Origin of the sequence: Clostridium bornimense, assembly GCF_018917145.1 — a bacterium.
Taxonomy (GTDB): Bacteria; Bacillota; Clostridia; order Clostridiales; family Clostridiaceae; genus Clostridium_AN; species Clostridium_AN bornimense_A.
In genome coordinates this window covers 1-57,671 of record NZ_JAHLOD010000022.1, presented here as the reverse complement: position 1 = coordinate 57,671, position 57,671 = coordinate 1, and the positions used below count along the sequence as shown (strand labels likewise).

General features: G+C 28.9%; 50 protein-coding genes, 1 riboswitch and 1 other annotated feature (1 of these 52 running past the window's edge). Of the genes, 4 read left to right on the top strand and 46 right to left on the bottom strand.

Features of this window, described 5'->3' with window-relative positions; translation table 11 throughout:
- On the bottom strand, positions 1-251 hold the 5' end (the start) of the coding sequence (gene yabG / locus KQI30_RS09530) for a sporulation peptidase YabG (protein ID WP_216463073.1). Its footprint begins 649 nt before the window's first position; 251 of the gene's 900 nt are visible here — the first part of the coding sequence; it begins with the start codon at positions 249-251; its stop codon lies beyond the left edge, outside the window.
- Positions 252-353: 102 nt separating this feature from the next.
- A complete protein-coding gene (locus KQI30_RS09525; protein WP_216463072.1) occupies positions 354-1,358 on the bottom strand; it encodes a CotS family spore coat protein in 1,005 nt (334 codons plus the stop codon).
- A 130-nt stretch (positions 1,359-1,488) separates the two neighbouring features.
- Between KQI30_RS09525 and KQI30_RS09520 the strand changes: the two genes are divergently transcribed.
- A complete protein-coding gene (locus KQI30_RS09520; RefSeq protein ID WP_216463071.1) occupies positions 1,489-2,613 on the top strand; it encodes a glycosyltransferase family 4 protein in 1,125 nt (374 codons plus the stop codon).
- Between the two features lie 424 nt (positions 2,614-3,037).
- Here KQI30_RS09520 and KQI30_RS09515 read toward each other — a convergent pair whose 3' ends face one another.
- Genes KQI30_RS09515 through KQI30_RS09505 form a run of 3 tightly spaced genes read right to left on the bottom strand, consistent with a single transcriptional unit; the run spans position 3,038 to position 5,805 of the window.
- Complete coding sequence (locus KQI30_RS09515) at positions 3,038-4,039, bottom strand: CotS family spore coat protein (RefSeq protein WP_216463070.1); 1,002 nt, start codon at positions 4,037-4,039, stop codon at positions 3,038-3,040.
- 12 nt (positions 4,040-4,051) lie between these two features.
- On the bottom strand, positions 4,052-4,786 hold the full coding sequence (locus tag KQI30_RS09510; protein ID WP_216463069.1) for a hypothetical protein: 735 nt from the start codon (positions 4,784-4,786) through the stop codon (positions 4,052-4,054).
- A 5-nt stretch (positions 4,787-4,791) separates the two neighbouring features.
- A complete protein-coding gene (locus KQI30_RS09505) occupies positions 4,792-5,805 on the bottom strand; it encodes a CotS family spore coat protein (protein WP_216463068.1) in 1,014 nt (337 codons plus the stop codon).
- Positions 5,806-5,909: 104 nt separating this feature from the next.
- Between KQI30_RS09505 and KQI30_RS09500 the strand changes: the two genes are divergently transcribed.
- Complete coding sequence (locus KQI30_RS09500; RefSeq protein WP_216463067.1) at positions 5,910-7,031, top strand: glycosyltransferase family 4 protein; 1,122 nt, start codon at positions 5,910-5,912, stop codon at positions 7,029-7,031.
- Positions 7,032-7,183: 152 nt separating this feature from the next.
- On the opposite strand, the gene KQI30_RS09495 is transcribed toward KQI30_RS09500, so the two are convergent.
- The 11 genes from KQI30_RS09495 to KQI30_RS09445 form a co-directional block, all read right to left on the bottom strand.
- The gene (locus tag KQI30_RS09495; RefSeq protein WP_216463066.1) at positions 7,184-8,050 is read right to left on the bottom strand and encodes a DUF4097 family beta strand repeat-containing protein; all 867 of its coding nucleotides are present in this window, start codon (positions 8,048-8,050) and stop codon (positions 7,184-7,186) included.
- Positions 8,051-8,246: 196 nt separating this feature from the next.
- Positions 8,247-8,999, bottom strand: coding sequence for an FAD-binding oxidoreductase (locus tag KQI30_RS09490; protein ID WP_216463065.1), 753 nt, complete (start codon positions 8,997-8,999; stop codon positions 8,247-8,249).
- Between the two features lie 34 nt (positions 9,000-9,033).
- Positions 9,034-10,494 carry an NADP-dependent glyceraldehyde-3-phosphate dehydrogenase gene (locus KQI30_RS09485; protein ID WP_216463064.1) on the bottom strand — a complete coding sequence of 487 codons (1,461 nt, stop codon included), beginning with the start codon at positions 10,492-10,494 and terminating at the stop codon, positions 9,034-9,036.
- 81 nt (positions 10,495-10,575) lie between these two features.
- Entirely contained in the window at positions 10,576-11,277 is a 702-nt protein-coding gene (locus KQI30_RS09480) for a Crp/Fnr family transcriptional regulator (RefSeq protein WP_216463063.1), read from the bottom strand.
- Positions 11,278-11,360: 83 nt separating this feature from the next.
- Positions 11,361-12,428 (bottom strand): mannose-1-phosphate guanylyltransferase, encoded by a 1,068-nt coding sequence (locus tag KQI30_RS09475; protein ID WP_216463062.1) that lies wholly within the window; start codon positions 12,426-12,428, stop codon positions 11,361-11,363.
- A gap of 371 nt (positions 12,429-12,799) precedes the next feature.
- Positions 12,800-15,463, bottom strand: coding sequence for a calcium-translocating P-type ATPase, PMCA-type (locus KQI30_RS09470; RefSeq protein WP_216463061.1), 2,664 nt, complete (start codon positions 15,461-15,463; stop codon positions 12,800-12,802).
- Positions 15,464-15,695: 232 nt separating this feature from the next.
- Positions 15,696-16,751 (bottom strand): VanZ family protein, encoded by a 1,056-nt coding sequence (locus KQI30_RS09465; RefSeq protein ID WP_216463060.1) that lies wholly within the window; start codon positions 16,749-16,751, stop codon positions 15,696-15,698.
- 364 nt (positions 16,752-17,115) lie between these two features.
- On the bottom strand, positions 17,116-18,051 hold the full coding sequence (locus KQI30_RS09460; protein WP_216463059.1) for an SPFH domain-containing protein: 936 nt from the start codon (positions 18,049-18,051) through the stop codon (positions 17,116-17,118).
- 12 nt (positions 18,052-18,063) lie between these two features.
- A complete protein-coding gene (locus tag KQI30_RS09455; protein ID WP_216463058.1) occupies positions 18,064-18,480 on the bottom strand; it encodes an NfeD family protein in 417 nt (138 codons plus the stop codon).
- Positions 18,481-18,693: 213 nt separating this feature from the next.
- The gene (locus KQI30_RS09450) at positions 18,694-19,245 is read right to left on the bottom strand and encodes a GNAT family N-acetyltransferase (protein ID WP_216463057.1); all 552 of its coding nucleotides are present in this window, start codon (positions 19,243-19,245) and stop codon (positions 18,694-18,696) included.
- Between the two features lie 124 nt (positions 19,246-19,369).
- Positions 19,370-19,549: an HTH domain-containing protein gene (locus tag KQI30_RS09445; protein WP_216463056.1), complete on the bottom strand. Its 180-nt coding sequence runs from the start codon at positions 19,547-19,549 to the stop codon at positions 19,370-19,372.
- 192 nt (positions 19,550-19,741) lie between these two features.
- Positions 19,742-19,845: riboswitch (purine riboswitch) on the top strand.
- A 17-nt stretch (positions 19,846-19,862) separates the two neighbouring features.
- Between KQI30_RS09445 and KQI30_RS09440 the strand changes: the two genes are divergently transcribed.
- Positions 19,863-21,257, top strand: a complete 1,395-nt coding sequence (locus KQI30_RS09440) for an NAD(P)/FAD-dependent oxidoreductase (protein ID WP_216463055.1) — start codon at positions 19,863-19,865, stop codon at positions 21,255-21,257.
- Between the two features lie 486 nt (positions 21,258-21,743).
- On the opposite strand, the gene KQI30_RS09435 is transcribed toward KQI30_RS09440, so the two are convergent.
- The 9 genes from KQI30_RS09435 to KQI30_RS09395 all read right to left on the bottom strand — a co-directional run bounded on the left by KQI30_RS09435 (position 21,744) and on the right by KQI30_RS09395 (position 29,241).
- Positions 21,744-21,950, bottom strand: a complete 207-nt coding sequence (locus tag KQI30_RS09435) for a heavy-metal-associated domain-containing protein (RefSeq protein ID WP_216463054.1) — start codon at positions 21,948-21,950, stop codon at positions 21,744-21,746.
- A 2-nt stretch (positions 21,951-21,952) separates the two neighbouring features.
- Positions 21,953-24,160, bottom strand: coding sequence for a heavy metal translocating P-type ATPase (locus KQI30_RS09430; RefSeq protein WP_216463053.1), 2,208 nt, complete (start codon positions 24,158-24,160; stop codon positions 21,953-21,955).
- A gap of 9 nt (positions 24,161-24,169) precedes the next feature.
- Positions 24,170-24,436, bottom strand: a complete 267-nt coding sequence (locus tag KQI30_RS09425) for a metal-sensing transcriptional repressor (RefSeq protein ID WP_216463052.1) — start codon at positions 24,434-24,436, stop codon at positions 24,170-24,172.
- Between the two features lie 421 nt (positions 24,437-24,857).
- Entirely contained in the window at positions 24,858-25,541 is a 684-nt protein-coding gene (locus KQI30_RS09420) for a DNA-3-methyladenine glycosylase (protein WP_216463051.1), read from the bottom strand.
- A 117-nt stretch (positions 25,542-25,658) separates the two neighbouring features.
- A complete protein-coding gene (locus KQI30_RS09415) occupies positions 25,659-26,453 on the bottom strand; it encodes an ABC transporter ATP-binding protein (RefSeq protein WP_216463050.1) in 795 nt (264 codons plus the stop codon).
- Positions 26,440-27,315, bottom strand: coding sequence for an ABC transporter permease (locus KQI30_RS09410; RefSeq protein WP_216463049.1), 876 nt, complete (start codon positions 27,313-27,315; stop codon positions 26,440-26,442). Before KQI30_RS09410 ends, KQI30_RS09415 begins: the two co-directional genes overlap by 14 nt.
- Before the next feature lie 2 nt (positions 27,316-27,317).
- Positions 27,318-28,310 (bottom strand): ABC transporter substrate-binding protein, encoded by a 993-nt coding sequence (locus tag KQI30_RS09405; protein WP_216463048.1) that lies wholly within the window; start codon positions 28,308-28,310, stop codon positions 27,318-27,320.
- Between the two features lie 304 nt (positions 28,311-28,614).
- Complete coding sequence (locus tag KQI30_RS09400; protein ID WP_216463047.1) at positions 28,615-29,025, bottom strand: HutP family protein; 411 nt, start codon at positions 29,023-29,025, stop codon at positions 28,615-28,617.
- A gap of 51 nt (positions 29,026-29,076) precedes the next feature.
- Positions 29,077-29,241, bottom strand: a complete 165-nt coding sequence (locus KQI30_RS09395) for a hypothetical protein (protein WP_216463046.1) — start codon at positions 29,239-29,241, stop codon at positions 29,077-29,079.
- Between the two features lie 452 nt (positions 29,242-29,693).
- Between KQI30_RS09395 and KQI30_RS09390 the strand changes: the two genes are divergently transcribed.
- Positions 29,694-32,123, top strand: coding sequence for a glycogen/starch/alpha-glucan phosphorylase (locus KQI30_RS09390; RefSeq protein ID WP_216463045.1), 2,430 nt, complete (start codon positions 29,694-29,696; stop codon positions 32,121-32,123).
- 54 nt (positions 32,124-32,177) lie between these two features.
- On the opposite strand, the gene KQI30_RS17560 is transcribed toward KQI30_RS09390, so the two are convergent.
- From KQI30_RS17560 to KQI30_RS17555, 21 genes are all read right to left on the bottom strand, one after another.
- Positions 32,178-34,382 carry a transglutaminase domain-containing protein gene (locus KQI30_RS17560; RefSeq protein WP_216463044.1) on the bottom strand — a complete coding sequence of 735 codons (2,205 nt, stop codon included), beginning with the start codon at positions 34,380-34,382 and terminating at the stop codon, positions 32,178-32,180.
- A 15-nt stretch (positions 34,383-34,397) separates the two neighbouring features.
- Positions 34,398-35,555, bottom strand: coding sequence for a DUF58 domain-containing protein (locus tag KQI30_RS09380; RefSeq protein WP_216463043.1), 1,158 nt, complete (start codon positions 35,553-35,555; stop codon positions 34,398-34,400).
- Positions 35,556-35,573: 18 nt separating this feature from the next.
- A complete protein-coding gene (locus KQI30_RS09375) occupies positions 35,574-36,494 on the bottom strand; it encodes an AAA family ATPase (RefSeq protein WP_216463042.1) in 921 nt (306 codons plus the stop codon).
- Positions 36,495-36,657: 163 nt separating this feature from the next.
- Positions 36,658-38,340, bottom strand: a complete 1,683-nt coding sequence (gene leuA / locus KQI30_RS09370; RefSeq protein ID WP_216463041.1) for a 2-isopropylmalate synthase — start codon at positions 38,338-38,340, stop codon at positions 36,658-36,660.
- Between the two features lie 54 nt (positions 38,341-38,394).
- Positions 38,395-38,644 (bottom strand) — a binding site (T-box leader).
- An 18-nt stretch (positions 38,645-38,662) separates the two neighbouring features.
- Complete coding sequence (locus tag KQI30_RS09365) at positions 38,663-38,854, bottom strand: hypothetical protein (RefSeq protein WP_216463040.1); 192 nt, start codon at positions 38,852-38,854, stop codon at positions 38,663-38,665.
- Between the two features lie 26 nt (positions 38,855-38,880).
- Positions 38,881-40,011: a tetratricopeptide repeat protein gene (locus KQI30_RS09360; protein WP_216463039.1), complete on the bottom strand. Its 1,131-nt coding sequence runs from the start codon at positions 40,009-40,011 to the stop codon at positions 38,881-38,883.
- A gap of 14 nt (positions 40,012-40,025) precedes the next feature.
- Positions 40,026-41,132, bottom strand: a complete 1,107-nt coding sequence (locus KQI30_RS09355; RefSeq protein WP_216463038.1) for a tetratricopeptide repeat protein — start codon at positions 41,130-41,132, stop codon at positions 40,026-40,028.
- 47 nt (positions 41,133-41,179) lie between these two features.
- A complete protein-coding gene (locus KQI30_RS09350) occupies positions 41,180-42,637 on the bottom strand; it encodes a HAMP domain-containing sensor histidine kinase (RefSeq protein WP_216463037.1) in 1,458 nt (485 codons plus the stop codon).
- A gap of 6 nt (positions 42,638-42,643) precedes the next feature.
- A complete protein-coding gene (locus tag KQI30_RS09345) occupies positions 42,644-43,327 on the bottom strand; it encodes a response regulator transcription factor (protein WP_216463036.1) in 684 nt (227 codons plus the stop codon).
- A gap of 153 nt (positions 43,328-43,480) precedes the next feature.
- Positions 43,481-44,350 carry a methionyl aminopeptidase gene (locus KQI30_RS09340; protein ID WP_216463035.1) on the bottom strand — a complete coding sequence of 290 codons (870 nt, stop codon included), beginning with the start codon at positions 44,348-44,350 and terminating at the stop codon, positions 43,481-43,483.
- 87 nt (positions 44,351-44,437) lie between these two features.
- Entirely contained in the window at positions 44,438-45,760 is a 1,323-nt protein-coding gene (locus tag KQI30_RS09335; RefSeq protein ID WP_216463034.1) for a hypothetical protein, read from the bottom strand.
- A 26-nt stretch (positions 45,761-45,786) separates the two neighbouring features.
- On the bottom strand, positions 45,787-46,605 hold the full coding sequence (aroE, locus tag KQI30_RS09330; protein WP_216463033.1) for a shikimate dehydrogenase: 819 nt from the start codon (positions 46,603-46,605) through the stop codon (positions 45,787-45,789).
- A 56-nt stretch (positions 46,606-46,661) separates the two neighbouring features.
- Positions 46,662-48,704: an Hsp70 family protein gene (locus KQI30_RS09325; RefSeq protein WP_216463032.1), complete on the bottom strand. Its 2,043-nt coding sequence runs from the start codon at positions 48,702-48,704 to the stop codon at positions 46,662-46,664.
- A 23-nt stretch (positions 48,705-48,727) separates the two neighbouring features.
- Entirely contained in the window at positions 48,728-50,383 is a 1,656-nt protein-coding gene (locus KQI30_RS09320) for an Hsp70 family protein (RefSeq protein ID WP_216463031.1), read from the bottom strand.
- A gap of 1 nt (position 50,384) precedes the next feature.
- The gene (gene grpE, locus KQI30_RS09315) at positions 50,385-50,966 is read right to left on the bottom strand and encodes a nucleotide exchange factor GrpE (protein ID WP_216463030.1); all 582 of its coding nucleotides are present in this window, start codon (positions 50,964-50,966) and stop codon (positions 50,385-50,387) included.
- 202 nt (positions 50,967-51,168) lie between these two features.
- Positions 51,169-52,590 carry a cardiolipin synthase gene (gene cls, locus KQI30_RS09310; protein ID WP_216463029.1) on the bottom strand — a complete coding sequence of 474 codons (1,422 nt, stop codon included), beginning with the start codon at positions 52,588-52,590 and terminating at the stop codon, positions 51,169-51,171.
- 8 nt (positions 52,591-52,598) lie between these two features.
- Complete coding sequence (locus tag KQI30_RS09305; RefSeq protein WP_367397843.1) at positions 52,599-53,855, bottom strand: PDZ domain-containing protein; 1,257 nt, start codon at positions 53,853-53,855, stop codon at positions 52,599-52,601.
- Positions 53,856-53,945: 90 nt separating this feature from the next.
- On the bottom strand, positions 53,946-55,160 hold the full coding sequence (locus KQI30_RS09300) for a S41 family peptidase (protein ID WP_216463027.1): 1,215 nt from the start codon (positions 55,158-55,160) through the stop codon (positions 53,946-53,948).
- A gap of 243 nt (positions 55,161-55,403) precedes the next feature.
- Positions 55,404-56,339 (bottom strand): permease-like cell division protein FtsX, encoded by a 936-nt coding sequence (gene ftsX, locus KQI30_RS09295; RefSeq protein WP_216463026.1) that lies wholly within the window; start codon positions 56,337-56,339, stop codon positions 55,404-55,406.
- Positions 56,329-57,012 (bottom strand): cell division ATP-binding protein FtsE, encoded by a 684-nt coding sequence (ftsE, locus tag KQI30_RS09290; protein WP_216463025.1) that lies wholly within the window; start codon positions 57,010-57,012, stop codon positions 56,329-56,331. Before ftsE ends, ftsX begins: the two co-directional genes overlap by 11 nt.
- Before the next feature lie 580 nt (positions 57,013-57,592).
- On the bottom strand, positions 57,593-57,671 hold a 79-nt coding region (locus tag KQI30_RS17555; protein WP_367397842.1), incomplete at its 5' end, for an IS3 family transposase.

Below are 57,671 nucleotides of genomic sequence, written 5' to 3'. Positions count from 1 at the left end.
AAATTACTTCCACCCCTCATTTTCATTATTTTCTTTATATTATCTTTTACTTTAGAATCAAAAACCTCTTCCTTTTTACTAAATTCATGTGATGCATATTCTAAATCCTCAATTGAAGAATCTGCAATTATTCTCATATTACATCCTACTAGCATACATATAGTTTTTTCTTCCTTTTCTATAATATCTATAATCTCAAAGGTTAAATCTTTTCCATGAGATTTTCTTACTACCTTATCTCCTATATTCATTTTCTACTCCTATATATCGCTCTTTATATATATTATTCACTAAATGAAAAAAGTGATAATAAATCCTTTTCCTTATCAGATATTTATTATCACTGAATAAACCTATTCTTTATCAATATATATTTTTCTAAATTCCTCTATAAAATTAATAAACTTTTCTCTCTCATTAATAAGATCATTAATTTTTCTATCAAATATCTTTTGTCCCCAATTCACTTCATTATAATAAAATCTATTTGATAATCTCCAAAATCTTTGTGGAAAAACTAAAAAAGCATATAATACTTTATATTCTTCCTCTTCTATTGGTGACACAGAATCATAAGCTTCTATTATAGTTTTTGCATATTCTATATCCCAATCAACTCTTTTTAATACCTTGATTAAAAAGTTTGATATATCATACACTCTAACTTCTCTCTTACAATAATCAAAATCAATTACATGTACATTATCATTGTCATCAACAATTATATTATGGTATGTATAATCGTGATGACAGAAATTTTTATCTTGTTCAGCTTTTTTACATAACTCTAAATAAGCAGAATCACTTAAAATTTCCTTCGCTATAATACCTAGCTTTTTAAATTCTTCATAATTTTTTAAATAGAGCAAATCAAATTCTGTTTTTTGATTTTTCTTTCTACACATATCTCTCATTTTATCTAATGCCTTGGTTCTCTTTTCCATAAGACTTGGCCATCTTCCAATATCAGTTTTTAGTTTAGAATTTTCCGGCGGCTCATAGCCCTTAGATGCTTCATGCAATTTTGCCAATGTTTTAGATGCAGCTATTAAATCATCTATATTAGTAAAGTCACATTCCCTTCCTTCAATCCATTCTGAAAGAGTATATATATCTTCATTAACAACAGCATAAGATGTTCCATCAACATTTAAATCATTTTTATCAACTTGATTAAATCCATTGTTTCTTAAATGTTCTTTTGCTCCATATACAAATAATAACTTTTGTATTCCATAATTCACCTTCTTAAGACACTTATTCCCCCTATCTGTTTTAAGGAAGTATACCCCCTTGTTGGGTTTAATTGATTCAATCTTTATTCCAAATTGTCTCTCTATTTCAAATTCTCTCATCATACCTATCACCTCCACATTTTAATATATGAAGGTAATATGTATTTTAGAATAGTTATTGTCATAAAATAAATTAACACTTTATCATCCTTCTAAATATAATAAATTATAGGAATTATGAAAGGACCTAGCCATGAAAATAGGTTTTGATTGTAGACCCGCTAAGTGGTATAGAGGTACAGGTATAGGTACTTATGCTTACCAATTATTAAACATGTTTAATAATATAGATAAGGTTAATGATTATGTACTATTTGCACCTTCCCCTTGGGATATGAATATAAAGCTTAATAATAACTTTCTTACTGCCACTAGTGAATCTTGTGGTTCAGGAGTATTTTGGGATGAAGTTAACATGCCTAATATAATAAAAGATAAGGATTTAGATATATATCATGTTCCTCAAAATGGTGTTGGACTTTCTAAGGACAAAATATGCAAGTACGTAATTACATTACATGATGTTATTCCATACAGGATGCCTAATACTGCTTCAGATAGATATTTAAAAATTTTTAATGAAGAAATCCCTAAAGTAATCCCTCTTTGTGATGGAATTATTACAGTGTCTAATTTTTCCAAAAGGGACATAATTCGCTCCTTTAATTGTAGTGAAGATAAAGTATATGTCACTCATCTAGCAGCTGAAGATATATATAAACCTTTATCCAAATCAAAAAGTAGCAGTTTAATAAAACATAATTACGGTATAGATGGAGATTTTATCTTATATATTGGTGGATTTTCTCCAAGGAAAAATATAATTGGATTAATCGAATCATTTTCTAAATTACTAACTTTATATAAAAAGAATATATCTTTAGTTATTGCCGGTACTAAAGGCAAATCTTACGATCTTTATCATTCTAGAGCTATTGATTTGAAAATTGAAAATAAGGTTATATTTCCTGGATTTATAGAAATGAGCCATATACCTTATATTTATAATGCTGCAAAATTATTTGTATATCCATCATTTTATGAAGGCTTCGGACTTCCCCCTGTAGAAGCTATGGCTTGTGGAACTCCTGTAGTAACTTCTAATTCTACATCTATTCCTGAAATTGTTGGGGATGCTGCCATATTGATGGATCCTTATGATGTAGATGACTTATGTGAAAAGATGTATCTAGTACTTACAAATAAAGAATTAAAAGATTCCTTAGTATCTAAAGGGCTTTCTCGCTCTTCTAAACTCTCTTGGGAGAAAACAGCGAAACAAACTTTAGATGCATATAGTTCAATCCATGAAAGATAATAAAAAATGAAGGTATCGTGTGGCAAATAAAAGTTTGTTACGATACCTTTTTCAATTCACATTTCAATCAATTCATAGTTCGCAACAAAATGGAATTGTAATTCTCATACGGTGGATTAAAATTTTATTAATAGATATGTTTAGTGAGTATATAAAACCATTATACTTAAGTGTTGTTTTCACTAATCATGAATTCCTAGTTCAAGCTACACGAAGGTACAACCTTCATTAGCCCCTCGTGATAGTTCTATATAAAATACAAATACCTTAAGGAAACTATCTTATTCTATATACAAAATTATTACACTTAAAATCTCAGAAATTCTCCCAAAGGGAATTTCATCCACACCTGTGTCTTAATACTTGTGCACTAATAAAGACCAGCATATATCCCCTCAAGATACATACTGGTCTTTTAATTTTTTTACTTAATATTATATATCTTTTTAAACTCTTCTAAAAACTGATTTTTTTCATCTTTTAGCGATAACTTTTTCTCTAATTTACTATTAAATAATTGCTCATTCCAACTCTTTCTCCTAGTATAATAATCTCTACATATACTATAAAAATCATATGGGAACATTAATAAATAGTATAATACTTCTAATTCTCTATCATCTAAATCACTTTCCTTGGAATACTCCTCCAAAATCAACTTTGTTTTATCTATATTATAATCAAAATTCTTTTCTACTTTATTAATAAAATTGCATAAATCATGAACTCTAAGATCTACAATAGAATAATCAAAATCTACAAAATATGCTTCTTCTTCATTTATCAATATATTATGATAAGCTAAATCATGGTGACAGATAGTTATCTTATTTTTCTCACGACATAAATCTAAGTAAGCAGTTTTCTTTAAACCTTCTAAACTTTTCTTTCCTAACTCTATATATCCATTTATTTCTTTAGTTACCTTGCTATCAAATTCTGTTAAATTATCAAACTTATTTATAAGACTATGAATAAACTTCAATTCATTTATATATCGTTTTAAAGATACATCTAAAGTTCCAACATTATTTCTATTTCTAACTTTAGTTTCAAATCCAACTCCAGCATTATGCAATTGACTTAGTCCCTTAGAAGCACTTTTTAGATGTAATGGATTACTAAATTCACACATTAATCCTTTAAGGTTATCCATTATAACATAAATTTCTCCATTAAAGTTTGTATAGAACTCTCCTTTTGTATTTTTTTCAAACCTGACAACTCTATTAAAACTTTTTGATATATACTCTAAAGCCGAATTGATAAAATTAAATTCACTTATCTTCCAATCACCTTTTTTTAATATCTTTTCTCCTTTATCTGTATACAGTATATATACATTTCTTAAAGGACATAAGTCAGTGACCTTTAGGTTAAATCTTTCAAACAACTCAATATCCAAGTTATACCCATAGTTATTCATATCAATCCTCTCCTATAAAATACTATCGCCATCTATAATTTTTGATAAACTCAACTTATTTTTATATTCTTCTTCTGATAATTCTTTCTTCTTCAATCTATAATAATTTACCCATTTCATATATTCATATGGATAAGATACTAATGCTAATATTAAATCTTCGCTAGACTTACTTAAATCATTATAATTAACAAAATCACGTATTAGTAATGAGTAATCTATTTCTATTTTTTTCTTCTTGCATCTTCTCACAAAATCTACAGCATTCATTTCAATAAAATTGTAATTACAGTCATCCAATGTAGCATAGTAAATTGTTCCATTTTCTCTTGTGATATTACGAAAAGATGTATTTCCTATAGATATCTCTGTATTATTCATACTCCTCTTTAATATCTCTAAATATGAAGAAATCTTTATTGTTTCTAATGCTCTTTCTCCTCTTTCCAACATTTCATTTGTATTTGATAAGATATATTCCTCTACAATAGTTAGTTGGTTCAACTTTTCTAAGTTACAAATGTATTTTCTAGCTCTTCTTGATAACATTTTAATATTTTCATAGTATCTACCCGTCTTATTATTTATCATCTTACCTTCAATACCATTGTATCTAGATGCTATCTTTGAAAAATCTGATACAATATGAAGCTGCTTAATACATTCTACAAAAGTTATGTCTGCCTTTCTTATAGGAGATAGTTCTCCTTTAACTACATTAAACGATCTTAAATAATCCTTAAACATAATAACTACCACCTAACTTTCATTTTTTCAAACTCTCCTACAAATTCCTCCCGTTCTTCTCTATCATCAATAATTTTTTTTAATTTTGTCATAAAAAATTCTTCGCCCCACCGTTGCTTTTCCCAATAATATTGAATACCAACTTGCCAAAAATCTTGTGGGAATGCGATAAATCCAGCCATTACTGGTATCTCTCTTTCATCAATTTTAAATGATTCATTATATACACTTAATATAAACTCAGCTTTTTTTAAATCCCACTTTCCATTTTTCATAGTTCTAATAATCATTGAACTAAGATCATGAAGATGTGTATCCAAAATACAATAATCAAAATCTATAAGTTTAACTTTATTTTCTTGTTGGATCATAATATTATGATGAGCAAAATCATGATGACAAAATCCAGTAAACTTTTTTTCTTCACTCATAAGATTGAAATAGTCTGATTTAATTAACTTTGATACAGCTTTTCTTCCTCTATCTGCTTCTTCCTCTAAAAATTTAAAATATAAGTTATCAAATTCACTTTTAACATCTTTTTTAAGTATTCTATCTTTAAAATCATAAATTTCATCTATCCTTGTATTAAATGTCTCTATCCACCTTCCCCAGCCTATTCTTGGATTCATATCTTCTGTATCTATAAATCCTCTACTAGTTAAATGTAATTTTGACATAACTTCTACAGCTAAAATTATATCTATCACATTATCATAATTAGCTTGTCTAGCTTCTATCCATTCTGTTAAGTACCCATAATTACTATCTAATTCAATGTACTCCATTCCATTTAATGTTTTTAAAAAGGGAATCATACAATCCAATTCCTTTTCCATTAAATATTTCATGGCAGAAAAAATAAAATAGAAATGTTTAAACTCATATCTTATAACTTTTAAGCAATACTCTTTATCACTTTCACTCTTTATCTTATATACATTTTTTATTTTATTAATGCTCTTTATATTAAAACCATAAGACTTTTCAACTATGTCTTTTATAGCCTCAATATCCATACTCTACTCCTAAAAATTATTTATAATATAGTATATGAAGTAGCACATTTTTAGTTCCTCAGTAATATACTTTAATAGATATGTATTTACGGGGAGAGGATTATATGAGAATAGCAATTGATGGACGAGGCATTAACTGGTACCATGGCACTGGAATAGGAACTTATACTGAAAATCTAGTTAAAAATCTTCTTCAAATAGATAAGAAAAATCACTATCTTTTATATTGGTCTGGTCCTGATTATGATAAATATAAAAGAGCTAATACAATGATTCATATGTGTTCAAAAAGATATCATAGATTTTTTGAAGAAAGTTATTTCCCATATACAAACGATATTAATAATATAGATATACACCATATACCTCAAAATGGAATTGGGTTATATAAAGACATGAACTGTAAAAAGGTTGTTACTATTCATGATCTTATTCCATATATAATGCCTGAAACTGTTGGCAAAGGTTATCTTACAAAATTTATGGAGGAGATGCCAAAAATAATAAAAGAATCTTCTGCCATAATAACTGTATCTGAACATTCCAAAAATGACATATTGAAATTTTTCCCTAATGCTGAAGGAAAAGTTTTCGTAACTTATCTTGCTCCAAAGGATATCTATAAACCGCTTAGGCGCCAATCATGCGTAAACTATCTAAAGCGGAAATATTCTATAGATACACCTTTTCTTCTGTACGTAGGAGGATTTAGTTCTAGAAAAAATGTGAAGGGACTAATTCTTTCCTTCTACAATATGATAAAAATTTTTGATAAACCACTAAAGTTAGTCGTAACAGGCTCACTTAAAGATGATGGCGAGAATCTTCTAAAACTTTGTCATGATTTAAATCTAGATGATAAAATAATTTTTACTGGATTTATTCCAGAAGAAGATTTGCCTATATTCTATAACGGTTGTGAGATATTCATATATCCTTCTCTTTATGAAGGATTTGGACTCCCACCGCTTGAAGCAATGAGTTGCGGTATACCCGTAATAACATCAAACACTACTTCCATCCCTGAAGTGGTATCTGATGGTGGTATACTAATCGACCCTTTCGATGAAAATTCATTAACCAAATCGATGATAACTTTGTTAACTGATGAGAAGCTCAATGTTCAATTGCGCTTCAAAGCCCTTAATCGAGCTAAGAACTTTTCTTGGCTCAATACCTCCTTTGAAACACTGAATGTTTATAATTGGATTTTGAATAATTCCTAAGGCTGCGCAATGCAGCCCTTTTTTTATTTCACAATTTCAGTGCACAGTTACTGAAAACTATGCACTAATATAAAAAAGCTGTCACCCCTTCGTGCAACAGCTCCACATCCAAAATTCTTATGTATACTAAATGTTATAAAATGTAATATAGTCTACCTTACATTTATATCGCCTTCGTTTACCTGTATATCTAGTAAAAGTTCACTATCAGGTTTATAGTTTTCTATTTTTACTTTTCCTTTACTTGATTTAGCTACAACTTTATATGTATCTTTTAACAGTTCTGTTTCAACATTCCCCTTGTTTACTTTTAAATATACATTTCCATTAGCTTCTAAATTGCTTGCTTTTATATCTCCCAAATATGAATCAACACTAATTTCTCCGCCTATATTTTGTAACTCAGTATTCCCCGCCTTGTCTACAATAACCACTTGTTTTGGCTTTATATCTTTAACATTTATATTCCCTTCTTCAGCCTCTATGCTTAAATATTCTAAAGATTCATTGCTACTAGATATATTGATATCACCTAGGAAATTGTTTACATATAACTTATTAGAATAATTTCTAGGAATCTTTAATTCTATACTCAATTCTTGCCCTATATTTATAAGTCCTGTAGAATTATTATCTGTTACCTCATTTATCTCTACTTTACCATTTGATTTATCAATATTTAATCTTGGTGCATAGTCATAAGATTTTACCTTAGTATTACCAATTAAATGGACTTCTATATTCTCCTTATCACTATCTACAATACTTATATTAGCTGTAGTACAATTTAAAAATACCTCTTCTACATCTTCTATTGTTATATCTTTTTTATCATTTATATCTATATTATGATACCGGTCATTATTGGATTTTTCATTTGCAAGTTGATCCTCAGATACTGCAGATGCTTCACTTAAATTTTTCTCACCTTTACTAAATATGAATTTCATACCTATGTATAATCCTGATAAGGCAATTATCACAGCCAATATCAACAATGTTGCTTTACCTTTTTTCATAGTATCACCTCCATACTTCTTCTTTTTTATCTTAAACTCCGTTTACTTTATTATATTTCATAAAAGTATATTCTATCAACAACTTATTTATACCTACAATAAATTACTTATTTATTATATATAAAAAAAGAGCCCACTTATGAAATTTAATCATTAAGCTTAACTCTTTTTTATTGTTATCTATATATGAATTTCACTATTTAGTTATATCTTCTCCTGGTGCAAATAATTCATAATTTATTGCATCTTTTTTTACACCCATAGCTTCTAATCCCTTGTATAAAGTTCTCATAAATTCTATTGGCCCGCAGAAATAAAACTCTCCATCCATTGGAAGATTTTCTTTCATCCATTCTGCATTTATTCTTCCTTTGAAATCAAAATCTTCACCTAACTTATCTTCTTCTAATGGTCTTGTAAAGATTGTTGTTAATTCTATATTATCATTATTCTTTACTAATTCATTTATTTCATCTTCAAAACTATGATTTTTTGAGTTTGCTAAACTATATATCAGCTTAACTTTTCTATCTGTACCAACAGTTGCATAAGCCATAGATAACATTGGTGTAATTCCGATTCCTCCACCAATTAATACTAAAGGACTATCACCATCTTTTAATACAAATCTACCCATAGGAATACTTCCTTGTATTATATCTCCAACATTTACAGTATCACATAATAACTTACTTACATTACCTTCTGCTTCTCTTTTTATACTAACTCTATAGTAATCTTCCTTAGAATCCATTGATAATGTGTATTGTCTTGCTTTACTATACTTACCGTCTTCCAGTGGAACCCTTATAGCAATAAATTGTCCTGGTATATGCTTTGGTAATTCTGCTCCATCTGCTGCTTTTAAATAAAATGAAGTTACTAATTCATCTTCTTGCTTTTTATCAAATACTATAAAGTCCTTATATCCTTTCCATACGTTGCTCATAACTATTCTCCTCTTCTGTTTATTATCCTTACTATTATCTTAAATTAATTACTGTAGATTTTACTCTAGTCATTGCTTCAATAGAATATCTTATTCCTTGAACTCCCATTCCTGAGTCCTTAACACCTAAAAATGGAAAGTGATCTGGCCCTCTTTCCGTCTTATTATTCACTTGTACAGTACCAACTTCAAGTTTACCTGCAACATAAAATGCATCATTTATATTTTCAGTAAATACAGATGATTGTAATCCGTATTCCGATTTATTAGCTATTTCGATAGCTTCTTCAACATTATTAACTCTTATAATAGGTAATACTGGTCCAAATGGCTCTTCCCATGCTAGATCCATTTCTTCAGTAACATAATCAATAAGTGTTGGATAAATTATATTTTCTTCTCTTTTTCCACCGACTATACATTGTCCACCTTTGTTCAATGCATCATTTATTAATCCTTCTACAAATAATGCACTTTTAGTATCTATAAGTGGCACAATATCCACTTGTTTTTCTAATGGATTTCCTACAACTAATTTTTCTACCTTTTCCTTTAACTTTTGTACTAATTCATCTGCTACTTCATTTTCTACTAATACTCTCTTTATTGCCGTACATCTTTGTCCAGAATATGAATACGCACCTGCAACAATGTTTTTTGCTGCTAAATCTAAATCTGCATCTTTTAGAACAATACTAGCATCTTTTCCACCAAGTTCCATTAATGTAGGAGTCATTTTTGTCAATTGAGAAATTCTAGCTCCGATTTCTGAACTTCCTGTAAAGTTAATGAAATCAACATCTGGATGTGCAACAACATAGTCTCCTATTTCACTACCTTTACCTGTTATTGTATTAATAACACCTGCTGGAACACCTGCTTTTTGGAAAATACCTGCTAAGTATAATCCACTTAAACTTCCTTGAGTTGCTGGTTTAAAAGCAACAGTATTACCACCGATAATAGCTGGTGCTATTTTTGATGCTGCTAAGTTAACTGGATAGTTAAATGGTGATATAGCTAAAATAACGCCAAGGGGTTCTCTTGTTACCATAGCTATCTTATTTTTTGTCCCACCCTTAAAGCTATCTCCTTGTAAAATCTCACCTTGCATATTTTTAGCAGTATCTGCTGTAAATCTAATAAAATCTGCCGTTCTGCTAACTTCTGATCTAGCACTCGCTTTATCCTTCGCAACTTCCATAATAAGTAAATTCGCTAATTCATCAATATTTTCTTCTAATAATTCAGCCGCTTTATATAATATTTCTGCTCTTTCAAAAACATTAGTTAATTTCCATTCCTTTTGAGCTTCCTTACAACCTTCTATAGCTAAATCTACTTCTTCCTTGCTCATTGCTGGTACTCTTCCTAATAATGAACCATCTAAAGGTGAATTTATATCAATATATTTACCACTTTCACTTTCTATCCATTGACCATTTAATAATTTTTTTAACTCTATATTTAAATCATTAACGTATATCTCTTTCATTTTCTTACCTCACATTTCCTGCATGTTGTGATATTAGTATAAAATAATCTGCAGAAACAAAATGTGATTCAAATCAATTTTTTAAATATATTCTTCTAATTTTTCGTTATCAATAATTATAATTTTCTTTGTTCCAACAATTTTTATTATGCCTTCCTCTTCAAACTTCTTAAGTTTTCTACTTATAGTCTCTCTTGTAATTCCAACATAGCTTGCCATATCTTCTCTAGTTAGATGCAAATTGATAACTAAATTTCCTTCATTATTTTTGCCATACTTATCTGATAATTCTTTAAGCAAAAATGCAATTCTTGCATCAATATCATTAGTAGCTAAGTTTTGTGCAAGACTTTCTACATCTGATAATCTCTCACCCATTATCTCTAATATCTTAATTGCTATCTCTGGTTTATATAATAAAATCTCTTTAAAATTTTCTTTACTTAACATACAAATTTTACTTTCTTCTATAGCTTTAGCATTAAATCTATATTTAGATTCCTTAAGTAAATTTAACTCACCAAAGAAGTCTCCCTCAGAAAGTATATGTAATATTTGCTCTTTTCCATCCTTTGTATACTTATATATTTTTATCTTACCAACATTAAGAAAATATAAAGTTTGGGCCTTTTCACCTTCTAAAAAAATAACATCATTTTTATTTACCCTCTTGTGATTCATCTTTTCAATAATCTCTGTTAATTCACTAGAATCTAATGATGAAAAAATAGATATATCCTTTGCACATAATCCTCTCTTACAACCGCCACAACAATTATTCATTATACTTATTCTCCATTTCCTATATAAAAAAGAAGCTTTGCATATAGTAGTGTTATACTTAATGCAATAGCTTCTTTTATAACCTATATATACTTACTAAATTTATTATCTCGTTTTATTATATCAACTAAATGTTTTAAATCTTGATCTTTATCTTTATTCATTATAAGTAATACATCTTCACTATCAACTATTATTAAATCTTCTACTCCAAATGTTATAATAAATTTTCTTCCTCCAAATACAAAACAATTTTCGCTTTCACTAGTAAATACTTCTCCTTTTACTCCATTAGATCTTTGATTTGATAAAAACTTTCCTAATGAATTAAAGTTACCTATATCATCCCATATAAATTCGCTTTCTATTACATATGCCTTTCTTGTCTTTTGCATTATACCATAGTCAACAGAAATTCCTTCTATAAGATTATATTGATCTTTAATAACTTTTTCTTCTTCTTTAGTATTTACTGCTTTATATATTTCCATCATATTTTTATACATCTTAGGAACATATCTCTCTAATTCTCTTAAAAAAACATCTGCTCTCCATACAAACATTCCTGAATTCCATAAGTAATTATTACTATAATAAAAATCTGTAGCAACTTCAAGGTTTGGTTTTTCTATAAACTGCTCAACTCTAAAAGTACCTATCTTATTATTTACTCTATCCCCTACTTTTATATACCCATACCCTGTCTCTGGTCTAGTTGGCTTAATGCCTATGGTAACTAATCCTCTTCTTTTTTCTGATATATCTAAAGCCCTTTGTATTGTATCTAGATATTCTCTTTCTCCCTGTATATAATGATCAGATGGCAATACCACCATCTTAGCATCTTTATCATTTTTTAATAGTTTTATAGCAGATAATGCTATACATGTAGCTGTTTCCTTATTTTGCGGCTCTGTAAATATGTTTTCTTCCCTAATATCAACTAATTCTTTTTTAACTTTATCTAAGTATCTCTCATTAGTAACAACATATATGTTCTCTCTTGGAATCAATTTTAAAATCCTATCTACAGTACTTCTTAAAAAACTTTTATCATTAATTACTTTTAAAAATTGCTTTGGATTATCTTCCCTTGAAAGCGGATATAACCTCGTTCCCTTACCGCCAGCTAATATCAATGCATATAACACAAAAATCCCCTCCTGTATGCATCTTATAATAAATCTATGCATGTTAAGGAGACTGTATAACTACAATTATATATCAGTGTACAGTTTTCAGTGCAAAGTGCACAGTATAAGTAAATTTTATAACTCACAACAATAAGGTAACGAACTATGAAGTCCATTACAGGTGAGTTCACACAAATGTGTCAAGGCACAAGTATGATGTGGTACAAGGCACAGGTGTCAGTTCACAGTGCACAATTATGGATGAAATTCCCTTTAGGGAAAATTAACCTTACTTGTGCCTTCTAACCTGTGCCCCACGTATTGCTATAATAAAAAGAACTGTTGCATTAACAAATTTCTATTTATTAATACAACAGTTTCTTTTTATATTATGCTTTCTTTTTATCTAATATTCTTTTTACAAATCTAATAACCTCACCTAAAACTACAATAGTTAAAGAGTATGCTATTACCTTAATCCACATTATAAAGCTTAATGGTACAGTATTAAATATAGTACCTAAGAATTGTGTAGCTAAAACTTGTATTACAAATACTCCTGCAAATACTTCTAATAAAACTTTATTTGAAAAGAATCCTTTGATTATACTTTCATTATCAAGTCTTCTAGAGTTAAATACATTAAATAGTGCAAATAAAACAAAAGCATTAAATACTAATGTTGGTTGTTCTGCTTCTGTACCACCTAAGATATTTGTATTCATAAGTAAGAATATCATAGCAACTATATAAACACCACCGATAATTATCTTGGTAATCATTGATTTTGTTATTATACTTGCGTCTCTCTTTATTGGTTTGTCATTCATAATATTTTTTCTCATTACTTCTATTCCTAAAGTAATAGCTAAAGGACCATCCATTATTATGTTAATCCATAATAATTGAAGAGGAGTAAATGGAGAACCAAAGTTAAACAACTCTGCTAGAAGTACAGTGATAACTGCTGCTACATTAACAGTAAGCTGGAATTGAATAAACTTTTGGAAGTTTTCATATACTCCACGTCCCCAACCTACTGCTTTTACGATAGTTGTAAATGAATCATCTAAAAGTACCATATCTGCTGCTTCTTTAGATACCTCTGTACCTGTAATACCCATTGCTATACCAACATCGGATTTCTTTAATGCTGGAGCATCATTAATACCATCACCAGTAACACCAACAGAATTACCAAGAGCTATTAGTGTTTCTACTACTCTCATCTTTGTAAGAGGCTTACTTCTTGCAATAACCTTTATTTTTGGTAGAGCCTTTCTTAATTCCTCATCACTCATAGCATCTATATCAACTGCTTCACAAACTATTGAGTCATCTTCTAATAATCCTAAATCTTTTGCTATAGCTCTAGCTGTAACGATATTATCACCAGTAAGCATTTTAATATCTATTCCTGCTTTATGACAAGTTTCAACTGCTCCATATACATCTTCTCTTATAGGATCAGCTATAGAAACAAATCCATCAAAGATCATTTCTTCAGCTATTATAGATTCAGACTCTTCCCAATTATATTCCTTAGCTAATGTTCTATGAGCAAATCCAAGAGTTCTTCTTGCCTGTGCTTGTACATTTTGAATTTCTTCTTCTATATTTCTTTGTATATCTTCAGTTAAATCTACAATTTTACCATCTAGCATTACCTTAGTACAAAAAGATAATATTTTTTCTGGACTTCCTTTTGCATAAAGAACAAGTTCACCATTATCTTTTATAATACTAGACATATATTTTTTATCTGAACTAAATGGATATTGATACACTTTTTCTACTTCTTTTTCTGGTATGTCCATTATAGATGTTAAAAGTGCTACCTCCGTTGGATTTCCAACATACTTCTTATTGCCATCGCTTTCTTCTAATTGAGCAGAACTATTAACTCTATAATTCATTATCATATAATCATTATCTAATTCTTTCGGAGATGTCAATTTGCCATTATGAAAAACATCAATAACTGTCATTTCATTTTTAGTTAATGTTCCTGTCTTATCTGAACAAATAACATTTACAGACCCTATAGTTTCACAGGCTACTATCTTCTTTACTAACGCATTATTCTTAGCCAACTTCAAAACATTAATAGCTAAAGTAGCTGCCACTATTGTTGGAAGTCCCTCTGGTACAGATGCTACAATAAGGGCTATACTTGTTGTTAATGCTTCACCAACAGTATCAATATTTAAAGTTCCTGTTGATACAAGTCTAAATATTTTTATTGCAAATACTACTGTAGCAACAATTATACCAATCTTTGCGATATTCTTACCAAGGTTAGCTAACTTTTCTTGAAGTGGTGTACTTCCTTGATTATTCCCTTGAATTTCTCTAGCTATAGCACCCATTTCAGTAGCATCACCTATTTCAGTTACCACCATAAGTCCTTGTCCAAATGTTGCGTAAGTTCCTGAATAAACCATGTTTTTTCTTTCTGCTAAAGGAGTTTTTTCATCAGTTAAGACAGCATTACTATCTTTCTTAACCATCATACTTTCACCAGTTAACATAGATTCATCTATTTGAAGATCTGTTGTTTCTAAAAGTCTTCCATCTGCTGGAATCTTGTCTCCAGTTTCAATAATAACTATATCTCCTGGTAATAATTCATTTTTAGGTATTTGTTTTAATCCACCATCACGAATTACTTTAATTAGAATACCTTCACTAATATCATTTAATGAGTCAAAAGCTTTTTGAGACTTTCCTTCAGTAACTAAACTTATACCAACTGAAAGTGAAATAGCTAAAATTATACCTATAGTTTCAATCCATTCTGTAGGCTGACCTTGAATGATTTTCATAATATTAATGATAACGGTTATTGCTAATGCAATTAATAGTATTAGCATCATTGGTTCACATAATGAATCAATAATTCTTTTTATAAGTCCATCTGATGGAGCCTTAGTAAATTCATTATATCCATACCTTTCTCTTAACTTAGATACATCTGACTCCTTAATACCACCATCCTTTGAAGAACTTAATGTTTTTAATGTTTCTTCTGTACTTTTGCTAAAATAATTCATTTCTTTACCTCCTCTTGATAGTAACAACTAAAAAAGACCTTTAGCACAACAATAACGTTGTGCTAAAGGTCTTGCATCACTAATTAAGTGCGATAGCTTCCAGGCATAAAAATTATACCGGTTGTTGAAAACTATCCCTAAATCAAAAATTTAGGTAGCTACTCCCCTTTAACAGAAGTAATTTATTTATATTTATTTTACAATATTGCCCTAAAAATTACAAGTATTATTTTTAAAAATAACTTTTTATCCTTTGCTTTACAGGATCATATTTACTTTGTTTTTTATATTGCAATTCATTATTCTTAAAACTTGTAGAATCTCCTTCTTTAGTATATACGTCATATTCATTACCCCAATATAACCTATAATCATTTATATCTAATATTATTGAAACAACATCTTTCATTTCAAAAGGTTCATTACTATTGTATTTTATATTTTGAGGTTTCTTAAATCGTATTTCTACAAAATAACCTTTATTGTTATTTAATATTTCATCTATATTTTTATATATATCTTTCTCTTCATCAAGAAAACAAATGTAATTTGATATATCACAATTTAAATTTAGAATCATATCTTTATCTAAATCTATAATGTTGTTATTATGATATGACTTTACATATAATACTTCCTCTAAAGGTATTGCCTCTATTCCCTCTGGTATATATTCCTCAACTTCATCTTTCTTACATACTAATGATATAGAAAAAGTAACAACAGTAACAATTAAACAAGTTGTTATCAATTGAATTATACCACTTCTACGTTTATATCTATCCTTTATCTTACCTAAAGAAACATAAATAATATAACCTACTAATGTTCCAAATCCATTTGTTAGTATATCATCTATTTCTGAAAATCTACCTGCAAATACTTGTAATAGTTCTATAATAATTGTTGTTCCAAATCCAATTACTATTATTTTTTTATAACTCCACTTACACTCTCTGAAAACTATAGGCAATAAGAAACCATATGGTACAAAAAGAAGAAAATTCAAGAAGATCATTTTTATTGATCCATCTACAAAGGGTATGTATAAAGTTAACATACTAAAAGAAAAATAGGATAAATTAAATTTCATCCCTATTATTCCTGTTATTCTTAATACGCAGATACAATATATAATGAAAATTAACTCGAAAATTGATTTTGTTATTACAAGCTTTCTTCTCTTATTACTAATCCACAAAAAAACTAATATTATAATATAAAGTAATACTGCACTAATAATACTTCCTCTACATTCCCAATATCCTTGAAAGAAATACTGCTTCACCTTAACCCCTCCTAATAACCTGTGCATAATACAGATTATACCATATGATGCAAATCACTATTCCGTTATTAATAAATTAAACTTGTAAGCAATATTTCCTTTTATCATGGCACAAAGTAAGGTACAGGTTAGGTATATTAGTGAATAGCTACATGAAGGTGCAACCTTCATGTAGCCCTCCGTAATGGTTCTGTATCAAATACAATTAAGTTTAAGAAAACTAACCTACTCTATACACCAAGCTTAAACACTTAAAATTTTAGAAATTCCGCAGGAATTTCATCCAAAACTGTGAACTACTATATAATCAGATCTACTAAAAAACTGCTACACTCCTATCGTGTAACAGTTTCATTTCTACTAATTATTTATCTTTTTTTAACATTTCACCAATAGCAGCTATACTTCCAAGTGATGATAATGTTTCATTTGGTAATATAAGCTTATTAGCTGGATTATTAGCCATTTCCTTAAGTGCTTCAACTTGTTTTAATGCAATAACTGTTTCATTAGTTCCTGATTCAATAATCGCAGTATTTACTTTCTTAATAGCTTCTGCTTCTGCTTTTGCCACTGCCTCTATAGCATCAGCTTTACCTTGTGCTTCTAAAAGTTGTGCTTCTCTAAGACCTTCTGCTCTTCTTATATTAGCTTCTTTTTCTGCTTCTGCTTCTAATATTCTAGATTGTTTTTCACCTTCTGCCCTAGCTATTTCTGCTTGCTTAGCACCTTCTGCCTCTAAAATAACTGCTCTTTTATTTCTTTCAGCTTTCATTTGCTTTTCCATTGCTTCTTGAATTTCTCTTGGTGGAAGAATATTTTTAATTTCTACTGAAAGAAGCTTTATACCGTATGCATCTGTAATTTCATCTACTATAGTTAATAGTTTAGAGTTTATTCTATCTCTTCCTGATAAAACTTCATCTAATGTCATTTCACCAACTATGTTTCTCATATTAGTAATAGTTGCATATCTTATACCTTCCATATAATTTTCTATGTTATAAACAGCATCTTTTGGATTAATAACCTTGTAGAATATTACATTATCAATTTGAATATTAACATTATCTTTAGTTATAACTGTTTGAGGTTGAATATCTATAATTTGTTGTTTTGTTGATACTCTTCTTCTAACAAAGTCTACATATGGAATAAGAAAATGCCAACCTGGTTCTAAAAGTTTACTAAATTGACCTAATCTTTCTACTACAAATACTTGTCCAGTATTAACTATCTTAATAGAACTCAATAAAGATACTATTAAAATTACACCTAAAATAATTAAAAAAATTAACATATACTTTTCCCCCTATTTACTTTTGATAGTGAACTTTGTTCCTACTATTCCTGTTATTATAAATTTTTCTCCTGTTTTTATAGCTTTTCCTTCGTTTATCACAGTCCAATAAATACCCTCTATCATTACTGAACCTGTATCTTCAATGTCTGTGTTTGCAATAAATTCTTTACCTATAATCTCTTCTTCTCTTGTTAATGTTTTAGGAATCTCTTTCAATTTCTTTTTAAATATCGGATAAAAAATTAATGTTGCAATGATACCTATTAATACAAATGATATTAATTGTACTACAAATGATATACCTAACACATTTAACAAAATTGCTACTAGTGCCCCAAGCCCAAACCATACAAATAATAAATTGCTGCTACATATATCAATAGTTACAGCTGCTATTATTATTACAACCCATAAAAAATATATCATATAGCTTTTCCCCCTCCTCTTATTTTTATTATACTATAAAATATATTATTTTCAACACTAAAATAAGTTTTTATATACCACTTAACATCTTTTGTTTTAACGTACAACTTTTAAACTTCTCATTTGTTAATAATAACTATATAACTTTTTTATACTTAATTTCCAATATGTATTAAATTAATTGTATCATTAGTAAAAATATTTTAAAACTGTCTATAGATTTTTTGCTAACACATATCTTCTTAATCCACCATACTTTAGCTTATCTTTCTTTATCTCATACCCTAAAGCAATAAAAGTATTTACACTAAAAGGATTGTATGGTGATGCTGTAGCTGTGATTAATTTCATCCTTCTTTCTTTAGCTATACTTTCAATAGTTGCACAAATGGTCTTTTGTAATCTATTCCCCCTATAATCCTCATCTACTATAGTTGATTCAATCTGACATACTTTTAATAAATCATTACCCTGTATTTCTAAATCATAGCCATAATTATGCTCATCATATTTATTCTCAACATAAACTCCCATTGCTATTAACTTATCTTTTTCGGTAATACATCCAATAATCTCACCTTTACCTAAAATCACTTCTTTAAATTCATCAATTGTTGATGGTGCATAAGTTTCTTTATTATCTATACCTGCTAAAATATTTTCTTGCAACTCCATTATTTTATTAATATGTGATAAATCTAATTTCTTTATTATTACATTAATTAACTCTCCATCTTTTCTCTTAACCACTAATTCCTTAATCATATTTTTTCCTCCCGTAATATATTTATTATGTTATTTATTCTATATTATAACAATTGTATAGTTTACAATCTATAAAAAAGTACGGTGACATCTTTTCCAATATCACCGTACTCTATAATATTACCTATTCTGCTATTCCATAATAACATCTCTTAGGAGATATTATTGTACCTTCTGCTTTTAAAGCTTTTATTACTTTATCTATTTCTTTTTTATCTATTCCCGTAACTTCAGCAATTTCTCCACCTTTCATAGGTTCTGCTGAATTTTTTAATACTTCTAATACTTTATCTCTTATTTCCATTTTACTACCTCCAAATATGTAAATCTTATAATAGATAATATAATATATTCTAACACTTTTCAATAATTATTATTAGAAAACAATCTTTATTTATATATATTTTTTTAGTATCGTCCGTGTTTTCACAAAAAAAGTATTGATAATTTTCGACTTTTATTATAAAATCTTATTGTATTAAGAACATTATTGTTTATTTTTTTAAAAATGTTCGCTTATATAAATCCTATAATATGGTTAGGATGTCTCTACAGAGCTACCGTAAATTGCTCTACACTATAAGCATCTATCATTATTTTTCGAGGAGTTGTTATTAATGAATTATGATGTAATAATAGTAGGTGCTGGACCGGCTGGAATATTTACAGCCTATGAATTAAATAAGAACAAGCCTAATTCAAATATATTATTAATTGAAGGTGGCAGAAGTATCGATAGAAGATCTTGTCCGAAAATAAGAACAAATAAATGTGTACAATGTAAGCCTTACTGTCACATTACATCAGGTTTTTCTGGCGCTGGTGCTTTTTCTGATGGGAAGCTATCTTTAAGCTATGAAGTTGGTGGAGATCTTCCTGAATTAGTTGGTGCAGATGAAGTTCAAAGTTATATTGACTATACCGATAATATATACCTAAGTTTCGGTGCAGATACAAAAATTGAAGGTATCGGTAATACTGATGAAATAAAAGAAATAAGACGTAAAGCTATTGAAGGTAACTTAAAACTAGTTGATTGTCCTATAAGGCATCTAGGTACTGAAAAAGCTCATGAAATATATTCAAAAATTCAAAACCACCTAATAGATAATGGTGTTACTATAAAATTTGATACTATAGTTAAAAATCTAATAATTAATGAAAACAAAATAAAAGGTGTTTTACTTTCTGATTCTATGACTAAAACAAAAGATGAAAAAATTTTTAGTGACAAAGTAATTATTGCTACTGGTAGAAAAGGTTCCGATTGGCTAAAAGATATGTGTGTTGAACATAATATAACTCACAGTGCTGGTCCCGTTGATATCGGTGTAAGAGTTGAACTTAGAAATGAAGTAATGGATAATGTTAATAGCGTCCTTTATGAATCAAAACTTATTGGCTATCCTGCACCTTTCAGAGATAAAGTTAGAACCTTCTGTCAAAATCCTGGTGGATTTGTTAGCCAAGAGAATTATGATAATAATCTTGCTATAGTAAATGGTCACTCATATAAAGACAAAAAATCAAATAATACTAACTTAGCAATATTAAGTTCTCATAACTTCGCAGAACCGTTTAATGAACCTATTGAATATGGTAAAAAGGTTGCTGAACTTGTTAATATGCTTGGTAATGGAAGTATTCTTGTTCAAAGATATGGAGATATTCTTGATGGTAAGAGAACTTGGCCACATGAATTATATCAATCAAATGTTAAACATACACTACCAGATGCCGAAGCTGGTGACTTAACTTCAGCACTTCCTTATAGAACATTAACTAACATTCTTAATTTTATAGAGTCTATGAATACTGTTGTACCTGGTTTTGCTAGTAGAGAAACATTACTTTATGGACCAGAGATAAAATTCTACAGTAATAGAATAACTCTAGATAAAAATTTCGAAACAAATATTGAAGGACTTCATTGTCTTGGAGATTCAAGTGGATGGACAAGAGGTCTAATGATGGCATCAGCAATGGGTGTTATGATGGGTAGAAAACTTTAAATATCTTACACTTTCAGTGCAAAATTCACAATTACCTTAAATTCTAAATATAATAATGGAGGTGTCGCATTAACAAATAAAAAGTTGTTAGCGATACCTCCTTTTATTATGACACAAGACAGGGCATAGATTAGATGGCACAAGGCGTAAGTAAGACTAATTCACAATTCAGTCAATTCACTATGGTGGTCAATTTTCCCCGAGAGGGAAAATATTTTAGTCCTTAGGGCGGCGCGAGGTATAGATGTATTTATCACATATATAAAACTGTTATACTTAAGTGTTGTTTTCTAAAAATCATAGATTCCTAGTGCAAGCTACATGAAAGCAAAGCTTTCATTAGCCCCCGTAATAGTTCTATATCAAATATAAATATCTTAAGACCTGTGCCTTGTGCCATCATACTTATGCCCTGATATTCTATTTTGCTAAAAAAACTGCCGCACTCCAATATAACTTCTTTGTGCGACAGTCCCTTCCTTACATTTACATTATTGAAATAACATCATATCCTTCATCTTCAATAGCCTCTTTTATTACTTCATCACTTACATTACTTCCTTCTACTACAGCTTTACCTTCTTTTAGATCTACAGTAACATTTTCAATTCCTGCAATATCTTCTAAAGCTTCCTTTACATGTGCTACACACTTTTCACAACTCATTCCTTCAATTTTAATAACTTTACTCATTTTTAATCCTCCTTAATTTTAACTGTTTTTAATCTTAATGCATTTAATAGCACTGATACCGATGATAAACTCATGGCTAATGCTCCTATCATTGGATTTAGAAGCGGTCCGCCAAAGATATGGAATATTCCCATAGCAAATGGTATTCCAAGAATATTATATCCAAATGCCCAACCTAAATTTTCTTTTATATTTCTCATAGTCTTTCTGCTAAGATTTATAGCTACAGCAACATCTAAAATATCACTTCTCATAAGCACTACATCTGCACTTTCTATAGCAATATCTGTACCACCACCTATAGCAATACCTACATCACTTTGCGCTAATGCTGGTGCATCATTAATACCATCACCAACCATGGCTACCTTCTTACCAGCTCTTTGTAGTTCTTTAACTACTTCTGCTTTTTTCTCTGGAAGAACACTTCCATAAACCTTATCTATTCCCACTAAGTTACCTATATATTCACAAGTTTCTGTTTTATCTCCACTTATCATAACAACTTCTATACCTTTTTGATGCAATAAATCTACTGCCTTCTTAGAAGTTTCCTTTACTACATCACTTACAGCAATTACACCTAACACCTTATTGCTAATAAGAATCATCGGTGTTTTTCCTTCTCTAGATAACTTATTTACTAACTCATCTAATTCATCACTATATAAATCTTTTTCTTTTACTAATCTATCATTACCAACAAAATATTCTTTACCGTTAATATTTCCTTCTACCCCTCTACCAACAAGTGCCTTAAATCCTTCCACCTCATAAATTATAACATTCTCTTCATTACCTTTTCTAACTATTGCATCTCCTAATGGATGTTCTGAATGTTTTTCTAATGAAGCTGCGATTTCAAGAACTTCTTTTTCAGGTATTCCAAATCCAATTACATCAGTAACTGTTGGCTCTCCTTTTGTAAGTGTACCTGTCTTATCAAAAACAATAGTATCTATTTTACCGGCTATTTCTAACGCTTCTCCACTTTTAATTAAAACTCCATTTTCTGCCCCTCTACCACTAGCAACCATTATTGCTGTTGGTGTAGCTAATCCTAATGCACATGGACAAGCTATAACTAATACTGATACTAAAATATTAATAACAAAACTTAAACTTTCTCCACCAAAGAAATACCATGACAATGCTGCAATAATAGCCAGTGTCATAACTATAGGAACAAAATATCCTGAGATAATATCTGCTAATTTTGCTATTGGTGCCTTAGAACCTTGAGCCTCTTCTACTACTTTTATTATTTGAGATAAAGTAGTATCTTTTCCTACTCTAGTAGCTTCATATTGAATTCTTCCATTTTTATTTAAACTACCACCAATAATGCCAGATCCTATTTCTTTTTCAACCGGAATACTTTCACCAGTAAGCATTGATTCATCTATAGATGTTTCTCCAGAAACTACTACCCCATCTACTGGTATCTTTTCTCCTGGTTTAACAACAATAATATATCCTACTTTTATATCTTCAAATTTAACTTTCCTTTCAATACCATCTTTTAAAACTGTAGCTTCCTTAGGTGATAAATCCATTAGCTTTTTAATAGCATCTTTAGTCTTTCCTTTTGCTATAGCTTCTAAATATTTTCCTAAAGTTATTAATGTTAATATTACACCTGCTGACTCATAATAAAGATTCATTGTATGAACACCAGTATATATTCTAATAGTATTTACAAAAGAATATATAAACGCTGCTGATGTTCCCATGGCTATAAGTGAATCCATATTTGGTGATAACTTCACCATGTTTTTAAATCCATGTATAAAGTAACTTCTTCCTACTATCATTACTGGAACAACTAATACTAATTGAATAGTAGCAAATACTGAAAGGTGTTCCATTGCTATTTTATCTAATGACGGAATAAACATAGGTACCATTGCTATTAGTAATAATGGAATAGCAAATATCATAGATAATATTAGTCTTTTCTTCATTTCTCTCAATATTTCTTCAGGACTTTTACCTTTTTCCTCTAACTCTAATGCTTTATATCCTTTTTTATCAATAGCTTCTTTAATTTCATCTATTGATACTTCTTTATTATTAAAATCAACTAATAATTTTTCTGTTGAAAGATTTACTGTTGCTTCATTTATTCCTGGTAACTTTTTAACTGTTCTTTCCACAGCTTTTACACAGGCTGCACAGGACATTCCTTCTATTTTTAATTCTTTCTTCATATATCCTCCTTACTTTCCTAAAAGTTTGCCTAGTATATCTATAACTTCATCTATTTTTTCATCTGCATTATCGTGATGCATCGCTTCTTTAACACAATGGTTCAAATGATTTTTTAATATCATACTATTAGATTTTTTAAGTAATCCTTGAGCTGATATTATTTGATTAGAAATGTCTATACAATATCTTTCATCTTCAATCATCTTAATTATTCCATCTATCTGCCCTCTACAAGTTTTTAAACATTGTAAAATCATTTTTCTATCTTTATCCATAAATCCTCCTTATTTGTACCCCTCCCCTAGGTGGGGGTGTGCAACTTTATAATACCACTCTTTTTTATTTTGTCAATAATATTATTTATAAATACGAATTTTATATAATATTATTTATAAATACGAATTTTATATAGAAATTCTGTCAATAATTTACCATGAGGTGATATTATTATGGAAAAGAAAAAATGGGCTAAACATAATATAAATTTATTACTAGCATTATCGCTATTTTTCATAGACGGAATTCTATTAGCACTTTTAATCTACATAAATTTATAATATTTCTAATGATAAGTTTGTTCTAGTTATACAATTATGATATAATAAATTTCACTAAACCTATATTTACTAACAATAAAAAAAGTTTATCCACAGGTACAACGAATTTTTTCATTGCAACTGTGGATAAACTTAACTTTTACACATTTAAATACAATGGATTCTTATCTTTTACAGATACGTAAGGATTTCCTTCATAATAAAATCTATTCAAAAAGTCTCTCGCCTCTTCTGCATAATCAATTCCTATTCTTTTACTTTTAACTATTTTTCCACAAGGCGCCTCTTCCTTCTCAAAAAATTTTTTCAATTCCTCATCATAATCAACTATAAAAAGTTCTCCATCCCAAAGCAATCCACTATTAAATCTCTTATCAATGTCTAATGCCATACATAACTTTGAAGGTCCGGAAGTTAGATTTAATCGTTCCCTTTTTGTTAACTCTCCATAAGTTTTTTCACTTTTTTTCTTAGTTCTATTGATAGAAATTTTATCTAAGCCTAATAATGGCTCAATAGCCCTTATTAACACTCCCTGTGGGACCCCTTCCCTCTCTGTTATAGCATTTAAACAATAATACATTCCATAAATACTGTACACATATGACGTACCTGCCATTTTATACATAGGCTTTACCCTTTCAGTAATCTTACCTCCATACGCATGAGCAGCCTTATCATTTACACCTAGATAAGCTTCCGTCTCAACTATCTTTCCTCCCACATACTTACCATCAATAACTCTAATTAAATATTTACCTAACAATTCTTTTGCTACCGTTAATGTATCTCTACCATAGAACTCTTCTTTTAACACTTTCATATACATTTCTCCTCGTATATTAATTATAAAACTAATTTATAATATATTCTTTACAATAAGCAGAAAATTATCAACTTCAGTGTACTTATGGTTGAGTTAATGAAATTTGATATAATATTAAACTAACAAACTTCTATCACTTAATGCTTCTTTAACATGAGCATGTTCAAATTCTTTCATTAACTTTTCTGTAGTTAAATCAACTTTATCTTTTTCTCTAATATCAACTATTACTTCTCCTTTATGCATCATTATCAGTCTATTCCCACTACTAATAGCATGATTAAGATTGTGTGTTACCATAAGCGTTGTTATTTTATTCTCCTCTACAAGTTCTTTAGTTATTGATATTATTTTTTCTGATGTCTTAGGGTCTAATGCTGCTGTATGTTCATCTAACAAAAGAACTTTAGGTTTACTCATTACAGCCATTAATAATGATATTGCTTGTCTTTGCCCTCCAGATAATAATCCAACCTTATCATTTATTTTATCTTCTAACCCAAGATCTATTTTTTCTAATTGTTCTTTAAATCTATTGATATTTTTTTTATTTATACCTGGTGTTAGATTATATGATTTTCCCTTATTAAAAGCTAAAGACATATTTTCAAGTATAGTCATATTAGAACATACCCCTTGAAATGGATTTTGAAAAACTCTTCCTATCTTTTTAGCTCTATAATGTTCCTTTTTATTTATAACTTCTTCTCCATCTAATAAGATAGAACCTTCATCAGCGATAATAGATCCACCTATAAGATTAAGTAATGTAGATTTTCCCGCACCATTACTACCTATAATAGAAATAAAATCTCCTTCATTGGCAGTAAAAGAGAATTTATTAAAAATAGTATTCTCATTTACTGTTCCTTTATAAAATGTTTTGGATAAATCATTAATTTGTAGCAACTTTTTCACCACCTTTAACTCTTCTTTTAAGTGAGAAAAGACTTCCATTACAACTAAGAGCAACTACTATAATTATTGCTGTAATAAGCTTTAAGTCTTGTGGTTCTATTCTGAATTGTAGTGCTACTGCCATCGCTACCTTGTAAACTATAGCTCCTACAATAGCAAGGGTTGTCCCTTTAATAAATGAAACTTTACCAAGAATAGTTGAACCTATAATAACTGCTGCCAATGCCATAACTACTACCCCTGTTCCCATACTTACTTCTGCATAACCTTGATATTGTGCTGTCATTGCTCCTCCTAATGATACAAAACCATTGGAAATTATAAGTCCTAAAATTTTAACATTATCTTTACTCACACCAAGAGATGTAACCATTTGATCATTATCACCAACTGCTATTAATAAAAATCCCCTTTTTGTTTTTAAGAATAAATCAAATAGTATTTTAACTACAGCCAAAATACACACTATAACAACAAGTTTATTAACTTTATCACTAAAAATTAATTCCTTACCGAAAAAAGGAACATTAGATTTTCCCATTATTCTTAAATTAATAGAATATAATCCAGTCATAACTAAAATTCCACTCATAAGAGCATCTATTTTTAACTTAACATGTAATATTCCTGTAAAAAATCCTCCTATGCATCCTGCCATAAAAGCCAACAAACAACATATAAATGGATTTATATTTTTCATAAGTCCTAAAGCACAGACTGCAGCCCCTAAAGGAAATGTTCCATCTACAGATAAGTCTGGAAAATCTAATATTTTATAAGTAATATAAACACCTATTGCTACAACGGCAAATATCAATCCTTGCTCCAATGTACTAATCACTATTTTATCCATCACTAATTACTCCCTTTTATCTTTTCTGCTTTCTTATCAATATCTCCTGGCAAAGTTATCCCTAATGCATCTGCAGTATCTGTATTCACAATAAGATTCATATCTTTTAATGTTGTCACTGCAATATTTTCTGGTTTTTCTCCTTCTATAATTTTTATAACAACATCAGCTGTATTTCTACCTAATTGCTTATAGTCTATTCCTAGTGTCGCTAATGCACCATTTTCAACCATACCTCTTTCTGCTGCAATAACTGGTATTTTCTTTTCTATAGCTTTCTTATTTACTAAAGCTGCTGCATTTGCAATAGTATTGTCTGTAGGAATATATAAAGCATCTACTTCTCCTAATAATGAATTTAATGCTGCATCTATCTCATTAACATTAGTTATTCCCTTAGGTATAATTTCTAATTGAAAATCTGATGAAGCTTTTTTTGCCTTATTCACTTGCACTTCTGAATTTGCCTCTGATGTATTGTATAACATTCCTATTTTCTTTGCCTTAGGTACTAATGTCTTTAATAATTGAAATTGCTTTTCTATTGATACATCATCTGAAGTTCCTGTTACATTTGTTCCTGGATTCTCTAATGACTTTACTAATTCTGCTGCTACTGGATCTGTTACTGCAGTAAAAACTATCGGTATATCTTTTGTAGCATTATATGCAGCTTGTGCTGCTGGTGTAGCTATAGAAACTATTATATCTTTCTTATCACTTACAAAATTTTGAGCTATTTGTTGAGTTATAGCATTATCACCTTGAGCATTTTTATATTCATACTCAATATTTTTACCATCTTCATAACCTTTCTCTTTCATTCTCTCTTCAAAGCCTTCCCTAGCTGAATCTAATGCAGGATGTTCTATCAATTGCTCTAACCCAATTTTAACCTTATCATTTTTGTTAGAATCACCTTTACTACATCCAGAAATTATTCCCAATGTTAAAGTTAATGAACATATAATAGCCAATATCTTTTTCCCTTCCATGTCCCATTCCTCCTAAAAAATCGTTTACCACATATTAGCACAAACGTCATCAATTGTAAATATCCTTATTAAATGTATAGCTATATTAAAATTCACATTAGTTATATATTTTCAAAAAATAATTAAAAGAGCTATAAACCTAATAATTAAATATTATGCTTATAACTCCTTATTTGAAGAATTCCCTTATAATAAGTATCTTAACTTTAGATAAAACTTATATTATATTGTTATATAAAAACTCTTTACATTAAAAAAGCTCTTACACTCCTATTAGCGCAATAGCTTCTATTATTTATATATTCTATTCTTGTAACGATCTATGTCCAAGTCCTATAACAACTTCATTTAAATGCAATAGTCCAATAGATAAAAATATAGCCACACATATATGTTCTCCGCCTCTAGCTATACCTATTTTACCACCAACATTTAAATTATTTGCTCTTCCGCTAACTTGCGATATTGCATCTCTAGTTGCTCCTGCTATAGCACCATCCTCAACATGAGTACCTCTAATAATACCAGATCTCTTTGAAGCTACTAAAGCTCTTTCTATTATCTTTATAATACTCTCATTTAAATTTCCACCAATATCAACAGCTGCAACCTTTATCCCTTTATCTCTTAGACTTTTTTCATATTCCCTTTCTTCTTCTCTTGAAGATATTGCCATCCTTATAGCTTCTTTAGAAATATCTATACTTGAGTACATAAACCGTAACCCTCCTCATATACTTTATCTTTTGCAAGGTTATCTTATTATTTATTCTATTGATCTTCTTCTCATTGTAATATCTAATTTAATCTTCTTGCAATAATAGTATATCCCATATGTTAATAAGATTGCTAGTGCAAAAGGTGCTGCTATAATTGCTGTACAGATAAATATACTAGCTACAGACCATGCTTTAATTTTTTTACTTCTCATTTCCATCCCCATCATTCCTCTTCTTATTTGCTCTTATTATATCATGAAAAATATACAATATTTATTAAGTTCTCCTTAAGATTTTATTAAAATACTATTATAAGAAACAAGGTTAATTTATAGAAATTTTATTTTAATTTAATTTTTTAAAATAATTTTTTTATAAATTTTATTGACTTTTATTTTTTAAAATGATATTATAATATCACTAAGTCGAACGATGTCGAACTTAGTAAATGTTCCCGTAAAGCGAATGCTTATTGTATAGGATTATACCCCGTAATCCTATAAAGAATTCAATATTTCCCTAACCCCCTTAACCGCAACGCCGACGTTGCGGTTATTTTTTTATATTTAATATTTCATAAAAATCTACATTACTTCTTATATTAATTAATATATATATTAGTATCACTATTATATTTAATTCAGCAATTTTAGGAGTGATTTTTATGACTTTGACTAAGGATAAAATTAAAGAAGATTTTATAAATAAAACTACTTCTCTTTTCGCACAAGATGTATCTGAATGTAGCAATTCTTATAAATATCTTGCACTAGCTAGCCTAGTAAAAGATTATGCTGCACAAAATTGGCTTAACACTAATAAACAATATGCAGAGACTTCTGAAAAACAAATTTATTATTTCTCTATGGAATTCTTAATAGGGCGACTACTTCAAAGTAACTTAATAAACTTAGGTATCAGAGATTTATGTGAAGAAGCATTAAAAGAACTAAATATAAACCTTAGAGAATTAGAAGAAACCGAAGTAGATGCTGGCCTAGGAAATGGTGGACTTGGTAGACTTGCTGCTTGTTTTTTAGATTCTATGGCTTCACTAGAACTTCCCGGTCACGGCAATGGAATAAGATATAATTATGGACTATTTGAACAAAAAATAGTTAATGGCTACCAAGTAGAAATCCCTGATAATTGGTTAAAGGACGGTAATATATGGGAAACCCGTAAAGATGATAAATCTGTTATTGTTAAATTTTATGGTACTGTTAAAACTATAGAAAAAAAGGGACGGCTAAACTTCGAACTTCAAGATTATGAAGCTGTACGAGCTGTACCTTATGATACGCCTATAATAGGTTATAAAAATAAAACAGTAAATACCTTAAGATTATGGAGCTCTGAGCCAGTCCACTCTGATTTTGACTTATACGAATTCTCTAAAGGAGACTATTGCAAAGCTCAAGAATATAAAGCTGATGTACAAGCAATATCTCAAGTACTATATCCTGATGACTCCACCGAAAAAGGAAAGTTGCTACGTCTTAAACAACAATATTTCTTTGTATGTGCTGGTATTCATTCCATAATAAAAAGATTCAAAAAATCAGGACACTCTATTTTTGATCTAGATAAACATGTTCAAATTCACATTAATGACACTCACCCTTCTGTAGCCGTTGCTGAACTCATGAGAATTCTTATAGATGAAGAAGAATTAAATTGGGATGATGCTTTTAGAATAACAGTAAATACTCTAGCATATACAAATCATACAATACTTTCAGAAGCTCTTGAAAAATGGCCTATAGATTTATTTAAAAACTTATTACCAAGAATATATATGATTATAGAAGAAATCAACAGAAGATTCTGTGAAGATATTCGATTAAAGTTTCCTAACGATGAAGAAAAAGTACGCAGAATGTCTATTATAAGTGATGGTGTAATAAAAATGGCATATTTAGCAATAGTGGGCTCTCATTCTATAAACGGCGTAGCTAAACTTCATACTGATATCCTTAAGCATAGAGAGTTAAAAGATTTTTATGAACTATTCACTCTAAGATTCAATAATAAAACTAATGGTATAACCCATAGACGTTGGTTATTGCAAGCAAATCCTGAATTAGCTAAAGCTATATCTGATACAATAGGTGATACCTGGATAAAAAATCCAAAGGAGCTTTCTAAACTTAGAAAGTTTTCTACAGATCCAGAACTGAAATCTAGAATAGATAAAATTAAATTCAACAATAAATTACTATTAGCTCGATATGTAAAAGATAAATATAATATTTTAATAGATCCTAATTCTATATTTGATATACAAGTAAAAAGGTTACATGCCTATAAGAGACAAATACTAAATATCTTACACATAATGTACCTTTATAATACAATAAAAGAAAACCCTAATTTAGATTTAACACCTAGAACCTTTTTCTTTGGTGCTAAAGCATCTCCTAGTTACCATTTAGCAAAAGAAACTATAAAACTTATAAATACTGTAGCAACATTAATAAACAATGATCCTGTTGTAAATAAAAAAATTAAAGTAGTATTCTTAGAAAATTATAGAGTATCTTTAGCAGAAAAAGTTATTCCTTGCGCCGATGTATCAGAACAAATATCTACAACTACTTTTGAAGCATCTGGAACTGGAAATATGAAATTTATGATGAATGGAGCTATTACCTTGGCTACTCTTGATGGTGCTAATGTTGAAATATACGATGCTGTAGGTGCCGATAACATAGTTCTATTTGGAATGGATGTTCATGAAGTTACACAATATCTTAACTTTGGCGGATATTCTTCTAGACGTATATATAATGAAGATAATCGTCTAAGAAAAGTTTTAGACCAATTGGTTGATGGCTCTTTAAATGTTTCTCCTTATGAATTTAAAAATCTTCATAATTCTCTTTTAGATATGAATGATGAATATTTTGTCCTTAAAGATTTTAATTCATATGTTAAAGCGCAAGAAAAAATAGATCTACTTTATAGAGATCATCAAAAGTGGTTAGAAATGTGTATTATAAACATTGCTGAATCAGGAATATTTTCATCTGACAATACGATAAAAGATTATGCTATAGATATATGGAATACAAATCCAGTTAAAATTCAATAGAAAATGAGGTGTCGCACTCTGATCTATCTAGCACCTTTGTGCGACAGCTCCTAACTATATGACTAATTCCTTAGCCTTTCCTACTCTATTTTTTATGATATCTCTTAACTTGTAATAATCCTCCATAGACTTATTTACTTCTTCATCACTTGGAATATACTCGCTATATTGACTTTTACTTAATATATTTACAATGTCAAAAATCACTATTCCCTCTTCTTTAAATACTTTATTTCCATAACTTATATATGTATCTCCACTATCAAAATACACACCTATATTTTCTAACTGTAAAGTTATTCTTTTAAAAATTTCTTTTACAATAATATCATTACTATATTTTAAAATCTTATTTCTCCAAAGTATTTCTCTAAGGCTCTTATAAATGTATATAAGTATAATAATAAGAATAATACTTATTAACATAATGAAAGTTACATTTCTCATAGACAAATTTTCATATGCCTTTGACGTTAACTTATCGAAAAATCCTTTAAATTTATCTACAAAACCATTATTCGACTCATTAGAAATTCCTACAGTAGGTTCAAAGTTCATCCATCCATAACCTGATATATATACCTCTGGAAATGCATGAGCATCTTTTTCTCTAACTACATATTTATTACTTTCTTCATTAAACTCATCAGCTACAAATCCTTCTACATATCTTGCTGGTAATCCACTAGCTCTTGCCAAAATTACCATTGCTGATGCAAATTGCACACATACACCTTTTTTACCTTCAAAAATGAAATAATCATTATAATCTTGTCCATCCGCAGCTTTTCCCATGTCAAAATCATATTGAAATTCTCCACTTGTAAAAAACTTCTCTATAGCAACTGCCTTTTCATAATCTGAATCTTTATTTTTTGTTATCTCTTTTGCTAAATCATATACCCTATCCGGAATAGTATCTGGTAACTCTGTATATTTATATCTATATTTTATACTATCCTTTATCCCATTATATAAACTTTGCTCTAAGAAAAAATTTTTTCCTTCCATAGAGTGAAATATATCATAATATCTTTCTTTATTAAGATAGCTTAATAATTCCTTTTGCAAAGAATCTTTATTTATTTTTTGTGATACATATTTTATCTCATAGATCATGTTTTCATCAGTTTCTCTATCTTTAAGATAATATTTTGCTAAACCATCTTTATATACTTGTTCTTTAGTTCCTGGTACTCTTATATTTAATGTCCCTGGTACATTTAACAAATATTCTCCATTATAATTTCTATAATAAATTTTGGCTTTTTTAATTTCTCCATTGATAGATTTATATTTTTTTAATATATTAATCTCAGAATTATCATCATCATAATAATCTTCTACTGATGAAGCAACATCATCTATACTTGGTATAAGCTTATCCGTATCTTCTACTATTTCTTGTTGTAATAATGATTTATCACCAATACACCACTTATTATTTAGATACTTATCCCAACTTTGAACTCTTATATATAATGGTTCATCGCTCTCTACTTCAAAAAGTACCTTATTACTTTGAGGTACACTTTTTACATCTATATCTGTATCTTTTTTTGCCTCAGAAGTATTAAGTTTTTTACTTACATTACCTCCATAAGCAGTACTGATAGTATCAGATATCTTATTATTAAACTTAGGAATTGGAATAATACTAGTAAATACAATAATAAATATTAAAGCAAATATAATAACTTTAATATTCACTTCTTTATTAAGAATTTCCTTTCCTAAATTACTCATTGCATAAAGTAACATAAATAATAATATAAACATTATAAAGCTAAAATTTATACCTTTTTCACATCTACCTACATGAAAAAATAATGGTATGAATCCTATTAACAGTATAATAATCATTCTTCTTATAACTAATGTAAAATAAAATGTTACTGAAGCAAAAAAATAAGAAAACAAAATATAACTTATAATAAAAAAGTTACTAGTACACTTTTCTCCATGAGGAGCTACTGTTATCCATGCTAAATATGAAGTATCTCCATCATTTAAAATCGATAAAAATAATACACCTATAAGCAAAATTATTGTCATAATTAAATACTGTATTATTCCTTTATTCTTTCTTAGCTTTACATGATTAAAAAATATAAAAAGAGGAATATCAATTATTGATACCAATACAATACATAATATTAGTGAGCTTTCTGTTACTAAATTAAGAATCCAACTAGTGCAATTTATCGAAAAAAGTAATGGTATCATCATCTCTAGTTCATTTGATTTTAACTTTCTCACTTTATATCCCCTTTCCTAAGATAAATTATAAAATTTATAATCCTCCGTTAGTAACCACAAATTTCTTTTATTAATAGAATCATTACTCTCTTTTACTAAAACTAACTCACATTTTTTTTCATTTAATTGGTTAGTAGCTTCTATATTCTCTGTAACAAAAATCACATTACTTTTTACAGGTACCTGCTCTAAAGATTGTTTTGATTCATCTTCATTAGAAGTATAAATAAATTGGTATTCCGCAAACTTATTCTGAATTGTTATTAAATCTTCACAATCCTTTATGGATTTTATAGTCCAACTACTATTTTCATATACACATATTTCTACATCTATATTTATATCTAATAAAACAGCTGCTAATGACAATACTGTTTTCAATATTCTACTTTCTAGCATCATATTATCTCTTTTTTTATTATTTTTCTTTGTAATTATATATGGATTCATGATAATTGTTTTCTTATTAATTTCTATAATATTTTCGTTCTTTCTCACTAGAAGCTCTTGATTTCTAGAAAATCTCTTCCAGTTAACTCTATTTAAATTATCACCAGGTATATATTGTCTAAATTCATATCCTGGTTCTACTTCTACATTGTCAAAGTTTATATAATAATCACTATTTCTTATTATTCTGCTATCAGTAAAACTTCTTACTATATCACTATCTCTATCTATAGGAAAAATCATCGGTAATACTGTTAATTCTTTTTTATTATTACAAATATCTATGTTTACATTAGATATTCCAAAATAATCTTCTATTTTTATATTATCTATACCCACAGTTCCTTTTCCCCTAAATAACTGATAATATTTCATAGAAATTTCTTTCGACTTTCCTGCTTCCACAGTAAACCTAATTCTATCTGAATTATCAAAATCAAAAATATCATCTTTTATAATTTCTATTTCTATAACGGCTGTTGGTAAAATAGATTTATTTTTTATTTCTACCTTTACTTCAATAAATTCTTTCCTCATAGTATCTTCTTTCGGCAACGTAATATGTACATCTATACAACGTTTTGTATTTTGCGTAAACATTACAGCTATAATGGGTATCATAATAAATACTATAAGTAATAACCCACTGACTATTCCGCCTAAAAGATATGCATTTAAAGCTACTAAAGTAAACATGAACAAAAACTCTATTTTATTCTTCATAGACTTCATCCTTTACTTTTAATACAATGGAACTTCTACATTTTTAATTGTTTCTTTTATAATCTCTTCATTAGTAGTTCCAATGCTAGATTTTAATATTAACCTATGTGCTAAAACCGGTACTGCCATCTCTTGAATATCATCTGGAATAACATAATCTCTTCCTCGAATATATGCTAAAGATTTAGCTGCTTTTAACAAGCTTATTCCTCCTCTAGGACTTATCCCTACTAATACTTTTGGATTTTTTCTGGTTTCTTGTATCAAATCTACTATATAATATTTAATATTATCAAATATAATAACTTCTTTTACTTGTTCTTGCATATTAATAAGTTCTTCTATAGTTATTATTGATTCTAATTCTTTTAATGGATTTTTACTTTCAAATCTGTCTAAAATCAATTTTTCTTCTTCCTTATTAGGATATCCCATAGATACCTTTAATAAAAATCTATCCATTTGAGCTTCAGGTAATTTATAGTTTCCTTGATGTTCTACCGGATTCTCTGTGGCTAATACCATAAATGGTCTAGGAATATCATGTCTTTTCCCATCTACAGTAACTTGAAACTCCTCCATAACTTCTAATAAACTTGATTGACACTTTGGCGATGACCTATTAATTTCATCAGCTAAAAGAAAATTGCACATAACTACTCCTGGTTTATATGTAAATTCTCTCTTTTCAGAATCAAACATAGAAAATCCTACAACATCTGATGGCATTATATCGGGAGTAAACTGTATTCTATTAAAAGCTCCATCTACAGACTTAGCTAATGCTCCAACAACTTGTGTTTTTCCAACACCAGGTACATCTTCAATAAGTACATGACCTTCACTAAGCAACGCTACCATAAGATGTTCTATAACATTTCTTTTTCCAATTATAATTTTCTCTATATTATCTATTATTTTTTTTACATTTTCATTCATTAGATTCCTCCAACATATTTGACATACTTTGCTATGTAATTATATATTCTTTTGGAAAATTTTGCAACTAGATGTTATAAAAAATTCACAATCATCGAAGATGTTCCTATAGTTATTTTGCACTAAAAACATTCTTCTACAATTGTGAATTTACTTTCTTATATTACTTTCTTATATTACCACATCTATTCATAGCACTTATTAATGCATTCAATGATGCTGTAGCAATATTTTCTGATATTCCTACTCCAAACCATTCTTTTCCTTTGCTTTCTATTTGTATATAACAAACTGCTCTAGAGCAAGAACCTCCTTCAAGGGCATGTTCTGAATAATTTTTAAACTTACAATCAACATCTTCATCAGATATTAATCCATTATAAAATGCATTTAGTGGACCATTTCCTTTTCCTACAATCTCTTTTATCTTACCATTCACTGCAACCTTAGCTTTGATAGAGACTATATTCTTACCACCTTCTACATCATCAGTTGATTGTATTTCATATCCCTTAAGTTCATATGGCTTATTTACATCTAAATAGTGCTCTTTAAATATATCAAAGATTTGATTAGGTGTTAATTCTACTCCTACTTCATCAGACTTTTCTTGGACAAATGAACCAAATTCCGGATGCATTGCCTTAGGCAACATAAATCCAAAATCATTTTCCATTATATATGCTGCTCCACCTTTTCCTGATTGACTGTTTATTCTTATAATTTCTTCATATTCACGACCTAAATCATGGGGATCAATAGGAAGATATGGTACTTCCCACATATAAGAATTTTTCTCCTTCATAGCTATAAATCCTTTTCTTATAGCATCTTGATGTGATCCTGAAAAGGCTGCATATACTAGCTTACCTGCATATGGATGTCTAGGATGGACATAAAGTTTAGTACATCTTTCATAAACTTCTATTAACTTATTAATATCGTGAAAATCTAACTTTGGATCAATACCTTGAGAATATAAGTTCATAGCTGTTGTAACTATATCAAGGTTTCCTGTTCTCTCACCGTTACCAAATAGAGTTCCTTCTAATCTATCTGCTCCTGCCAAAAGTCCAAGCTCACTTGATGCTGTACAAGTTCCTCTATCATTGTGAGTATGAAGACTTAATATAATATTTTCTCTATTAGATATATGTGTGGAGAACCATTCTATTTGATCTGCATAAACATTTGGTGTTGCCATTTCTACTGTAGATGGTAAGTTTATTATTACCTTTTTATCTTTAGTAGGTTTCCAAACATCAATAACTGCTTCGCAAATTTCTAGAGCATACTCTAATTCTGTACCAGTAAAGCTTTCTGGTGAATATTCAAAAGTAAAATCTGTTTCTGGATACTTGTTTTTATATTCATTTAGTAACTTAGCACCACTAACGGCTATATCAATAATCTCTTCTTTAGACTTTCTAAATACAACTTCTCTTTGTAATACTGATGTAGAATTATAAAGATGCACTATAGCCTTTTTTACCCCAACTAAACTTTCAAAAGTCTTTTTTATTAAATGCTCCCTAGCTTGTGTTAATACTTGTATTGTAACATCATCCGGTATAAGATTTTCTTCTACTAAAGATCTTAAAAATTTATATTCTGTTTCTGATGCTGAAGGAAACCCTATCTCTATTTCTTTGAACCCCATATCAACTAATAGTTTGAACATTTCCTTTTTCTCTTCAACATTCATAGGTGATGGCAATGCTTGATTTCCATCTCTTAAATCAACACTACACCAAATAGGTGCTTGTTCTATTACATTATTTGGCCATTTACGATTAGGTAAATTAACCACTGGATACTTTCTATACTTTTTGAAATCATATGACATATATATTTAGCCCCCTCTTATATTATCAATAGAAAATAAAAAACCTCGTCTCATAAAAGAGACGAGGCTAACTCGCGGTACCACTCTATTTAGCTTCTGTTACAAAAGCTCACTCTATCGGTGGCGACTTATAAAAAATTTACCACCTATCCCTATAACGTGGGAATTACGTTCATCCTTAGACAAAATCAGTCTAAGTTAAAAGCTCACAGACAAGTTCAGAACTAAAAAATTACTGGTTCACAGCTCCTCCAGCTCTCTGAGAATTTTTATCATACTTACTACTTCTGATCATTGCTTGTAAAATATTGATTGTAAAATATTATATATTATAAAGTAGATTTTGTAAATACCTATTTCCATTTTCTATTGCTGTATTTATTTCTTGCTGCTCTACTTTACTTTGACTTTTAACATCATTAAGTAAAATTTTTTCTTTATCTTTAGTTTTACAAGCTAAGAAATTTATTAATATAGCTATAATAATTATTATTGTAAAAATTCTCTTTACCATAAAACTTTTCCCCTATCAATACCGCACTAATAAAGATCTTGCATTTCTACCTTCTCTACTACTCCATTTTCTATATATACCTTAGCAAACATTCCTTTTGATGAAAATCCCGGTACATTCCATTCATCAGCTTCACATTGTTTTCTATATATTCCTTGTGCAATCTCACAACTAACTCCATAAAAAAAAGTTGATGCTACAAGCGAAACATTATTGCAATATTTTATCAAATCATACGATACAATCCATGGACATTCTTCTGATACATAATATTCTTCCTCGTCACCATCATTTATTCGTATATAATACTTTCCCAACTTTCTATCTAAGGCATCATTTCCATCCACACTTGCCTGTTTTATAGCCTCTTCGCCTTCATAAAATTCTACTTCCTTTAACACTAAAACTCTATTATATTCCTTACCTTCAAATTTAGTAATATAACACAACTTTGTACCTGTAAAATAACTTTTTTCATCTACATATGTATCGCTTTGTACAGAATTTGTTTCATTTTTCTTATCATCTTTATCATTTTTTTTATTTTCTACTATTACATTATTATTTTTATCTTTAATCTCAAGATTTAACATTACTTTTCTTCCATATTGAGCTATATTGCCTCCATAAGTAAATACACCTACTACATTATTTTTTACCTTATTATTATTCCACTTTATTTTCCCTGTAACCTTACTACCATTAACATCTAATAATACCTCATTAGGTAACTGATAATCTTCACCAGCATATATTACTTTATTCATTACTATAACATCAAAAGTATCTTCTATACTTTTTAATTCTTTCTTCATATTTTCTACATCTACACCATTATCTATAGCTAATCTAATAATTCGATATGCATCATCGCTCCTACCTTTTTCTAAATACTTATCTTCTATCTTTTTATAAGTATCTACATTAGCTTTGCTTATAGATATTGCTTTCTCATACCATTTTCTTGCCTTATCATAATTTTTTTCTTCCAAATACTTATTTCCATTTTCTATTGCTGTATTTATTTCTTGCTGCTCTACTTTACTTTGACTCTTAACATCATTAAGTAATATGTTTTCTTTATCTGCCCCTGTACAAGCTATACAATTTATTGATATAATTATACCTACAAATAAAGCTAAAATCCTTTTTAACATAATTTTCATCCCACCTAATAACTTAAACCTTGTAAAGATGTTCTATTGAATTTTACTATCTTATTATTTTCTACATATACCCACCATAATTGACCATAATTGTCTTCCTTACTATAGCTATTATAATATCTATCTATATAATCTTTCATCTCTTTTAAATTCATATTTCTAGATTCATAACCTGTTCCATCTGGAGTTAATATATTATCAATATACACATACGTACATGATTCACTTATATAATATTTTTCTTCTGATATAGAAAGATTTTTAATCCAATACTCATCTTTATCACCATCACAATCATCGTACTCCAAGTAGTTCCCAGTATATTTATCTACTAATGCTTCTTGATCCTTTGGAATATCTACACTAAAGTATTGAACCTCATCTACTATTGCATAACCATTACCCTCATTATCATTAAATTCTTTAATAAAACATAATTTTTTACCGTCTCTACTATTTTCATTAACTAAATCACCTTTTACTTTGCTATTTGATAATTCCTTATCCTTAATTTCAAGGTTCATGATAACTTTTCTTCCATAAAGAGATATCTTCCCATCATAAACAAATTTTCCAGACTTATTAGTGCTGATGCTACCGTTATTCCAAGTTATTTTCCCATTAATATCTTTACCATCAATATTTAATGATGCTTCACTTGGTAAACTATAATCTTCACCAACATATATACTTTTATTCATTACTATAACATCAAAACTATCTTCTATCTTTTTTAATTCTTTTTTCATATTTTCTACATCTACATCATTATCTATAGCTAATCTAACAATTCGATATGCGTCATCTTTTCTATCTTTTTTTAAATACTTATCTTCTATATTTTTATAAGTGCTTGCCTTGCTCCTATTTATACATATTGCCTTCTCATACCACTTCTTTGCCTTATCATAATTTTTTTCTTCTAAATACCCATTTCCTTTTTCCATTGCAGATTTTATTTCTTGATTCTCTAATTTACTCTTACTTTTAACATCTTTAGCTAAAATAGTATCTTTATCACCTTTAATACACCCAAACAAACTAAAAGTAACTACTAGCATTACAAAAATAGTAACTATCTTCCTTACCCTCTTCAAAAATATACCTCTCATAAATACCACCCTTCGTATTAATGATATAACTATATTTTTTCCAAGTTTCAGTTACTTGTTTCCAACTTGTTAACAACTCTAGGTATTTTTATCGAAACTCTTATTATTTCTCCATTTTCTATATTTATACTTCCATCATGTTCTCTAATGATTTCACTACAAATATATAATCCTAGCCCTCTACTTTTCTCTTTTTCTTCTATAGAATCTTTTGATTTTACAAATGGTTCAAAAATATTCTTATAAATCTTTTCTGGTATAGGATTTCCTTTATTTATAACATCAGTAACATACATATCTCCATCTACATATCCCTTAACCACAATGCTTTCATTTATATGTGAATACTTTATAGCATTATCAATAATATTTATTAATACTTCTCTAATTCTACTATTTTGCCCCAATATATATCCTTCTTCTGATTCTTTATCTATTTTTAACGAATACTTCTTTGCTTTCATATTCATGTCATCACAAATTTGGTCTATTATTCCTTTCATTTCTAACGGAACCCACTCTTCTTCGATATAAGAAATTCCTTTAGATACATCTATAAGATCTAAAACCAGTTTATGCAATCTTTCACTTTCTGAATATATCCTCTCTACCGCTCTCTTTTTAAACTCCTCATCATCTACAACATCATCTTTAAGCATCTCTGCATATCCTGATATTGCTGTTAGCGGAGTTTTTAGTTCATGAGTAACATTATTAAAAAACTCTACTCTACTTTTTTCTAACTTTTCAACCTTACTCTTTTGTAGTTTTATATCTTCTATTTGATGTTGTATCTTATTCTTCATTTCCATAAAAGACTTAGATAAAATTCCTACTTCATCATTACTTTTTACTTCCACTGATACATTATAATCTCCATCACCAACCTTATTTACTACATCTGTCAATTTACTTATTGGTTTAGTGATTTTTCTTATAATAAAAAACAATATAATAAAAACTATTAAAAATACAATTGTTTCAATAATCGTAGTAAATCGTATTGTATTTCTATATTCATTGTATATATCAGTATAGTCTTTATTAATTACTACTATCCCTAAGTAACTACTGTCTATATAGATAGGATAAGTTAATACACCATTCATTTTATCTTTTCTATAATTAATATTCACTATAGCCTTTTTCCCCTTGGAACTTTTAATTCCTCTTTTAATAATATCCTCAAATCCCTTATTTCCACTATCAGCAAATACTTCACCATTCATATTTCTTACTTGACTATTACAATTATAATTTACGGTTATATAACTTGTTATATTTTCTGCTTCTTTCTTTAACCCTTCTTCATTTGACTGTAGTTCATCTATTATTAACCTATACTTTACATACTCTCTTGTACTACTCATAACTTCTTTCAGCGAGCTATATACAGTACTTTCCATATTAGATACTAGAACTTCTCTCGTTATAAAATTAATAGCTACTAAAAGTATTATAAGTACTATTGATGATGAAATTGTAAATTTAACCTTTATTTTCATAAATATTTACCTCATAACATAACCTATACCAAAAACAGTTTCTATAATAGATAATGTTCCTTTACTATCTAACTTACTTCTTAATCTCCTAACATGAACATCTACTGTTCTAAGTTCACCATCATAATCATATCCCCATACCTTGTCCAATAACTGTTCTCTTGAAAAAACTTTATTTTTATTCTTAACTAAGAACTCTAACAAATCATATTCTTTTGGTTTTAACTTTACTTCTTCATCACCTTTTAAAACAATTCTGCTTTCCAAGTTTATTTTTACGCTATCATTTATTTTTATGTATGAATTTTCCATAACATCTTTATATTTATCCACTCTTCGCAATGCAACTTTTACTCTAATCAATACTTCTTTTATATGAAATGGCTTTGTAATATAATCATCGGCTCCTAATTCCAGACCTAATACTTTATCCACAATATCATCTCGTGCTGTCAACATTATTACAGGAATACAATTATTACTGTTTATATATTTGCAAATTTCAAAACCACTCTCATCTGGTAAATTTATATCCAATAAAGCTAAATTAGGCTTAAATGTATCTAATAAGTTTCTTGCTTCTGCGCCATTAAATGCACTTCTAACAATATATCCATCTGACCTCAACGCTGCTGATAATATATCATTTATAGATTCTTCATCCTCTACTACTAATATCTTAAATTTCATTTTTTTACCTCTCTTATTATTTTATCCCATACCAATAATACCAAAATTTACTGAATAAATAAAATATTTTCTGTAAAATTATATAATTTTCTGACATTTATCAAAAAAAAAAACGTTGTAAGATTATTGAACTAAATCTTACAACGTTAATATCTATTTTGATATTATCTCTATTCCATCTTCAGTAACTAATATTTGATGCTCCCATTGAGCTGATAAACTTCCGTCATCAGTAATTGCTGTCCAATCATTATCAGCATCTACGAATAATGAGTATCCACCAGCATTTATCATCGGTTCTATAGTAAACATCATACCTGGTACTAATATCATACCTTCACCTTTATTTCCAAAGTGATATACAAAAGGTTCTTCATGGAATTCAAGTCCTACACCGTGACCACCAAAGTCTCTAACAACTGAATATCCATTTGCTTCAGCATGTTCTTGTATAGCAGCACCTATATCTCCTAAAAATCCCCATGGCTTAACTGCTTCTATTCCTTTATATAAGCATTCTTTTGTTACTTCAACTAACTTTCTAGCTTCTTCTGAAACATCTCCAATCAAAAACATTCTTGATGAATCAGAAAAATATCCATCTAAAATTGTAGATACATCAACATTTATTATATCACCACTTCTAAGAATAATATCTTTATCTGGGATACCATGACAAACCTCTTCATTTATTGAAGTACAAACACTCTTTGGGAATCCTTGATAATTTAACGGTGCTGGAATACCACCTTTTTCAATAGTGTAGTTATGAACTATAGTATTTATATCTTCCGTACTCATTCCTTCATGTATCTTTTCAGCTACAAGATCTAATGCCCCTTTTGTTATTTCGGCACTTTTTCTTATTCCTTCTATTTGTTCTGGAGTTTTTATTATATCTCTTGAAGGCATTTCATATCCTTCTTCTTTTAACTTTTCATATTTTTCATCAAAGTTCATATGACACTTTTTATACTTTAAGCCGCTTCCACACCAGCAATGATCATTTCTATTCATCTTCATTTTATCGTCTCCTTAATTCGTTACAAATTATTAACTCTATATTTTATTATAACTTTTAAGAAGATTTAATCAATAATATATATCATTTTATTCAAAGAACTCCATAAGCCAACTTAGAAAGCCTGGACTATTCTTCTTATCATTTATAGATGGATGAAATATCTCGTTATTATCTTTTGTTGATTTTGGTGTTGCAAAAGTTGTAACTCCATCTGAATATTGTAATCTTCCATTTCTTTCGAATATAGAAAATAATATGTATCCATAAGTTTTATTTTCATCTAATTCCTTATCTACTATCTTTTCATCTTCAATATAATCTACTTTCACACCATCACCCCTACTTTTAGGCATTGCACCTTCTTTTCTCCATACCTCTATAGTTTTCGCTCCATTAGGTTTTTTAAAATCTATTTCTATCTTTCCTTCTCCAGATAACGTATCTAAAATTTCTACTTCATCAATCTTATATTTACTAGAATTTTTACTTTCAATAATAGGTTTTTCCTTTATTATCTCTTTTTTAGGTGTTCTAATATCAATCATCATATCTTCACTATCAACTATAGATATCTTATTTCTTATAGCATAAAGTAATACATATTCTTTAGCCTCTTCTATCTCATAATCCATTTTTCTCATTAGACCTACTATATCATCAAATTCTTCTTTTAAAATGAACTTTTTAGAGCCTAATACCGTTAAATAATCATCTATATTTTTAAGTTTTCTATCTCTTAAGTGTCTATCATATTCTAATTTACTTTCTATATTTTTAAACACAACATCGCAAAATCCTTGCAGCTCTCCTCTTACAGTTAAGACAGCATCTTTTTTTGAGCTAACCCTTATTTCATCATATATTCTTTTCGATGCCTTTTTAATTTCTGCAAGAGAAGCATTTTCTGATACTTCTAAAAAATCATACAAATTATCCATACATAATATCCTTAAATTTTCTTCAATTCGTCTATTAAGAATAGTATCTGTCTCCCTTACATCAAGTAACATCTCTTTCACAAGATTTTTACACTTATCTTCTATGTCCTTTTTAATTATCGGAAACTTATTTATCATCGATAAATACTCTTCATTAGTTATATACTGTTTTTTTGAAATAATATTAAATAATTCTGCAAATTCATTTTTTTCTTTTTCTTTTTGCTTTTCCAATATTTTTTTTGCTTCTTTAAGTTGCTTCTCTCTATCACTTCTAGATCCTAAAAGAGTCTTTTCCATGCTAGGAATTAATTCTAAGTTAAGCTTTGCTTCTATTTTTTTAGTCGGATGATTTACTAAAGAAGACCATTGCACTCTTTTTCTATTTATGGCTTCTCTAATTTTATCCTCTCTCATCTCTGGTGGGTCAATATCTAATCCTAATAAAATATAGTAATTTATATTCTTCACTGCCCTCACCTTACTCCCTTAAAGTTTTATTTAAAATTATTAATCAAAAACTTATATACTTTAATTATTGTATCTTTATTAATAGACACATCATTCCATATTTCCTCAGCCTTTACAGCTTGATCAACAAGCATTAATAATCCATTAGCTGTATTAAGCCCATTTTTTCTACCTAAAGCTAAAAATTCTGTTTCCATAGGATTATATATCAAATCTACAGCAGCATTGAACCCTTTTATAATGCTTTCTTTTACTGGTGTACCTTTAACATTAGGATACATACCTACTGGAGTGCAATTTACTATCACATCTCCTCCATCTAAATTTTCTAACATCTCGTAATTTATAATATGTACTCCATTAATTTCTTCACTTTCTTTACATCTTCTAGATACTAAATATATATCCTTTGCCTTCTCGTCCTTTAAATATTGAATTACTGCTTTAGATGCTCCTCCATTTCCTAGTACTACAATCTTTTTATCTTTAACCACAATATTATTTTCTTCTAGTAACATTCCAAATCCATAGTAATCTGTATTATAGCCTTCTACTCTACCATTTTTGAATGCTATTGTATTCACTGCTCCAATATTTTTAGCATCTTCTGATATATAATCTAAAGCTTTGATAACTTCCTCCTTATATGGAATCGTAACATTAACACCTTTATATCCTAAAAGCTTGAAACTTTCTATACCTTTAATAACAGAATCTTCATCTAGTTCATACAAAGAATAATTGCCCTTTATATTTAATCCTTCAAAAATTTTCTCATGAATTTCTGGTGATAAACTATGTCCTAACTTCTTTCCTATTAATCCAAATAAATTTTTTTCTTTCATTGTCACTCTGCCCCCTATACTTTCTCTTATGTATATTTATACCACAGATTCGATAATTATTTGAATATTTTTATACTTTTTCCTTTTTGAGCTTTAGAAATCTCCTTTGCTATTCTAGAAAAACATCCACTTAGATTATTTAGTGAAGTGTATAAAGCATTCTCATCACAAGATGCTATTGCCTTTAAAAAACTTTCTTCCGCTTCACCAAATCCTAATGCTATAATTTCTATATTTTCATCATGACATTGCTCAGCTAACTTAAGAGAATTTCTATTATTAAACCCATACCACTGTCCATCTGTCAACACTACCAAATATTTTAGCGTATTTATACCACTAAACTCCTTAAGAGCATAACTTAATGGCTGATTAGATGTACCTACACCTACATCTACCTTCTCTAACTTTTTTACTGCCCTCATTAATAATTCTTTATCTTTAACAAAAGATTGAATACTCTTTACCTTATCCCCAAAAGCTACAATTCCTATCTCTGTATTACTAAGATTACTATCTTCTATAAATTTAATTGCAGCCTTTTCTGCCATTTCTAGTGGTTCTCCACACATACTGCCCGATAAATCCATAGCAAGCATAATAGTTTTATTTTCTTCTAATATAGGATTATTTAAAAATTGTAAATCTTCTTCTACACGCTCTATTTTCAATTGTAGTTCCTTATCATTTTCTATTTGTTTCGCTGATACAGAAACAATACTATTTTCATCATAACTATAAGTTATTTCTATAAGTGCATTACCACTACCCATAGCTTCTATACCATGAAAACTATATTTTCCAAGAACAGTACAAAACTCTGGATTTATACTTTCTCCTTGCATCATATATACTTCCATATAATTTTCTCTATCTTCATATGTTTCTATAGCATACATTCTCTTCTCCACAGCCGGAATCTTTGTATTTTTACGTATTATTATAGAATTTTTATATTCATTATTATCTTCACCTCTTGCTATCATACCCAATGAATGTGTAATGACATCAACAACCTTTTTACTCTTAGGTAAAGTTAATCTATCTTTATTATTTATTAAATCACCATATATTGCTGCTCCGGTAGCAACAGCTTCTTCTAAATTAACTCCTGTAAGTGGCTCTTTCTTAAAATGGTTTCTTATAGCCTCTTTAATCATAGGCATCTTACAAGACCCTCCAACTAAAAGTATTCCATCAATATCTCCTGTATTATAGTTACTCTCTGAAATTATCTTCTTAGTCAAAGTTATAGTCCTTTCTAACAAGTCCTTCGATATTTCTTTAAATATCTCACTAGTAATCTCATACCTTCCTCGATGACCAAAATAATTTAAATTGACAACTATTTTATCTCTAAGGGACAATTCCTTTTTATATTTTTCACATTTTATTAATAGATTTTTATATGTGTCCATATTATCTAATAGCCATATACCGTAATCTTCATTAAATTTATGTACAAGGTAAAGTGCTAACCTATCATCCCACTCTTTACCACCAAGTTCATGATCTCCTTCTGAAGTTATTACTTGAATATTCTTAGAATCTATTTTTACTAATGTTACATCAAAAGTTCCTCCACCCAAATCATAAACAACAACTGTTTTATTTCCTGATATGTTTTTCATACCATAGGCAATAGCTGCTGCTGTAGGCTCATTTAATATTTTTACATCTTGAAATCCTGCTCGTATTCCACTATTTAATGTAGCCTCTCTTTGATGATTATTAAAATATGCCGGCACTGTAATTACTGCTTTATGTACAACTGTACCTAATTCATCTTCTCCATCTCTCTTAAGCTTTTTGATTATATTGTAAGTCAAGTCTTCAGCAGTGTAATTTCTTCCATTTTGTGTTAATTTGAAATAATCGTTACCTATATTCCTTTTGAAATAAGAAGAAATTTTGTCTTCTCCTAAAATCCATAATTCTAATGCCTCATCCCCAACTATTATTCTATCTTTATCAAAATAAATAACAGAGGGGGTTGACCTCTTTCCTTCACTGTTTCTTAAAATTCTTGGCAACCCCTTTTCCACCACTGCCATGGACGAAAAAGATGTACCAATATCAATTCCTAAAGTATATTCCATCTATATTCCCCCTCATTATAATTTTAAGATACTCTTATATTCTTACTTCTTTCTTTCGCTTCTATAAGCTCCTCTCCTGAAATTACAGATTTAGTTTCAAAAACAGAATTTATAGTATTTTCTCCTTGTCCTTCCCAAGCCTTTATTTCAAGTCGTCCATCTTCATTTAACTTAAAAGTAATCATAATAGGTGAATTATATGAAAGACCAGCTGGCAACTTAAGTTCTGCTGTTCCTATTTCCCTTGATAAGTCTAAATCAATAACATCTTCATTAACCTCATTTTCCATTATTCTTATTAATGCAGTTTCTTGATTTTCTTCGTTTGTTCCATAAACTTTAGTAACTTCACATGGAACATTAGTATTTTTTAATATCAAATTAGAAACTATTTCTTTTTCTCTACTATCTATAGCAACAACACCAAAAGATTTTGATACAACATTTGTAATCTTTACATTAGTAGCTCTAACTGCTGATAATCTAAATCCTGTATCGCTAGCTAATTCTTTCAATGTTTCTTCCACAACATCTTTATTAATAGTTTTTTCCTCTACAGCTTCTCTTACTTCTTCAACATTAGTTCCTGTACTATTTGATATTCTCTTAACCATCTCATCATTAACAGATAACTTATATCCATATAACGCAGCTCCTTTTGCCACTACCTCATCTGGATCAAATAATCTTGGCTCTATTCCAAATTCATCAGCAATAGCATCTCTTACCATTGGCATACGAGTAGATCCACCCACTAATAAAATTTCATCAAAAGAGTTATATCCTTTTTCTTTAGCTTCTTTTAACATCTCTTTAGTTAACGCCACAGTTCTTTGTACTAGATCTGATGTTAACTCTTCAAACTTATCTCTTGTTAATGTAACTTTTGCTCTTTCTCCATTATAATTTACAGCTACTGGTACCAATTCTCTTGATGATAAAATTTTCTTTGCTCTCTCTGCTGAGTTTTGAAGTTCTTGTGATGTTTCTAAATCCCCTAAAATATCATCACTTATTCCTGTTTGTTCTGTAAATTGTTGTTGAAGATAATAAATTATTCTATCATCAAAATCTTTACCCCCTAGATTATGATCTCCACCAGTACAAATAACTTTTATTTCTTCTCTTTTTATATCTATCATAGATACATCAAAAGTTCCTCCTCCTAAGTCATATACTAAAACTGTCTTTTCTTCATCTGTTCCCATACCATAAGCAACAGCTGCTGATGTTGGTTCATTAAGTACTTGTCTTACATTTAAACCAGCAATCTCACCGGCTACCTTAGTGGCTTCTCTTTCATTTATTCCAAAATATGCAGGACAAGTTATAACAACATCCTTTATTTCTTCACCTAAATGCTCTTCCCCGTCTTTAACTAATTTTTTTAAAATTAAAGCAGATATCTCTTCTGGTTTATATGTATTATTATTATAAGCAAATGAATATTCGCCATTTCCCATTTCCCTCTTTATAAAAGAAACTACTTGTTCTGGATAAAGTCTTGCACTTTCCTTTGCCACAGATCCAACTATAACATTATCTTCGTCAAAGAAAACCACTGAAGGTGTTGTCCTTTCATTTTCATTATTCGGTAACACTACTGCCTTTCCAAACTCATCCACATAAGATATACAAGAATAAGTAGTCCCCAAATCAATACCAAATATCTTTTCCATACTAATCCCCCTTAACTTCTTTGTAGCTATAAACTTCTACAACTTCTTTTTTAATAACTTTATCATCTAAAATATATCCAGGTTTCAATGTATTTGCTATCATCTTATCTCTGCTAATATCATCAGTTTCAATAGTGGTAGCTGGTGAATGTATTAATCCATCAAACACCTTGCCTTCTGACCTAAACATCTCTACTCCCTGTCTTATTAACATGTCCTGTAAATCTTCTGAAAAATCCTCAATGTTTTTCAACAATTTTAAAGAATTCAATTTATTTATAGATTGATTTTTTAAAATATCAACTTTTTTATTATTGCTATCAATTAAAGATATAATATCTAAAACTAGAGGCTTATAAGATTTCAGTACTAAATTATCTTTGTACTGCTGTAATTGATTATGTAAGTCATCTATCATTTCTTCTTTATGTTTATCATATTTGAGTTTCTCATTAAACTCTTCTCTAAGTTTAATGATTTCCTCTAACACCTTACAATTATCTATAGAATTTTCATTAATATCTTCTTTAGGCAACTCTTCTTTAATATCATTGACATCTTTTATTCTTATTGAATCCTCCACATCTATCCTCCTCTTATAAAGTTATCCTTATATATTAAATATGATTAAATAATGAAATATATTACTTGTTTATTAATTCACAATTTAAAAATTACAATAAACTCGCGTTTAACAGTGCACTGTGTACTAAAAAAAGGCCATTGCCTACAAATTTTCACTTGTTATGCAATAGCCTCTTCAATATTACTTTATTAAATTCTATTTATAATAGTGATGATACAATTCTACACACTTTACCACAAACTTTAATGTAGAAAGGTTCTTCTTTACAGTCTTCATATGCAATAAGTTTACTAACACTTATATCTTCATTTATTATATCTTCTAACTTTCTTGTAATTTCTTCATCATAAAATACACAGTTAACTTCATAATTTAATTCATAACTTCTACGATCCATATTAGCTGTTCCAACAGAACATATTTTTGAATCTATAGTGATTATCTTACTATGAATAAATGCATTATCTCTATATGAATATACTTCAACACCACATTCAATAAGTTCTTGCAAATAAGTCTTTGATGCAAAATATACTACAGCATGATCCCACTTCTTAGGAAAAACTATTTTGACTTTTACACCTCCAAGGGCAGCTATTTTTATTGCTTCCATCACACTCTCTGTAGGTACAAAATATGGTGAGACTATAGATATACTTTCTTTAGCCATAAAAATCATCTTAATTATACCCTGCATTATTGATGGAAATTGTGATTCTGGTCCACTCTTTACTAACTGCATTACCTTATTTCCCTCATTACCTATAGTTGCCGGAAAATACTTAACAAAATCCTCTCCAAAAAAACTATATGAATTAGATGCCTTCTCTATAGTTAAAAAGTCTTCTAAAAATATTCCTTGAAGCCCTAAAACCCCATCTCCTTTTATCATTATATGGGTATCTCTCCAATATCCTAATTTCCCTTTACCTAGGTATTCATCTCCAATATTCATACCTCCAGTAAAAGCTACCTTTCCATCTATAACAACTATTTTTCTATGATTTCTATAATTTATTTGTGTGTTTATACATCTAAATAAAGGAGCTAAAAAATATGAATATATTTCAACAATTACGCCATTTGCTCGTAATTCTCTTATATAAGATCTACTTAATCTTATAGACCCCATCTTATCAATAATAAATCTAACTTTTACTCCTTCATTAGATTTTCTTATAAGGATATCTTTTATCTCTTTACCTATATCATCATCATTAACAATATAGTATTCTAAATGAATATGATGTTTAGCTTTCTCTAATTCTCTCTTTAATGCTCTAAATTTCTCTTCTCCATTTCCGAAAATCTCTACTTCATTATTTACGAATATAGGAGAATCAGAATTTGCAGCTAATAATTCTACTAAGTTCTTATATTCTTTATTTTCTGATGCCGCTATATATGAATTAATTAATTCTTTTATTTCTTTTGTATTTCCACTATTTAATGTTTTCCTCTTCCAGTTTATTCCCAAAAACAAATATAATATAACTCCTACTGGTGGATAAATAACAAAAATCAACAACCATGCTATAGTGGTTTCTGGCGCTTTATTATCCATTATAGCCATATACATAGCTATAATAGCAGTAGATATAACAAATAACTTCCAGATCATCAAATCACCTATTTATATTTCTTCTTTGCCCTTTCTAATATATTTTTAAACTTATCCCCATCTAAAGGAACAACTTTTTCTCTTCTAATATCTTTCGGTACCAATACTAATCCTATTGGCTTTTTATTATTTTCTCTTGAACAAGATATCTTCTTTAGTTCTCCTTTTACAGCTTTAACTGTAACTTCTGTAAAGTTACTTATAGAATTCAGGCTCTCTGTTATATCCTCAATAGATTGTATACGCTTATCATTAATTTCTATTAAAGTATCACCACTTTTAATACCCATTTCATAAGCTAAAGAATCTACTCCAACTTCTAAAACTTTTATTCCCTCATCATTAGATACAAACTTTGCCTCTCCTCTTTCTTCTATCTCTTTATCTAAATATAACATACCTTCATGCAACAAAGGCATTAATACTAAAAAGCATGTTTCCATAATTAAGTTTCCTCTGCTGAAAACTCCAAGAAGAATCATAATCACTCCATAACTAGATATTAATGATCCTGAAATTAATACTTTAGATATCTTACTTTTTGTAAAAGTAACTGCCTTATATCCTACTGCTCCATAAAAAATTTCAAATCCTGCCATGGCTCCTGTAGCTAAAATCCATGCTGGTATATGTGATATAGCTATTGATGAAAATGGATTTTCTACTGATTGAAATAATACTATAGACATTGGCAATATCCATACTCTATTAAATGCAAATCCTCCTCTAATTTCTCCATCAATTCTTGTAAAAACAGGAATAGATCCTCTACTACCATCTATTGCTACCAATAAACCTTCAATAAGATGTATTACACCTACTAATATCAATAAATTTCCTATAGGGATATAGAATAAATCATTTCCCTTATCTATAAGATTTTCCTTAATCATAAGATTATAAACTATTGATACACCGCCTAAAATAGCTCCCGAATATGCAAAACATACATATTTCGGTTTTAATATCATCAGTATCAGAGATATTAAAAATATAATTTCTATATAACTTTCTTGATAAAAATTAACTTTCAATATATACAAAAGCACTGACGCAATTACACCTGCAATTATTCCAAAGAATAATTGCGATATTACTAAAATCGGAAGCATATTTACAGTTCTTCCAAATAACATCCTTTGTACTCTTACATTCTTAAGATTCTTCCTATAAATCATATAGGCGAATATTAGAATAAATACTATATATTTTGGCGATGCTATTGCATACGAAACACTTCTCACCGAATCCATTATATAGTTCATCAAATCCTATTACTCCTCTCAGTTAAACCAATTGAACTTCAATCTCCTCTAAATATTCATTTAGTTAAAATTATAAATAATTTTATAATGCTATTTTAGTTTATTCTTTATTTCTTCTATAGCTTTATTAAATTGTGGATCCTTACTTTTATCATAATCTTCATTTAATAATTCTTTTGGATATTCCACTGTAACATCTGGTTCTATTCCAACTTTATGAATATTGTTCCCAGCTGGTGTATAATATTGTGCTGTAGTAACTTTTATCGCACCTTCTTCACCGTCTTTTATAGGATATGTATTTTGACATACACCCTTACCATAAGTTTTTGTTCCGACTATAGTTCCTAATTTATAATCTTTAACTACTCCAGTAAACACCTCTGACGCTGATGCACTATTACCATCTACTAAAAGCACCATTGGTACACCTATAAGATTTCCACCTGTAGATTTATATTCTTCTTTTTTCTTATCTTTATCAACAGTATATACTAACAGCTTTCCTTTCTCTGTAAATTGTGATGCTATACCAACAACTTGATCTAAATATCCACCAGGATTTCCTCTAAGGTCTACAATAAAACCTTTTGCCCCTTTATTTTTTAATTCCTCTACTGCATTGCTAAAATATTTATTACTATTTCCATCGAATTCTTCTAATGATATATATCCTATTTCATTATCAACTAACTCATATGAAACAGGATTTTTTTCTACGTCATCAGTAGTTAAATTCACCTCAAATATAGAATCTCCCCTTTGTATAGTTAGTTTGACTTTTTTACCTTTTTCACCTTTCATCATAGAAATAGCTTTAGAAGAACTAGACCAATCAACATCTTCATCATTTACCTTTATTATAAGGTCTTCTTTTTGTAATCCTGCAAATTTTGCTGGCGATTTATCATAAATGTTGATTATTCTTATTTTTCCCTCATTGTTAGCATTTATTTGTATTCCTATTCCGTAATACTTACCACTCAAGGTATAAAATTCCTTATATTCTTCTTTTGTAAAATATGTACTATAAGGGTCGTCTAAAGATTCCATAAGACCTTTAACTGCACCACTTGTTAAATCTTCTTCTTTTACATCTCCAATATATTTCTTTTCAACTATTTCTTTTGCTAAAAACAAGTTACTAAATTCCTCTAGTTCCTTATAATCACTTTTACTTAAAACTACTGTATCCTTTTTTTTCAATGATATATATTTCGATAAAAATGTAGCTCCTACAAAAGTTGTTCCATTTGTTAATAGCAATACCATTGATAATATTATAATTTTCTTCTTCTTACCCATTAATTCACGTCCTTAACGATTTACTCTTCCAATTATATCTATATAATTTAATATTATATCATATTAAAGTTGTATAATAAAATTCATCTACATCAGGAATTTTCACTATAATTGTTAACTTAAAATTGTAACTTTTCTAAAGTGTTAAAATAAAAATAGGTGTCACATTAACAAATTTTAATTTGCCAATGTGACACCTCTATAACTCTACTTTACATTGCTTTATAAAACGTAAATTTATATTTATACTGATAAGAATCTTCTTATTGAAATAATACTTCCTATAAAACCTAATACAATACCACCAAAAATAAATGCTGGAGCCATTGGACTTATTATTATATTTGGCTTTTCTAATAAAATACCAGCGAAGTTATTTCCAACATTGTTCCATATCATAAAATAAGCACCATATAAACTTACCATAGATATTAACGTTCCAAAGAAACCTAATATCATACCTTCTATTACAAATGGCCATCTAATAAACCAGTCTGTAGCACCGATATTTTTCATTATTCCAATTTCTTTTCTTCTTGAATATACAGTAAGTCTTATTGTATTTGAAATAAGGAATAATGATACTGCAAATAATACAATGAATAATCCTGCTGCTATAACTTTAATAGTATTAGTCATACTCTTAAATTTCTTTGCTGTATCTTTCCCATCTTTAATAGATTCTATAGATTTAATACCATTTAATTGTTTCTTTATCTTTTCTATATCTTCTACCTTACTAAATTTTATGCTATAAGATTCAGGTAAGAAATCCGCCTCAAAACCGTCTAGCATATCTCCATATATTTCTTTTGTACTTTTTAAAGCATCTTCGCTGCTTACAAAATTAAATTCTTTTACATTATTAGATTTTGATAATATTGATTCTATTTCTTTTTTATCTTTCTCCATCTGAGCTTTTATTTCATCAACATTATCTGATATAGCTTTTTTTGCTTCTTCCGTATCCGGTACATATAAGAATACCTTAAGCTCAAGTCTATCTTGAAGTGAATTAACATTCTTATTTATAACTATTGTTGTAAGTAAAAACACCCCTAATACGAACATCGTTAAGGCTACAGTAAGTACTGATGCTATTGTTAAAGTTCTATTTCTTTTTAAACTCTTAAAAGCATCTTCAAAAAACATACCAACACTATTTAAATTACTCCTCACTGTATCTTCCCTCCAATTCATCTCTGACAATTTGACCATGTTCTATTGCTACAACTCTTCTTTGCATTGAGTCAACTATCTCTTTAGCATGAGTTGCCATCATTACTGTTGTCCCCGCTTTATTAATATCTATTAAAAGATCCATAATTTCTATAGCTGTTTCTGGGTCTAAATTTCCTGTCGGTTCATCGGCTATTAGTAATGTTGGATTATTAACTATAGCTCTAGCTATAGCTACTCTTTGTTGTTCTCCTCCTGATAACTCTGAAGGATAATTTTTATATTTTTTATTTAATCCTACTAGTCCTAATACTACAGGTACTCTCTTTTTAATTTCTTTAGAAGAAGCTTGTACTACTCTCATAGCAAATGCAACATTCTCATATACATTTAAATTTTGTATAAGTCTGAAATCTTGGAATACCATTCCTATCTTTCTTCTATGATATGCAATTTCCTTTCTAGTAAGCTCTGTTACATCATTTCCATTCATAATAATAGTTCCTGATGTAGGATTAATCTCTTTTGTCATAAGTTTTATAAAAGTAGATTTTCCAGCACCTGATGGTCCTACTAAGAATACGAATTCACCTTTTCTTACTCTAATATTTACATTGGAAAGTGCTGTTACATTATCATCATATATCTTAGATACATTTTTAAAGTTTATCATTCCTATTACCCCTTATTCGAGATTATTCTCATTTTAGCATTTTCTCTTTATTATTATATATTCTTATGTAGAAAATATGAAGTACACAACTTGCTATATATGTTATATTATTCTATTTGCTTTTTATATAAATGGAAATGTACATGGCACAGGTGTGAGGGCACAAGGCACAGGTATGGATGAAATTCCTTTTGAGGAATTTCTGAGATTTTAAGTACAATAATTCTGTGTATAGAGTAAGTTAGTTTTTTAAGGTACTTATATTTGATATAAAACCATTACGGGGGGCTAATGAAGGTTGCACCTTCATATAGCTTGACAGTACAAGCTTCTTATATAAATTATCAAAAAACAACACTTAAGTATAATAGTTTTATATACGCACTAAAGACATCTATTAATACAATTGTAACTGGCCGTCGGCAGACTATAATATTTTCCCTCTCAGGGAAAATTAACCTTACTTGTGCCTTGTGCCATCTAACTTGTGCCCTACCTTGTTCCATAATAAAAAGAAGGTACCACTAACTTATATGATACTAAAGTGGACCCTTTGTCAAGGACAATACAAAAAAAGGGGTTAAGCAATATTTTTAAGAAGATGATTTCTATACTGTATAGGAGTCATCTTTTTTAGATTCCATTGATATCTATAATTA

Bases quoted from the DNA above. Each gene is read 5' to 3' on its own strand.
- KQI30_RS09525 (WP_216463072.1), bottom strand. From the start codon at position 1,358: ATGATGAGAGAATTTGAAATAGAGAGACAATTTGGAATAAAGATTGAA.
- KQI30_RS09520 (WP_216463071.1), top strand. From the start codon at position 1,489: ATGAAAATAGGTTTTGATTGTAGACCCGCTAAGTGGTATAGAGGTACA.
- KQI30_RS09515 (WP_216463070.1), bottom strand. From the start codon at position 4,039: ATGAATAACTATGGGTATAACTTGGATATTGAGTTGTTTGAAAGATTT.
- KQI30_RS09510 (WP_216463069.1), bottom strand. From the start codon at position 4,786: ATGTTTAAGGATTATTTAAGATCGTTTAATGTAGTTAAAGGAGAACTA.
- KQI30_RS09505 (WP_216463068.1), bottom strand. From the start codon at position 5,805: ATGGATATTGAGGCTATAAAAGACATAGTTGAAAAGTCTTATGGTTTT.
- KQI30_RS09500 (WP_216463067.1), top strand. From the start codon at position 5,910: ATGAGAATAGCAATTGATGGACGAGGCATTAACTGGTACCATGGCACT.
- KQI30_RS09495 (WP_216463066.1), bottom strand. From the start codon at position 8,050: ATGAAAAAAGGTAAAGCAACATTGTTGATATTGGCTGTGATAATTGCC.
- KQI30_RS09490 (WP_216463065.1), bottom strand. From the start codon at position 8,999: ATGAGCAACGTATGGAAAGGATATAAGGACTTTATAGTATTTGATAAA.
- KQI30_RS09485 (WP_216463064.1), bottom strand. From the start codon at position 10,494: ATGAAAGAGATATACGTTAATGATTTAAATATAGAGTTAAAAAAATTA.
- KQI30_RS09480 (WP_216463063.1), bottom strand. From the start codon at position 11,277: ATGAATAATTGTTGTGGCGGTTGTAAGAGAGGATTATGTGCAAAGGAT.
- KQI30_RS09470 (WP_216463061.1), bottom strand. From the start codon at position 15,463: ATGAATTATTTTAGCAAAAGTACAGAAGAAACATTAAAAACATTAAGT.
- KQI30_RS09460 (WP_216463059.1), bottom strand. From the start codon at position 18,051: ATGTTAATTTTTTTAATTATTTTAGGTGTAATTTTAATAGTATCTTTA.
- KQI30_RS09455 (WP_216463058.1), bottom strand. From the start codon at position 18,480: ATGATATATTTTTTATGGGTTGTAATAATAATAGCAGCTGTAACTATT.
- KQI30_RS09450 (WP_216463057.1), bottom strand. From the start codon at position 19,245: ATGATTAAGGAATTAGTGGTTAAGAGAAAAGATGGAGAGTTAATTAAT.
- KQI30_RS09445 (WP_216463056.1), bottom strand. From the start codon at position 19,549: ATGGAAATAAGAGATAAAGTATTAGAAGTATTAAAAAATTCAGCAGAA.
- KQI30_RS09440 (WP_216463055.1), top strand. From the start codon at position 19,863: ATGAATTATGATGTAATAATAGTAGGTGCTGGACCGGCTGGAATATTT.
- KQI30_RS09435 (WP_216463054.1), bottom strand. From the start codon at position 21,950: ATGAGTAAAGTTATTAAAATTGAAGGAATGAGTTGTGAAAAGTGTGTA.
- KQI30_RS09430 (WP_216463053.1), bottom strand. From the start codon at position 24,160: ATGAAGAAAGAATTAAAAATAGAAGGAATGTCCTGTGCAGCCTGTGTA.
- KQI30_RS09425 (WP_216463052.1), bottom strand. From the start codon at position 24,436: ATGGATAAAGATAGAAAAATGATTTTACAATGTTTAAAAACTTGTAGA.
- KQI30_RS09420 (WP_216463051.1), bottom strand. From the start codon at position 25,541: ATGAAAGTGTTAAAAGAAGAGTTCTATGGTAGAGATACATTAACGGTA.
- KQI30_RS09410 (WP_216463049.1), bottom strand. From the start codon at position 27,315: ATGGATAAAATAGTGATTAGTACATTGGAGCAAGGATTGATATTTGCC.
- KQI30_RS09405 (WP_216463048.1), bottom strand. From the start codon at position 28,310: ATGGAAGGGAAAAAGATATTGGCTATTATATGTTCATTAACTTTAACA.
- KQI30_RS09400 (WP_216463047.1), bottom strand. From the start codon at position 29,025: ATGTACTCAAGTATAGATATTTCTAAAGAAGCTATAAGGATGGCAATA.
- KQI30_RS09395 (WP_216463046.1), bottom strand. From the start codon at position 29,241: ATGAGAAGTAAAAAAATTAAAGCATGGTCTGTAGCTAGTATATTTATC.
- KQI30_RS09390 (WP_216463045.1), top strand. From the start codon at position 29,694: ATGACTTTGACTAAGGATAAAATTAAAGAAGATTTTATAAATAAAACT.
- KQI30_RS09380 (WP_216463043.1), bottom strand. From the start codon at position 35,555: ATGAAGAATAAAATAGAGTTTTTGTTCATGTTTACTTTAGTAGCTTTA.
- KQI30_RS09375 (WP_216463042.1), bottom strand. From the start codon at position 36,494: ATGAATGAAAATGTAAAAAAAATAATAGATAATATAGAGAAAATTATA.
- leuA (WP_216463041.1), bottom strand. From the start codon at position 38,340: ATGTCATATGATTTCAAAAAGTATAGAAAGTATCCAGTGGTTAATTTA.
- KQI30_RS09365 (WP_216463040.1), bottom strand. From the start codon at position 38,854: ATGGTAAAGAGAATTTTTACAATAATAATTATTATAGCTATATTAATA.
- KQI30_RS09360 (WP_216463039.1), bottom strand. From the start codon at position 40,011: ATGTTAAAAAGGATTTTAGCTTTATTTGTAGGTATAATTATATCAATA.
- KQI30_RS09355 (WP_216463038.1), bottom strand. From the start codon at position 41,132: ATGAGAGGTATATTTTTGAAGAGGGTAAGGAAGATAGTTACTATTTTT.
- KQI30_RS09350 (WP_216463037.1), bottom strand. From the start codon at position 42,637: ATGAAAATAAAGGTTAAATTTACAATTTCATCATCAATAGTACTTATA.
- KQI30_RS09345 (WP_216463036.1), bottom strand. From the start codon at position 43,327: ATGAAATTTAAGATATTAGTAGTAGAGGATGAAGAATCTATAAATGAT.
- KQI30_RS09340 (WP_216463035.1), bottom strand. From the start codon at position 44,350: ATGAAGATGAATAGAAATGATCATTGCTGGTGTGGAAGCGGCTTAAAG.
- aroE (WP_216463033.1), bottom strand. From the start codon at position 46,605: ATGAAAGAAAAAAATTTATTTGGATTAATAGGAAAGAAGTTAGGACAT.
- KQI30_RS09325 (WP_216463032.1), bottom strand. From the start codon at position 48,704: ATGGAATATACTTTAGGAATTGATATTGGTACATCTTTTTCGTCCATG.
- KQI30_RS09320 (WP_216463031.1), bottom strand. From the start codon at position 50,383: ATGGAAAAGATATTTGGTATTGATTTGGGGACTACTTATTCTTGTATA.
- cls (WP_216463029.1), bottom strand. From the start codon at position 52,590: ATGATCTGGAAGTTATTTGTTATATCTACTGCTATTATAGCTATGTAT.
- KQI30_RS09305 (WP_367397843.1), bottom strand. From the start codon at position 53,855: ATGAACTATATAATGGATTCGGTGAGAAGTGTTTCGTATGCAATAGCA.
- KQI30_RS09300 (WP_216463027.1), bottom strand. From the start codon at position 55,160: ATGGGTAAGAAGAAGAAAATTATAATATTATCAATGGTATTGCTATTA.
- ftsE (WP_216463025.1), bottom strand. From the start codon at position 57,012: ATGATAAACTTTAAAAATGTATCTAAGATATATGATGATAATGTAACA.